This is a genomic window from Streptomyces sp. NPDC002463 (genome assembly GCF_042889835.1).
Classification (GTDB): domain Bacteria; phylum Actinomycetota; class Actinomycetes; order Streptomycetales; family Streptomycetaceae; genus Streptomyces; species Streptomyces nymphaeiformis.
The window spans coordinates 147032-203802 of the sequence record NZ_JBIARL010000014.1; the positions used below are offsets into that span (position 1 = coordinate 147032).

The window sequence follows — 56771 nt, forward strand, 5'->3', positions numbered from 1 at the left end:
CCGGCGGAACGTGCCCCTTCGGCGGGGTCCGCCTCCGGCGCGGGGCCTGCCGTCCGGGCGGGTTCCGCGCCTGGTGCGGGGGCTGTCGCCCCGGCCGGGCCCGGTCCTTCGGCGGGGGCCGCCCTCGGTGAGGGGCCTGGCGCCCCGGTCGGACGGGGTCCCTCGGCGGGTTCCGCCCCTGGTGCGGGGTCTGTTGGGGCTGGTTCCGGGGCGGGGGCTGTCGTCCCGGTTTCCGATACGGGTGCCGGGCGCCCCGGCAGTTCCGTTTCCGGTGGGGCGGCAGGCCCCGCACCGGAGGCGGCTGCCCCCGCCCCCGCCGACGCGCTCGACTTCGCGCGGATCCGCGGCGCGCGCGTCAGTGCCGTCGCCATGCCCGTCGCCGCCGTCGTTCGGGTCGCGCGGCGGAAGAACGTGATCGGGACCGAGACCACCGGGTCCATCCCGGTGCACCTGCTCTTCCGGGACCAGCCGGAGGCCGTCGTCCCCGTGGGCGACGACGGGGGGCCCGACACGATCGCCATGGCCGCGCCGACCCCGCCGGCGGCGGACCGCAGGCCCGCCATCCCGGCCCCGTCGAAGGTCCGGGCCGCCCCGGCCGAAGCCCGGCCCAAGGACAAGCCCCGGCCCCGGCCCCAGGGCAAGTCCACGTCGCAGGCCACGTCTCGGCCCGCCCCCACCGCCGACCCCGTGCTCGTCGAGCGGCCCGGACCCGTGTTGCCCGGCTGGGTCGGGGTGGTCGCCGGGGCGCTGGCGATCGCCTGGTGCGCCGGGGTCGTGTGGTGGGTCGGGGCGGTGCCCGCCGAGGCCGCGCGGATGCTGCGGCTGCCGGCGCGCCCGTACAACGGCATCGATCTCGGGCGGTGGGCCCTGCTCGCACTGGGTGTCGTGGCCGCGCTGTTCGCGCTGGGCGGTCTCGGTCGCGGCCGCGTCGGGTACGCCTGGGTGCTGAGCCTGTTCGGCGACTACCGCGGCACGGTCCGCCGTACCGGCCTGGTGTGGGTGAGTCCGCTGCTGCTCCGCCGCCGGGTGGACGTCCGGCTGCGGCACTGGCGCAGTGAGCCGCTGTCGGCGGTGGACGCGAAGGGCACCGCGCTCGACGTGACCGTCCTGGTCGTCTGGCGGGTGCGGGACACGGTCCGGGCCGCGCTCGGGGTCGACGGGCACGAGGACTACCTGCGGGAGCAGGTGGAGGCGGCGATGGCCCGCGTGCTTTCGCAGCTTCCGGCGGACGCGTTCCACGAGGACGCCCCGACGCTGCGTGACGCGGAGGCCGTCGGCGAGGCCCTGACGCGGATGCTCTCGGCGGAGTGCGCCCCCGTCGGCGTGGACGTGTTCTCCGCGCAGCCGACCCGCATCGAGTACGCCCCCGAGGTCGCCGCGGCGATGCAGCGCCGACGGATCGCGGCGATCGACGCGAAGCACCGGGACAGCGTCCTCACCTCGGTCGTGGACGCGGTCGACGACGTGGTCCACCGGCTGACCAGTCGTGGTCTGGTGGAGCTGGACGACTACGAGCGCAAGGCGCTGGTCAAGGACCTGACGGTGGCGTTCTACACGGGCAGGACGGGGCCGGTCGAGGGTGCCTGAGGGGATGGACAGCTTCAACTTCCGTCCCTACCTTGATACTTGGTCCAGACCAAAAGCAGTCCCCATGCACCACCCGTACGCGCGCGCACGGCCCCACGGAACTCCCCACGTTCTCCAGGAGCGACAGCATGCGCAACAAGGCACTCGGGGCGGCGGTGGTGGCGCTCGGCATCGCCGGCGCCACCGTCCTCGCCACCGGCACCGCCGGCAGCCACGGCTACACCGACGCGCCGATCAGCCGTCAGAAGCTCTGCGCCAACCGCACCGTGACCAACTGCGGCGACATCCAGTGGGAGCCGCAGTCGGTCGAGGGGCTCAAGGGCTTCCCGGCCGCGGGGCCCGCGGACGGGAAGATCTGCGCCGGCGGGAACTCCCGCTTCTCGCAGCTCGACGACCCCCGCGGCGGCGCCTGGCCCACGACGAAGCTCGTGGCCGGGCAGAGCTACAGCTTCAGGTGGCAGTTCACCGCCCGCCACGCCACCACGGACTTCCGCTACTACATCACCAAGAACGGCTGGACCGGGACCAAGGTCCTGACCCGGGCCGACCTCGACCCCCAGCCGTTCCTGACCATCCCCTACAACAACCAGCAGCCGCCGTCGACGCTCACGCACTCCGGGACGATCCCGGCGGGCAAGACGGGCCGCCACCTGATCCTGGCGGTGTGGACGGTCGCGGACACCACGAACGCCTTCTACGCCTGCTCGGACGTCTCGTTCTGACGATTCGTCCCCGGCCGTTCAGTTCTGACTGAGCGTCAGTTAAAGTCCGGCCCATGAGGAGCGCGGACACCGTCGCGGAGCTCGTACGGCGCCAATGGGGCGACCACCGGACCGGCCTGAGGGACGAGCACCACACCCTCACCCACCACCAGGTCGCCGCCGGCGCCGCCGCGCGGGCCGCTCTGCTCGTGGACCTGATGCCACCCGTGCCGGGGGGTGAGCCACACCTCGGCATCCTGCTCGACAACACGCCGGAGTACCCGCTCTGGCTCAGCGCGGCGGCCCTCGCGGGGGCCGCCGTCGCCGGGATCAACCCCACCCGGCGCGGCGCCGAACTCGCCCGGGACATCCGGCACACCGCCTGCCGGGTCCTCGTCACCCAGCGCGCCCACCTGCCGCTCCTCGACGGCCTCGCGCTGCCGGGCGTACGGATCCTGGTGACCGACACCTCGGCCTACCGGGAGCTCCTCGCCCCCTACGGGGACGCCCGGCCGGGAGACGCCACCCTCGGTCCCGTACGCCCCGACAGCCGCTTCCTGCTCTCCTTCACCTCCGGTTCGACGGGCGCGCCGAAGGCCGCCCTCTGCAGCCAGGGGCGGCTCGCGGCCGCCGGAGCCTCGCTCGTCTCGTACTTCGGGGTCGGCCGGGACGACGTCCACTACATCTGCATGCCGATGTTCCACGGCAACGCCGTGATCGCCGACTGGGCGCCCGCCCTCGCCGCCGGTGCCGGGGTCGCGCTGCGGGCCCGCTTCTCCGCCTCCCGCTTCCTCCCCGACGTACGCCGCTTCGGCGCCACCTACTTCACCTACGTGGGCCGGGCCGTCCAGTACCTGCTCGCCACCCCGCCAGGACCCGACGACCGCGCGCACGCGCTGCGGCTCGGCTTCGGCACGGAGGCGGGGGCCGTGGACGCGGCCCGCTTCCGGGAGCGCTTCGGGGTCCCGCTCGTGGAGGGGTACGGCTCCTCCGAGGGCGGCGCGGCGATCCAGCGGACCCCGGACACGCCGCCGGGCGCGATCGGCCGGGCGGCACCGGGCGACGACCTGGCGGTGATCGACTCCGAGACGGGCGAGGTCTGCGCACCGGCCCGCTTCTCACCCGCCGGACGGCTCCTCAACGCCTCCGAGGCCGTCGGCGAGCTCGTCAACCGCGGCCGCTCGCCCTTCGAGGGGTACTGGCGCAACCCGGAGGCGGAGGCGGCCCGGCTGCGCGGCGGCTGGTACTGGACGGGCGACCTCTTCTACCGGGACGCGGACGGCTTCCTCTACTTCGCGGGCCGTACGGACGACCGGCTGCGGGTCGACAGCGAGAACCTCGCCGCCGCGATGATCGAACACATCCTGGCCCGCTGGGACCGGGCCGCCGGCGTCGCCGTGTACGCGATACCCGATCCGGTGGCGGGCGACCAGGTCATGGCGGCGCTCGCCCTGCGCGAGGGGGCCGCCTTCGATCCGTCCGCCTTCGCCGGCTTCCTCGCCGCCCAGCCGGACCTGGGTACGAAGATGCCGCCGCGCTTCGTCCGGGTCCTGCCCGAACTCCCGCTGACCGCCACCAACAAGATCCACCGGGTCGCCCTGCGCCGGGCCTCGTTCCACGGCCCGGACCCCGTCTGGTGGCGACCCGCCCCCGACGCCCCCTACGAGCCCCTGACCGAGGAGGCGCGCGACACCCTCCGTGCCCACTACATCCGGCACGGGCGCCCCGAGGCGTACGACCAGGGGTCGCTCAGCCCGGACCCCTGACCCTGCTCGGAGGCGAGGCCCGCCCCACCGCTCCCGACCCGGCGCGGGTAGGGCCCGCCCCACCCTCCGTACGCCCTCCAGGGCCATGGTCCCGCCCCACGCCCCGGCCCTACCGTGGGGCGGTATGGAACCCCGTACCCCCTGGCAGGCACTCGTCCGGTCCCGGTATCCGCGCAGCTCCTGGCCCTGGCGGTCCGCCGGGTACCTGGCCGGGGGAGCCGTCGCCGGGGCCCTCGCCTGTGCCGTGCTCGTGGTGCTCGGGCTGTTCTCGCTCGTCCTCGTCGGGCTGCCGCTGCTCCTCCTCTCCGGGCTCGTCCTCGGCCGGGTCGAGCGCCTGCGGCTCCGCCTCGTCGACCTGGACCCCGCGCCCGACCCGCACCGCATGCCCACCGCGCCCGGCCTGGCCGCGTGGCTCCGGACGCGGGCGGGGGAGCAGGCCACCTGGCGGGAGCTCGCGTACGCCCTGCTGCTCGCCACCGTCCTGTGGCCGCTCGACCTCCTCGCCCTCGCCGTCGGCGTCGGTCTGCCCGCCGCCCTCCTCTCCGCGCCGTTCCGGCTGGCCGCGGACGGCTACGAGACCAAGGTCGTCAAGGCGTACCTGGTCACCTCCTATCCCGAGGCCTTCGGCGCCGCCCTCGTCGGCGCCGTCCTCCTCGTGGCCCTCGCCTACCCCCTCGCCGCCGTCGCCGGAGCCCGCGCCGCCCTCGCCCGCGCCCTGCTCACCCCGCGCGAGACCGAGCGGCAGGGTGCGATCGGCGAGGTCATCGCCTCCCGCGCCCGGCTCGTCGACGCCTTCGAGGCCGAGCGGCGCCGGATCGAGCGCGACCTCCACGACGGGGCCCAGCAGCGCCTGGTCGCCCTCACCATGACCCTGGGCCTAGCCCGCCTCGACGCCCCGCCGGGCGGGCCGCTCGCCGAGCAGCTGGCGAAGGCCCACGCGGAGGCCGGCCGAGTCCTGACCGAGCTGCGCGAGCTGATCCACGGAATCCACCCCCAGGTCCTCGCCGACTACGGGCTCGGCCCGGCGCTCGCCGACGCCGCCGACCGCTCCGCCGTCCCCGTCGACACCGACGTCGACGCGCTGCCCCGGCTGCCGGCGAGCGTCGAGAGCGCCGGGTACTTCGCCGGCTGCGAGGCCCTCGCCAACATCGGCAAGCACAGCGGTGCCCGCCGGGCCCGGATCACCGCCCGGCACACCGGCGGCGCCCTGCGGCTCGACGTCGAGGACGACGGGCACGGAGGCGCCGACCCGGCCCGGGGCTCCGGCCTCACCGGACTCGCCGACCGGATCGCCGTCCTCGATGGCACACTGACGATCATGAGCCCGCCGGGCGGGCCGACCCTCCTGCGAGTGGAGATCCCGTGTCCCGCACTGTCCGCAAGCTCCGCGTCGTCCTCGCCGAGGACAGCGTCCTCCTCCGCGAGGGACTGATCGGGCTCCTGGCCCGCTTCGGCCACGAGGTCGTCGCCGCCGTCGGCGACGCCGACGCGCTGCGCGAGGCGGTCGCCGCCCACGATCCGGACGTCGTCGTGACCGACGTCCGGATGCCGCCCGGCTTCCAGGACGAGGGTCTGCGCGCGGCGGTCGCGCTCCGCGCCGAGCGGCCCGCCCTGCCGGTCCTCGTCCTCAGCCAGTACGTGCAGCGCAGCTACGCGGCCGACCTCCTCGACGCGGGCGACGGCACCGGCGTCGGCTACCTCCTGAAGGACCGGGTCGGGCAGGTGGAGGAGTTCGCGGACGCCCTGGCCCGGGTCGCGGACGGCGGCACGGTCGTCGACCCGGAGGTCGTACGCCAGCTGCTCCGCCGGCACCGGGACCCGCTGGAGGCGCTGACCCCGCGCGAGCGCGAGGTCCTGGGCCTGGTCGCGGAGGGCCATTCCAACGGGGCGATCGCCCGCCGCCTGGTCGTGACCGAGGCCGCCGTTGGCAAGCACATCGGCAACATCCTGGCGAAGCTGGACCTGCCGCCGGCCGAGGACACCCACCGCCGGGTCCTGGCCGTCCTGACGTACCTGAGGGCGTGACCTCCGGGCATACGAGTAGGCCCCCTCACCGAGGTGAGGGGGCCTACCCTGTCTGTGCGCCGCCAGGGACTCGAACCCCGGACCCGCTGATTAAGAGTCAGCTGCTCTAACCAACTGAGCTAGCGGCGCCTGCTGACAGAGAAAATACTACCTGGTCCCGAGGGGTGCTCGTGACCACCCTCGGGACCAGGGCCGGGAGCGGCTCCGGTCGCCGCCTCAGATCGCCAGCGAGAGCACCACGGGCGCGGCCCTGCGGTTGAGCGTGTCGGCCGCCGCGCGCAGCCGGTGGGCGTGCTCGATCGGCAGGGACAGCGCCAGGCAGCCCACGGCGGAGCCCGCCGTCAGCGGGACGGCGGCGCAGACCGTGCCCACCGCGTACTCCTGGAGGTCGAGCACGGGGACGGTCGCCGGCTGGCTGTCGAGCTTCGAGAACAGGATCCGCTCGCTGGTGATCGTCCGGGAGGTCAGCCGGGCGATCTTGTGCCGGGAGAGGTGGTCCCGGCGGCCGTTCTGGTCGAGCTGCGTGAGCAGGCACTTGCCGACCGCGCTGGCGTGCGCCGCCGAGCGGAAGTCCACCCACTCGTTGACCTTGGGCGTGCGAGGACCGTCGGCGAACTGGGTGATCTTCACCTCGCCGTCGATGTACCGGCTGATGTAGACCGCGGCCCCGACGGAGTCGCGGAGCTCGGTCAGGGTCTCCTGGAGCTTGGCCTCCAGGGCTTCGCGGCGGGTCAGGCCGGAGCCGAGGAGGACGAGGGAGTCCCCGATCACGTACGCGCCGTCGGCGACCTGCTCGACGTACCCCTCGCGGCGGAGCATGAGGAGGAGCGAGGACAGGTGGGCGACGGGCAGGCCGGTCTCGCGCGCGATCTGGACGTCTGTCACTCCGCCACCGTGCCGCGAGACCGTCTCGAGGACGCGCAGGGCGTATTGCACCGAGTGGAACGGCGCGGTGGGCTCGGGCTTCAGCGCCACGGTTTCCCCCTACCAGGTTGTGACCGCAAGCTTTCGTACCACGATAACCGCCAAGGGCCGTTCACGGGGCGGCTGTTGGCGAGAATGATGCGCGGCATCGGGCCTCTGGGCTGCGACGCGCCACCCTGGCATATGCCCACGTCATGAGTGGTGCGCAGAGGCTCAGGTCAGGGCCGTGCGCGCCCGCGCCGACGTCGTTCTCCGGCCACCGGCGGAGGGGGGAAATTTTCCGCCGGAATAAGCGGAGGGATCCTCCTGTTGTCGCTCTGATGTATCTGCACGCGTGCCGAGGAGGGTCCCGACGGTGTCCGACGCTATTCGAGGAGAGGCGCGGGGCACCGCGCCCGTACCGCTGTCCGTACTGGACCTGGTGACGGTCGGCAGCGGGCGGACCGCGACCCAGGCGCTCGCCACCAGCGTCGAGCTCAGCCGGCTCGCCGAGCGCCGCGGCTTCCACCGCCACTGGGTGGCCGAACACCACTCCATGCCCGGGGTCGCCTCCTCCTCACCGGCCGTGATCCTCGCCCACCTCGCCGCGCACACCCGCCGCATCCGCCTCGGCTCGGGCGGCGTCATGCTGCCCAACCACGCCCCGCTCGTCGTGGCCGAGCAGTTCGGCACCCTGGAGGCCCTCGCCCCGGGCCGGATCGACCTCGGCCTCGGCCGCGCGCCCGGCACCGACGGCGCCACCGCCGCCGCCCTGCGCCGCACCGGCACCCTCAACGAGGGTGCCGACGACTTCCCCGAGCAGCTCGCCGAGCTGACCCGGTTCCTGGACGACGACTTCCCGGACGGGCACCCGTACGCCCGGATCCACGCCGTGCCGGGGCCGGTGCAGGGCCCCAAGGGGCGCCCGCCGGTCTGGCTGCTCGGATCCTCCGGCTTCAGCGCCCGCCTCGCGGGGCTGCTCGGGCTGCCCTTCGCCTTCGCCCATCACTTCTCGGCCAGGAACACCATCCCGGCGCTCGACCTCTACCGGGACTCCTTCCGGCCCTCGGAGGTCCTCGACGCGCCGTACGCGATGATCGGCGTCTCGGCGTTCGCCGCCGAGGAGGCGGCCGAGGCCCGCCGCCAGGTCCTCGCCGGCGCGCTGGCGATGCTGCGACTGCGCACCGGCCGGCCGGGCCTGGTGCCGACGCCGGAGGAGGCGGAGGCGTACGGATTCAGCCCGGCCGAGCGGGAGTTCGTGGACGGCTGGCTCGCGAACGTCGTCCACGGCACGCCGGACGAGGTGCGCGACGGCCTGGACGGCCTCCGGAAGCGGACGGGCGCGGACGAGCTGATGATCACGGCCAACGGGCACGGCGGCGCGGAGCGGGTGCGGAGCTACGAGCTGATCGCGGACGCGTACGAGCTGCCGGAGGACGTCGACGCGTAGGGCACCGGTGCGGGGGAAGCTGAAATTCCCTGGCTGTTGGTTCACCTTCGAACGAACCGCGGCGCAGCCCTAAGTGAACCTTAAACCGCTCGTCACCGATGGTGGCGGGCGGTTCTGTTTTGTGCTTCACGGCTCTGACAAGGGCTTTCATCATCGAATTGGTCTAGTCCTCAATCTGGTTCAGACCATTGACGCGCTGTTCACGAGGCGGATATCACTGCTCCAACTTCCGTACCGCCACCCCCACTCGGAGGCAGCACGTGCACCCCCGTAAGCCCTTGATCGCCGCGCTTCTCAGCTCGGCCCTCGCCGCCGGCGCCCTCGCCGCCACGGCCGGACTCGGCTCCGCCCAGGCTGCCGAGACCGGCACCACCGCCTCCACGGGCGGCGTGAAAATCGCGTACTACGACCAGTGGAGCGTCTACGGGAACGCCTTCTACCCGAAGCACCTCGACGAGCGGGGGATCGCGGCGAACCTGGACGTCATCAACTACTCGTTCGGCAACATCCACCCCACCGACCTCACCTGTTTCGAGGCCAACAAGGCCGCGGGCGACGACAACAACCCCAACGCGGGCGACGGCGCCGGCGACTCGTACGCCGACTACCAGAAGTCCTTCTCCGCGGCGGACAGCGTCGACGGCGTCGCCGACAAGTGGGACCAGCCGATCGTGGGCGTCTTCAACCAGTTCAAGGAACTGAAGGCGAAGCACCCCAAGCTGAAGATCAACATCTCGATCGGCGGCTGGAGCTACTCCAAGTACTTCTCGGACGCGGCCAAGACCGACGCGAGCCGCAAGAAGTTCGTCGCCTCCTGCGTCAAGCAGTACATCCAGGGCGACCTGCCCGTCGAGGGCGGCTTCGGCGGCGCCGGCTCCGCCGCCGGCATCTTCGACGGCATCGACATCGACTGGGAGTACCCCGGCTCGGCCGACGGCCACCTCGGCAACCACTACGCCCCCGAGGACAAGCAGAACTTCACGCTCCTCCTCGCCGAGTTCCGCAAGCAGCTCGACGAGTACGGCGCGGCCCACGGCGGCAAGAAGTACCTCCTGACCGCGGCGCTCCCGGCCGGCCAGGACAAGATCAAGAACATCGAGACGGACAAGATCGGCGCGTACCTCGACTACGCGAACATCATGACGTACGACATGCACGGCGCCTGGGACGGCGACGGGCCGACGTACCACCAGTCCCCGCTGTACTCCGGCACGAACGACCCGACCGACGTCATCAAGCCGGGCACCGAGAAGTACTCGATCGACAACGCGATCGACTCCTGGATCGACGGCAAGCCCGCCTACGGCATCACCGGCGGCTTCCCGGCGAACAAGCTGACCCTCGGCTACGAGTTCTACTACCGCGGCTGGAAGGGCGTCCCGGCCGGGACCACCAACGGCCTCGCGCAGACGGCGACCGGCGGCTCCGGCGCCCGTCCGCTGAGCCAGGCGGCCGGCATCGCGTACTACAAGGAGCTCGGCGGCATCGTCGACAACGCGGCCACCACCTTCTGGGACGACCAGGCCAAGTCCGCGTACTTCTACAAGGACGGCGAGTTCTTCACCGGTCTGGACAAGCGCACCATCCAGGCCCGCGCCGACTACGCCCACCAGCGCGGTCTCGCCGGCGCGATGATGTACTCGCTCCTCGGCCTCGACGCCAACGCGACGCTCTTCAAGGACATCGTGACGGCGGTCGGCTCGTCCCCGACGACCCCGACGACCCCGACCACCCCGCCCACGACCCCGCCGACGACGGAGCCCACGACCCCGCCGACCACCACGCCGCCCACCACCCCGCCGACGACGCCGCCCACCGGCTGCACCGCCCCGGCCTATGTGGCCGGCCAGGTCTACACCGGCGGCACGACCGTCTCCTACAACGGCCACAACTGGAAGGCCAAGTGGTGGACGCAGAACGAGACGCCCGGCAGCACCGGCGACTGGGGCGTCTGGCAGGACCTCGGCGCCTGCTGACCCTCCGCTGAAACCCTCATGACCACTGCCCCCGCCCGGAATGTCCCTCCGGCCGGGGGCAGTTCCATGCCTCCGACGCGGGAAGCGGGTCCGCTCCGACACGGGCAGCGGCTCCCCGTCTAGACGGGCAGCGGCTCCGTGCCGATCAGCTCCGCGATGCGGTCCGGGGTCACCGCCCGCGAGTACAGCCAGCCCTGCCCGGTGTCGCAGCCGATCCGCCGCAGCCGGCTGGCCTGCCCGGCCGTCTCGACGCACTCGGCGGTCACCGTCAGGCCGAGCCGGTGCGCGAGGTGCACGAGCGCCTCGACGATCAGCTCGTCCGCCGGGTTGGCGTGCTCCTCGTCCTGGAAGCCGCGGACGAAGGAGCCGTCCAGCTTGAGCACGGAGACCGGCAGTCGGCTCAGATAGGCGAGGTTCGAGTAGCCGGTGCCGAAGTCGTCGATCGCGATCCGCACCCCCATGTCGCTCAGCGCCTGGAGCGCCTGGAGCGGCCGGCCGTTCGAGCCCATCACCGCGGACTCGGTCAGCTCCAGCTGGAGCAGGTGCGGCGCGAGACCGGTCTCGGCGAGGATGCCGGCGACGTCCGCGACCAGGTCGGAGTCCCAGACCTGACGGACCGCCACGTTGACGCTGACGAAGATCGGGCGCTCGCGCGGATGGTCCTTCTGCCACTGCCGGGCCTGCCGGCACGCGGTGTTGAGGACCCAGCGGCCCAGCTCCACGATGGAGCCGTCCTCCTCGGCGATGCCGATGAACCGATTCGGCGCGAGCGAGCCGAACTGCGGGTGGTTCCAACGCACCAGCGCCTCCACCCCGCGCACCGCCCCGTCGGCCAGATCCACCAGCGGCTGGTACTCCAGGGCGAACTCCCCGCGCTCCACGGCCGGCCGCAGGGTGGAGGAGAGGGACTGCCGGGTCATCCGGTGGGCGTTGCGTTCGGGGTCGAAGAGCGTCCAGCGAGCCTTGCCGTCCGCCTTCGCCCAGTACAGCGTGGTGTCGGCGGCCTGCATCAGGGCGGTCGCCGTCGTCCCGAGCCCGACGCGCTCGACCACGCCGATCGAGGCGGAGACCGAGAGCCGCTGGCCGCCCAGGTCGAAGGGGAGCTGGAGCGCGTCGAGCACCGAGCGCGCCAGGTCCGCCAGTTGCTCGGTGCCGGTGGAGTCCTCGACCAGGATCGCGAACTCGTCGCCGCCGAGCCGGGCCACGAGGTGGCCGCCGTTGCGGGTGTAGCCGTCGCTGTCCGCGCACTCCGTGAGGCGCGTGGCGACGGCGGCCAGGAGCCGGTCGCCGACCCGGTGGCCGAGGGTGTCGTTGACCGCCTTGAAGCCGTCGAGGTCCAGGTAGCAGAGACCGATCCGCCCTGTTCTGCCATAGCCGTACGACTCGTATGACTGGTGCGATCCGTATGACTGAGGTGCGTCGGGGGCGGCGCCCTGGGCCGCGGCCTCCAGGGCCGCCGAGAGGCGCTCGAAGAACAGCGCGCGGTTGGGCAGCCGGGTCACCGGGTCGTGCATCTTGAGGTGGCGCAGCCGCGCGTGCAGCTCGCGCCGGTCGCTGATGTCCGCGATCGACAGCAGGACGCGCCGGCTGTCGGGCACGGGCGCGACGGTGACCTCGGCCCACAGCGAGCGCCCGTCGGCGTGCTTGAGGCGGCGGGTGCAGCGGAAGCGGGAGCGGCCGCCGCCGAGCACCTCGCGGTACGCGTGCCAGGTGCGGGCGTCGGAGGCAAGGTCGACGAGGTCGGCCGCCGCCTGCTCCTCGAGCGCGGCGGGATCGGTGCCGAGGAGGGTACCGAAGGAGTCGTTCGCGACGACGACGACACCGTCCTCGTCGACGACGGCCATCGCGAGCTGGGCGACCCGGAAGGCGGCACGGCAATCGCGGAGTTCGGCCGCCCGTCGCGCGAGGTGACGCTCCGTGAGTGCGGGCTCGGCCGCGTGTGTCTCCGCCGGCTCTGGGTGCACCGGTCCTTCGGGGGTTCCGCTCACCGCTCGCTCCCGTGCAGTCGGGCCGGTCACATGTGGTCGGGATGGTCGGCCAAGGAAGAGTGAGCCGATCATAGAGCCAGCCGGGGGAGCGTTCCAGCTCCGAGGGGTCCCCGAGGGGGCCCGGGCGCTGTGAGGCCGCCCACCGGACGCCCCTGCCCGATCGTTTCTGCGCGGGTCTGACACGGGTCGTCGAGGGCATGACCGAATGTGACTTTCCGTGAGCTGAAGCGCGCTCGTGTCGCGTCGACCCCGTGGCGCGCCCTCACCCGACCGGGGCAGCGGAAACATGCGAAACACCTCGAAACGTCACAAGGTGGGTGGGGTGTCCCGCATTCCCGATCCGGAGGTCCACGTGAGGGCTCAGCAGCCACCCGGGGGAGTGGAACGCCCGCGGCTGCGTGCCGGCGCGGCGGCCTTCACCTCGCTCGCCGCCCTGGCCGCCACCGGGCTCGTCGCGGGCCCCGCCGTCGGCGCGTCCTCGGCGAGTCCCTGCGCCCTGCCCCGTACCGCGGCCCACCACTCGCTCGGCCTCGACACCTGGAACGGCGCCTATACGCGGCCGAACCGGACCCTCGACGCGGTCATGATCTTCCTGTCCTTCCCGGACTCCGCGCCGCTCACCGAACCGGCCGAGCTCGCCGCCGACCACTTCCCCGCCACCAGCGAGTTCTTCGACCGCGCCTCCTACGGACGCTTCACCCTGCGCCCGCACGCCCGATCGGCCTGGACCCCGATGCCGCACGCGTCGGAGGCGTACGACATACGGCGGGACTGGGACGCCGGGAAGCGGGCCGCCTACCTCCGCGACGCGATCGCCGCCGCCGACAAGGACGTCGACTTCTCCCGGTACGACATCGTCTACCTGGTCGCCGACCCGGACGCGCCCGGCGTGGACTCCGACGCGACCAAGGTCGTCAACCTGGACCGCCCGCTGGAGGCCGACGGCACCGAGATCAAGCGCGTCGTCACCGTCTTCGAACGGCACCCGCCCGACCGCAACGTCCTGGCCCACGAGACCGGCCACGTCTTCGACCTGCCCGACCTCTACCGTCGGCCCGTGGACGGCAAGGGCGACTGGGACACCCATGTGGGGGACTGGGACGTCATGGGCAGCCAGTTCGGGCTCGCCCCGGACCTCTTCGGCTGGCACAAGTGGAAGCTCGGCTGGCTCTCCAGCGCCCAGGTCGCCTGCGTCCAGGGCACCGGCTCCCGCCTGGTCAGCCTGGAACCGACCGACACCCCGCCCGCGGCGGGCGGCACCCTCGGCACCCGGCTCGCCGTCGTCCGCACCGGACCCGACAGCGTTCTGGCGATCGAGGCCCGGAGCAGCGCCGGGAACGACGCCGACACCTGCGCCGAGGGCGTGCTCGTCTACCGGGTCCGCAACGACGCGGCCTCCGGCGAGGGCCCGGTCGAGGTCGTGGACGCGCACCCGGACACCCAGGCGTGCGTGGAGCGCTCCGTCTACCCGCCGCTCGCGGACGCCCCCCTGGAGGAGGGCGAGACGATGACCGTGCCCGGGAGCGGGGTGCGGATCGAGGTGACGGACCGCACCGAGGCGGGCGTCTGGACGGTGAAGATCACGCCTCCCGGGCCCGCGTGACCGTCGGGAACGCGAAGAAGGCCCCCTCACCGAAGTGAAGGGGCCTTCTCTGTCTGTGCGCCGCCAGGGACTCGAACCCCGGACCCGCTGATTAAGAGTCAGCTGCTCTAACCAACTGAGCTAGCGGCGCCTGCTGACGTCGTAGACATTAGCACCCGGATCGGCGGGAGGAAAAATCGATACCCGCACGTCGGCGGCGGAGGCCGCCCGGACGGCCCGCACACAGGCCCAGAGCACGACCTCGGGGCCCGGCAGCCACGGGTGCCGGGAGTCGGGAGCCACCAGCCAGCGGGGCCCGGCGGAATCGGACGGAACCAGCGGCGGCACGGTCACCGCGTCCCCGAGCCCGTGACAGAGCAGCCGGGGGACCGCCTCCCCCCACTCCTCCCAGTCGAGCAGCGCCGGCAGCCGCTGGGCCGTCCCGGGCGCGGCGAACAGCATCATCCGGCCCCGGTGCATCGCGACGGGCCCCGAGCCCGGCCCCTCCTCCCACAGCCGGTCCAGCATCCGGCGCCCGAAGACCGGGTCCACGTTGACGACGTCGAAGACCGTCCCGCAGGGCAGCGCCGCCGGGGAGGCCGGCCGGGACTCCCAGCGGGTCAGCGCGGCGCCGTCGCGGCCCCCGGCGGCCGAGGCGAGCCAGGCGGCCCCGTCGGCGGTCACGCGGGCCGTCTGGTGCCGTCCCTCGTCGCCCTCCCGGAGGAACCGGAAGATGTCGTGCGGGGTCTCTTCGCGCAGCCAGGTCGTCATGGACCCAGGTCTACCGGGCGTGATTCCCCGATTGCCGAGGGTTCCCGGAATCCCGGACAGGAGGGGTGGCGGAGGAGTATCGTGCCCCCTCGGCATATGCCAGGGGTGGTTTTTCGGTCAGACGTACGCCTCCGAGCCAACCGGACGCGCCTACGGGCGCATGCGTACGCCTCCGAACCAGCCGGGCGCGCCTACGCCCCCCGCACCGGGCTGACGCGCGCCCCGCTCTCAGTCCTCCGTCGGCTGTCCGTTCGTCCGGATCAGGCCCTGGCCGAACTCGATCATCTTCCGGGCGTAGTCCTCGGTCCACTGGGCCCGCTCGGCGACGTCCGCCGCCGTCAGCCGGTCGAACCGGCGCGGATCCGCGAGCTGCGCGGCCGCGATCGCCTGGAACTCCGTCGCCCGGTCCGTCGCCGCCCGGAACGCGAGCGTCAGCTCCGTCGCCCGGGACAGCAGCTCGCGGGGATCCTCTATCGACTCCAGGTCGAAGAAGTGCTCCGGATCGGCGGTCGCCTCGGCAGGCTCGAAGATCAGCGGTGCCGGCCGGAGCCGCCGCTGTGTGCTCCGTTCCGCGGGTTCCGCCATCGTTCTTCTCCTCCTCGCACAGACACGGCCCGGAATCCCGGGCCGTCTTCCATTGTCCCGCGCCCCGCAAGAGCGCGAGATGTCCCCCCGTACGCCCCCGCGTCCTTCCGGGCCCCGGTTTCGGCCCGGGTTCACGGCGTCCAGGTCACCCGGTGTTCCTCCAGGTGGGAGAGGACCGCGTGGTTCGCCTCCCAGCCGTCCGGGAACGAGACCGCGACGCCCAGCTGCACCGGGTCCGTCGACGGGTGCTCGTCGAGGAGCTCCGCCACGCCCGCGCGGCACACCACGATGCACGCGTGCCGGTGCCGGGAGGCCAGGACGCACAGGCGGCCCGTCTCCAGGTGGAAGGCCGTCGCGTCCGGGCGGCCGGAGAGCGGGTGGAGGACGACCGTCACGTCGTACTCGCGGCCCTGGAGCCGGTTCGCGGTGTCCACCGTCACGCCCGTCACCCCGAGGTCCGCGAGCGCCGCCCGGACCGCCGCCGCCTGGTCGCGGTGCGCGGTGCCGACGGCGATCCGGTCCGGGGTGAGCGGCACCGGGGTCTCCGAGCGCTCCGAGACCGCCGAACCGCCCCGGTCCAGGAGCCGGCGCACCACCAGGGCGATCGCACCGACCGCCTCGGGATCGGTGCGCGGAGTGTGCCGGGCCGGGAGTTCGAGCAGGCCCCAGCCGGACTCGGCGGCCTCGTCGAGGACCCGGTCCCGGGCCGAGCCGTCCGAGGCGACGCCGAAGGACAGCTTCCGGTCGCCGTGGCCCGTGCCGCTGCGGAACGGCGTGTACGGGTAGAAGGCGTCCGACACCAGCGGCGCCGCCGAGGCGGGCAGCCGCCAGGAGACCGGGAGGCGGTGCTGCGGCAGCTCCGGGTTGTGGGCCAGGAGGGTGGAGACGGCGGACGCCGACGGGTCGTACGACAGGCCCGCCCACTGCTCCGCGCCCACCACCGAGAACGGGTCCAGCTGCCCCGGGTCGCCGACGAACAGCGCCCGCTCGAAGAGGCCCGCCACCGCGAGCAGCGCGTCCGAGCGCATCTGGTACGCCTCGTCGACGATCGCGTGCGCCCACGGCTCGACGTTCTTCACGTGCCCCCACTTGGCGGCCGTGGACAGCACGACCGGCAGCCCGGTCAGCTCGCCCGCCTTCGCCGACTTCCGTACGTTGGCCAGGTCGTCGAGCGCCTTGTCGTACGGGTCGGAGTCGCTGGAGTGCAGCCGGCCGACCTCCAGGTCGGGCTCCTTCTCGGCGAGCCGCAGCACCAGGTCGTCCACCTGCGCGTTCGTCTGGGCGACCACCATCAGGGGCCGTCCGGCATCGGCCAGTTCGAGGGCGGCCCGCACCACGAGCGTCGACTTTCCGGCGCCCGGCGGGGAGTTCACGACGACGCCGCGCGCGGTGCCGTGCAGGGTGTCCGCCAGGATGTCGGAGGTCGCCCGAGCCGCCTCGGCGGACGGGTCGAAGACGGCGGGGTCGAACGCGGTCACTGCACGTCCTCAGGGGTCACGAAGTCGAACACGGTCAAAGGACGTCCTCCGGTGTCACGGCATCCGGCAGTTCCACGGCGTCCGCGCGCGGCGGGCCGCCGTGCGTCCACGGCGTCTCCTCCGGGTCCGGCAGCTTCGGGCCGACCCGCTGGTCGTGCTCGAACAGCGTCCAGGCGATCCGCTCGCCCTTCTCCGGCACCGAGCCCTCCGCCGGCTCCTTGGACCGTCCCATCCGGTCCAGGACGCGGAGGAGCAGCGAGCCGTCCTCCTCGTACCGGACGAACTCCGCCGTCTGCGGCTTGCCTTCGAGCGAGCGGTACACCTTCACCTTCTCGCCCAGGTGCGGCCGGTCGTCCGTGCGGACCGCGACGAGCGGGCGCGGCGCGGGCCGCTTCGACTCCGTCCACGCCATCGTCACCTCGACCACCTCGGCCGTGAACGCCTCGCCCGCGAGCCGCCGCCCCGCCAGGACCAGCGGGTCGTCGAGGGCCTCCTGCGCCTCCAGCTGGCCCTGCGCCTGCTCGCGGGCGGCGAGCTTCTGGGCGGCCGTGACGGCGTCGTCCCGGCGCGGCTGCGGCGGCTCGCCGGCCGCGACGCGGTCCCGGTGGGCGGTGAAGGACCAGCGGTCGCGGGTCCAGCGGTCCTCGACCCTGGCGCCCTCCGGCAGCTCCCGCAGCAGCCCGATCGCCCGCCAGACCGCGTCCCACGTGGGCTTCAGCTGGGAGACGACGAGGCGGCGCAGCTCCCGCTCGGCCGCGTGCAGTTCGGCGAGGCCCGTGTCGGCCGCCTCGCCGTCCTCGGCGGCGCCGAGCGCCTGCCGGGCCCGGTCGTACCGCTCGATCGCGGGCGCGAGGAGCTTGTTGTCGAAGGCCGGATCGGTCGCCGGGCCGGCCGGCGGGCACAGCAGCCGGCCCTGGGAGTCCCGGCCCAGCTCGGCCCGCAGCGCGCCCTCCGCGCCCGGCTCCCCGTCGTACGGGTCGATCCAGGCGAGCAGCGCGCCCAGGTGCTGGTCCTCCAGGGAGGACTGGCCGGTCGCCCAGTGCCGGTTGAGCAGGTCGGTCGCGGAGAGGAGCAGCGAGGAGCCGGGCACCCGGGCCCGCTCGCCGAAGTGCGTCAGCCAGCGTCCGAGCAGCGGTACGCGCGGCGGCGCGGGGAACGGCGTCTCCGGGTCCTGCTCGGCCGTCCGCCGGAACCGCGTGGACCGCCCGAGCAGCCGTACGTACTCGACGCCCGCCCGGCTCGGCACGATCAGCTGCGGCGCGTCGGCGCACAGCTCGACCTCGACCTTCACCTTCTTGCCGGTCTCCGGGTCGACCTCGCTCTTCTCGGCCGCCTCGACGACGCCCGTGTACGCGTCGACGTACGGCAGGATCTCCTCGGCCAGGTCGGCGAGGAACGCGAAGCGCAGGTCACGGTCCCGGGGCTGCGGCACCACCAGGAGCCTCGGCTCCTCGGGGTCGGTGCCGACGAGCGCGCCCAGCGGGGCGCCCGCCTCGCCGGCCGTCGTCAGGGGGACGAGGACCAGCGGGCGCGCGGACAGGCGCCGGTGCCGGACGGTCGCGAGCGGCTGCGCCCGGCCCGACTCGACGGCCTCCATCCGGGCCAGCGTGGAGATCAGCGACATGCCAGGGCCTCCCGGGGCGCGGCGCGGAAGCGAGGGTTCAGCAGGGGCATTCGACGACCTCCCGAGGGGCGCGGGCGGGCGCCGACGCCAGTGCCTCCTCGCGCAACGCCCGCGCCCTGCGCAGCGCCGCCACCGCCGGGTCCTCCGGGTCGCCCTCCTCGCCGCGCGCAGCCGCCAGGACCGCGCCGACCGTCGTCAGGCCGCCCAGCTCACCCCGTACCGAACGGCCCAGGGTCTCCACCGCGCCCGCCTCCCGGGAGCGCGACCGGCAGTGGAAGGCCAGCTCGCAGGCGGCCAGGCACTCGGGCGCGTACTGGTGGGGGACGCACTCCACGGCCGCCGTCAGCTCCTCCGCCGTCCGCTCGACCACGTCGAAACTGACGCCCTCCGGCAGGGCCCGCGCGATCTCGTCGATCCGGGTCAGCCGGGCCAGCTGACGCCGGGTCACCGACCGCTGCTTGCGCACGTCGACCACCGAAGCCGCCGGCACGTTCGAGAAGTCCTTCGGGCAGACCAGGAGCACCGACTGCGCGACCCGCGCGCCCTCCGTACGGGCCGCGATCCCCTCCAGGGCCAGCACGTACACGGCGGCCTGACGGGCGGCGGCGCCCACCTTCGCCGCGTCGGCCGAACCGTCGATCATCGGGAACGACTTGATCTCCACGACCGTCCACCCGCCGTCGGGGTGCACGACCACCGCGTCCGGCTCCAGGTGGACGGGCGAGCCGGCGACCTCCAGGGCGAGCAGCGGATGGTCGAGCAGCGCCCAGGCCCCGGCCTCGGTCGCCTCCCGGAGTGCGAGCGCCGTGCGTGCCACGCGGCCCTCGGGACCGGCCGCCGCCAGATCGGGCACGGACACCTCGCCCGGCTCCTCGACGCCGATCAGGCGCAGCAGTTCACGGCCGCCGTCGGCCTTGACCTTCGCCTCGAAGGAGTTGCCCCGGACTATCGCGAACTGAGACTGGCCGAACGGCGCCGGCGAGCCGAGCTTCGCGGCGAGGGCCGACTTGTCGACCCCGGCGCCGTCGAGGATGGCCCGCCGCTTGCAGCCGGGATTGGCCGCGAGCGCCGCGAGGGCACGGGCGTCCAGCGGACGCGGCACGACACCCGGTCCACGCAGCTCAGCGAGCAGCTTTCGACGTGTCGTCTGCGGTGGTACGGACAGACCGCTGTCCGGGGATGCGCTCACCCGTGGAAGTCTCGCATCCGCCACTGACAACCGGGGGAGCTTCCGCCCTTCCGCGGATCCGGTCGGCGAGCCGCAGCACGTGCGGGGCGAGGAGCAGACCGGCGCCCATCACCGCGACCCCGGCGACCGCGTCAAGGAAGTAGTGGTTCGCGGTGCCCATCACCACAAGGGCGGTGACCAGCGGATACGCCACCCCGAGGGTCTTCGTGAGCGGCGTCCGCCCGTACCGCCACAGCATCACCCCGCACCACAGCGCCCAGCCGACGTGCAGGCTGGGCATCGCCGCGTACTGGTTCGTCAGACCGCCGAGCCCGCGCGGCGCGCTGGCCTCGCCGCCCCACCAGCCGTACGAGGCGAAGTGCGCCATCGTGTCCGTGAAGCCGTGGGCCGCGTCGAGCAGTCGGGGCGGGCAGGTCGGCAGGAGCGTGAACCCGACGAGGCCGAGCAGGGTGGAGACCATCAGCCAGGTGCGGGCGGCGCGGTAGTGCGCGGGGCGGCGGCGGAAGAGCCAGACCAGGACCGCCGGGGTCACGAGGTAGTGCAGCGAGGCGTACGCGAAGTCCGCCGGGACCCCGAGCGCGGGGACGTCCGTGAACAGCCGGTTCAGCGGGTGCTCGGCGTCGATCCCGAGGCCCTCCTCGAACCGCAGGATCGCGAGCCCGTGCGCCACGGCCGAGGCCTCGTCGCCCTTCACCAGGAGCCGCCCGCACGAGTAGGCCGCGTACACGACGGCGATCAGGGACAGCTCCGCCCACCAGCGTGGCCTGCGCATGAATGAGTCCCCCCGTCGGTGATCCCCGGGGGAGGGACGCCGGACGGCCCCCGCGGGTTGCCCGGCGGCCACCGCGAATTCACGCCCGGGACGATCGGCGATGATGGGAGAGGCACGTCCGCACACCGTGAACCCCTGGAGCGTCCTTCCCATGGCACCGCGCATCCTGCTCGCCCGGCACGGCCAGACCGAGTGGTCACTTCTCGGCCGGCACACCGGCAGGACCGACATACCCCTGCTCGAAGAGGGGCGGCGCGGTGCGAAACTGCTCGGCGAGCGGCTGCACCGGGGCCCCTGGCAGGGGCTGCCCGACGTCGAGGTGCGCACCAGCCCCCTCGTCCGGGCGCGCGAGACCTGCGAGCTCGCCGGCTTCGGGGACAGGGCCGAGCCCTGGGACGCGCTGATGGAGTGGGACTACGGGGCGTACGAGGGCCTCACCCCGCCCGAGATCCAGAAGATCCAGCCGGGCTGGTTCATCTGGCGCGACGGCGTCCCCGAGGGCGAGACGCTCGCGCAGCTGTCGGACCGTGCCGACGAGATCGTGGAGTGGGCCCGCTCCGCCGACCGCGACGTCCTGGTCTTCGCCCACGGCCACATCCTGCGCTCGATCGGCGCGCGCTGGCTCGGCGAGGACGTCTCCTTCGCCTCCCGCATCCGCCTCGACCCGACGAGCCTGTCGGTCCTCGGCTGGGCGTACGGTGCCCCGGCGCTGGAGCGCTGGAACGACACGGGGCACCTGGAGCAGTAGGCCCGCCCCGAGGTCCCGGCACGTGCCGGTGCTCCGTACGTGCCGGTGCTCAGTACGTGCCGGCGAGGACCCGGCTGGTCTCCGCGAGGAGGTCGCGGATACGGGCCGAGGCGATGCCGTCGAGGGAGTCCGCGACGCGCCTCGCCTCCGCCGCCGCCTCGTCCGGGCGGCCCGCGTGTGCCAGGTCCTTGGCGAGGTGCGCCCGGTAGAGCGCGAGGTTCCGGGCGAAGTGCGGGTTCTGCAGGACCACCGCCCGGTGGGCGTGGCGTGCCGCCCGGCCCCACTCGCCGAGCGCCGACCAGCACCCGGCCTCCAGGGCCTCCCGTTCCGGCTCGCCGAAGAACGACATCCACTCGGGGTCGCCCTCGGACGGGCCCCGGTCGAACCAGGCGTGCGCGCGGCCGAGGGCCTGCTCGCAGGCGGAGCGGTCGCCGAGCCCGGCCCACGCGCCGGCCTCCCGCAGCGAGAGCAGCGAGAGCAGCCGGGCCGAGTCCAGCGGCTGCGCGGCCCGCAGGCCCGCCTGCGCCGCCCGTACCGCCTCGCGGAAGCGGCCGGCGTCCCGGGCCAGGAACGAGGTGTTGCAGAAGGCGTGCGCCTCCAGGGCCGCGTTCCCCGCCACGCGCGCGGTGGCCAGCGCCTCCGCGTAGTGCGAGCGTGCGTCCTCGTGCCGGCCCGAGTCGTGGGCCAGCCAGCCGACGGAGAGGGAGAGCTCGCCCGCGCCCGCGTGCAGCCGGTCCTCGGTGGAGCGGCGGCTCATCGTGCCGGCGTCGAGGAGCGCGTACGCGGTACGGAGCGGCTGGGCGGCCACCTTGTACAACCCGTCGGCGCCGTGCCGGTCGTCGAGCAGCCGGATCCGCCGCACGGCGTCCTCGACGGCCCGCACCTCGGTCTCGCCGATCCGGTGGCTGCCGCGGGGGGAGGGGATCGCGACGGCGGGGCCGCCCAGTCCCAGCGAGGCGGCGGCCAGGGTGGCGGAGCCGCTCGTCATGAATGCGCGACGCAGCACGTCGCTCTCCTCATCGTTCCGGGTGGTGATGGCGGCGGGAGGCGCTGCCCCGGCCGGGACGGCCTGCCGCCGGCCGCGCACCGTCTCCCGCGCGGAGAACCCCAGGTCGGAGAGGCCCAGACCGGGGAACATGTGCAGGAAGACCCGCTCGTACGCGTAGTTGGGGCAGCGGATCTCGCCCGCCTCCACGCGCCCGATGTAGCGGGCGTCGCACGCGACCCGTTCGCCGATCTCCCGGGCCGCCCGGCGGACCGCCGCGGCGAACTCCGCCGGCGAGTGCTGTCCGCGGAGCCGGCGGAAGGCGAGATTGGGAACTGCCCGTGACATCGCCATGGCCGAGCCCTCTCCTGGTGCTGCCGGGTGTCCGGCGGCAAGAACGTACCTGCTGTGACCGGATGCGTACGCTGAGTTTGGCTACAAATCGGATATCTCGCCTGCGATCTGCCATGAACTGCCATCCTTTGCGGCGGCATCCCGCCGTAGCCGTTGACGCGCACGGGCGTTGAACCGTAAGGGAGAGACGGAACGTGTCTCCTCTGGAGCGAGGAGGGGTCCTCATGTCGGAGATCGGTTCGCAGTCGGCCACGCGGCACGCACCTGCCCCTGAGGCCGCGCGGCACATGCCCGCCCCCGAGGCCGCGCACCAGGCGCCCGTCGTCCCGGACGCCGCCGGGCCCTGGGACCTGGTGACCGTCCCGGCCCGTCAGGGTCTGGAGGCCGTGGACATCCTGCGCCGTGCCGCCGCCCCCGCCGTCGGGCCCGTCGTCCACGACGGCACCTGCGACACCCTCGGCTTCCTGGTGCCGCCCGGCACCGCCGCCGCCTGGGACATGCCGGGCAGCGCCTGTACGCGGACCTCGGGGCGCGGCCTCCGCCTCCCCGAGCTGCCGGAGCTCCCCGAACCGGCGGGCGACGCGCCCCGCCCGGCCGGCTGGCTGCTGCCCCCGGGCGACACCGACCCCGTCACCGACCCCGTCGTCCTGCGCGAGGCGCTCGGCGAAGCGGCCCGGCTCATCGAGGCGGCCGACGGCTGCCACTGAGCTCCTGTCCCGGCTTGCCCGGATAATGGGTCCGTGGCCAGGAACAAACAGCGTGACCGGGCGGCGGCCGCCGCCCCCGTCGTCGAGACCGTCGACGGCGGTCTCGCCGAGCTCATACCCGACCGGGAACGCCCGCGCGGCTGGACGCTGCTCATCGACGGCGCCCCGCAGTCGCACGTCGACCTCGACGACCCGGCCGCCCTCACCTTCGAGTACCAGAGGCGCCTCGGCCACATCGCCGACCTCGCCGCCCCGCCGAACCGGCCGCTCCAGGTCGTCCACCTCGGCGGCGGCGCCTTCACCCTCGCCCGGTACGTCGCCGCGACCCGGCCCCGCTCCACGCAGCAGATCGTGGAGCTCGACGGGCGGCTGGTCCAGCTCGTCCGCCGGGAACTGCCCCTCGACGCCGGGGCCCGCATCCGGGTCCGTTCCACCGACGCCCGTGCCGGGCTCGCCAAGGTCCAGGACGGCTGGGCCGACCTCGTCATCGCCGACGTGTTCAGCGGCGCCCGCACCCCGGCCCACCTGACCAGCACCGAATTCCTCACCGAGGTACGGCGGGTGCTGCGGCCCGACGGCTTCTACGCGGCGAACCTCGCCGACGGCCCGCCGCTGACCCATCTGCGCGGCCAGATCGCCACCGCCGCCGCCGTCTTCCCCGAACTGGCGCTCACCGCCGACCCGACGGTCCTGCGCGGCCGCCGCTTCGGGAACGCGGTGCTGCTCGCCTCGGACCGCGAGCTGCCGGTCGCCGAGCTGACCCGCCGGGTGGCCACCGATCCGCATCCGGGGCGCGTGGAGCACGGCCGGGCCCTCGCCGACTTCGCCGGGGGAGCGGTGCCGGTCACCGACGCGAACGCCAAGCCGTCCCCCGTACCGCCGCCGTCCGTCTTCCGGTGACCGGCCGCTACGTCCGACGGTCGTCGATCTCCACGCGGGGCGCGGTGTCGTGCCAGACGCAGAAGACCGACAGCTCGCGGCCGTCCTCGGTGAAGGTGACCCGGATCCACGTCGGCTGCTTCCACACCTGCATCTGCCAGCCGGCCGCGGGCGTCGCCGACACGAGTTCGGCCGAGGTCTCCCCGAGGTCGAAGGTGACCCGGCCGCCGTCCACGGGGTAGGTCTTCACGGACGAGACGGACGAGGACGAGTCCCCGGGTGACGTGGAGGGAGTCCGCGTCGTGGGGGACGGGCGGCGCGAAGGGGTCGCGGACGGCGAGGCGGGGAGCGTACGGGCCTCGCTCGGCGTGGACTTCGGGGTGGCGGGCGCGGAGGGCCCGGTGCTCTCGGGCGGCCGGGTGGCGGAGGTCTGCGGGTCGCCTCCGGCGACGGCCGTCCCGATGGCGGTGCCGGCCGGGAGGGGCAGGGCCAGCGGCGGGTCGTACACCGTGCCGGACAGCACCGTGTGCACTCCCCACCAGGACAGGGTGACCGCCGCGCCGGTGGCGAGCGACCAGGCCAGGGCGTGAACGAGTCCTCTTCGCACCGGGACATAGTGCACCACCCGGGGAAGGTCCGTACCGGAGGGTGGACCTTGCTCCCGGCCTCACCCGAATGGCGTACGGTGCGGCCCATGGCAAGTGTGCTCGTGGTCGAGGACGACCAGTTCGTGCGCTCCGCCCTCATTCGGCAGCTGACCGAGGCCTCCCACACCGTACGGAGCGTCGGCACGGCTCTGGAGGCGCTGCGCGAGGTCGCCCATTTCCGCTTCGACGTCGTGATCCTGGACCTCGGTCTGCCCGATCTCGACGGGTCCGAGGCGCTCAAGATGCTGCGCGGGATCACCGACGTCCCGGTGATCATCGCGACCGCCCGGGACGACGAGGCCGAGATCGTACGGCTCCTCCACGCCGGGGCCGACGACTACCTCGTGAAGCCCTTCTCCGTCGACCACCTCACGGCCAGGATGGCCGCCGTCCTGCGCCGCTCCCGGCCCGCCGGCGGCGAGCAGCCGCCGTCCAGGGCCCTGAGGGTCGGCGGGCTCACCGTCGACCCGCTGCGCCGTCAGGCGGAGCTCGACGGGACGCCGTTGGACCTGACCCGGCGCGAGTTCGACCTGCTCGCCTTCCTCGCCGGGCGGCCCGGCGTCGTCGTCCCGCGCAAGGAGCTGCTCGCCGAGGTCTGGCAGCAGTCGTACGGGGACGACCAGACCATCGACGTACATCTGTCATGGCTGCGACGGAAGCTGGGCGAGACGGCCGCCCGGCCCCGCTATCTGCACACCCTGCGCGGGGTGGGCGTGAAGCTGGAGCCGCCCCGGGAGCCGCAGCCGTGAGATGGGCGCTCGTCAAGGTGTCCCTGGCCGTCACCGCCATGGTCGTCGTCGCCTTCGCCGTCCCCCTCGGGCTCGTCGTCAAGGAGATGGCCCGCGACCGGGCCTTCTCCAACGCCGAACGGCGGGCCGCGGGACTCGCCCCCGTCCTCGCCATCACCACCGACCGCGACGAACTCGACAAGGCCGTCGCCACCACCGAGGACGGGGCCGCGGGACGCCTCGCGATCCACGTGCCCGCCGCCGAACCCGGCGGCACCGCCCTGGAGATCGGCACCCGCCGCGCCGACCCCCAGGAGCTCGCCACCACCCGCAGCCTCGGCCGCGCCTCCATCGCCGAGGTCCCCGGCGGCTTCGCGCTGCTCCAGCCCACCGCGCTCAGCAGCGGACAGGTCGCCGTCGTCGAACTGTTCGTCCCCGAGGGCGAGGTCAGCAACGGCGTCGCCACCGCCTGGCTCGTCCTCGCCGGCGTCGGCATCGCCCTGATCGTCGGCTCCGTCGCCGTCGCCGACCGCCTCGGCATCCGCATGGTCCAGCCCGCGCAGCGGCTCGCGGGCGCCGCCCACGACCTCGGCGAGGGAAAGCTCGGCGCGCGCGTCCCCGAGGAGGGGCCGCCCGAGCTCAAGTCGGCCGCCGTCGCCTTCAACTCGATGGCCGACCAGGTCGTGCAGCTCCTCGCCAACGAACGCGAACTGGCCGCCGACCTCTCCCACCGGCTCCGCACCCCGCTCACCGTGCTCCGGCTCAACGCGGCCTCGCTCGGCTCCTCGCCCGCCGCCGAGCAGACCCGCGCGGCCGTCGAACAGCTGGAGCGGGAGGTCGACATCATCATCCGCACGGCCCGCGACGCGAAGCCGCAGACCCAGGCGACCGGGCCCGGCGCCGGCTGCGACGCGGCCGAAGTGGTCCGCGAGCGGATGGAGTTCTGGTCGGCGCTCGCCGAGGACGAGGGCCGCCGGGTGCGGGTCGCCGGCGTCGAGCGCCCGGTCCGCATCCCCGTCGCCCGCCCCGAACTCGTCGCCGCCCTCGACGCCCTCCTCGGCAACGTCTTCCGCCACACCCCCGAGGCCACCGCCTTCTCCATCGACGTCCACAACGGAGACGACGCCGTCATCGTCCTCGTCTCCGACGCGGGCCCCGGCATCGCCGACCCCGCCGCCGCGCTCGCGCGGGGCGCGGGCAGCGGACGCGACGGCTCCACCGGCCTCGGCCTCGACATCGTGCGCCGCATGGCCGAGTCGACGGGCGGCGACGTCCGCATCGGCCACTCGGTCCTCGGCGGCACGGAGGTACGGATCTGGATCAGCCTCGACGGCCGCGGAGCCGGTACGGGCGGGGGCGGAGGCCGCCGCGGCCGCCGTCGCAAGGCGTGACGCGCCGGGTCCGGCATGCCCAACCTTTCCTGGTTCCGATGCCTCCCTTAAGCGGAGCCTAAGAATCCCAACCCCGGCCCGACTGGGCCCGTTTGTCCGTTTCCCGGTCGCTAGCGTGCTGCCGCACCCCACCCCCGGCACGTAGAGGCAGGCACGCCATGGGCACCAGTTCGCACCGGCGCAGGACGAGCACCCGGACCAAGGTCGTCGGGGCGATCGTCGCGGCGGCAGTCGTCGGCGGCGCGGCCTTCGCGCTCACCGGCACCGCCCAGGCCGCCGCCGTCGGCGCCGCCTACACCCGGACCAGCTCCTGGACCGGCGGCTACACCGGCCAGTACGTCGTCACCAACGAGACGACCGCGACCCAGTCCGACTGGACCCTGGAGTTCGACCTCCCGGCCGGCACCACCATCGGCTCCCTCTGGAACGGCGAGCACACCGTCTCCGGCAGCCACGTCACCGTGAAGCCCGCGAGCTGGAACAGGCAGCTGGCACCCGGCCAGTCCGTCACCGTCGGCTTCGTCACCTCCGCCGCGGGCCAGGCCGGCGACCCCGTCGACTGCCTCATCAACAAGGCCGCCTGCTCCGCCGGAGGCGCCACCCCCACGCCGAGCGGCCGCCCCACCGAGCAGCCCACCGCGACGGCCTCCCCCAAGCCGACGGCCACCGCGACGGTGAAGCCCACGCCGACCGCCACGGCCACCACGAGCCCGAAGCCGACCACCCCGGCACCCACCCCGACGGCGACCGCCACCGGGGCCCCGGCCACGGGCGCCGGGTTCGCCCCGTACGTCGACACCTCGCTCTACCCCGCGTACGACCTGCTCGCGACCGCCGACGCCACCGGCGTGAAGGAGTTCAACCTCGCCTTCATCACCTCCGGCGGCGCCTGCGCCCCGCTGTGGGGCGGCGTCACCGACCTCGCGAACGACAAGGTCGCGGCCCAGATCGGCGCCCTGCGCGCCAAGGGCGGTGACGTCCGCGTCTCCTTCGGCGGCGCCGCCGGCCACGAGCTGGCCCTGAACTGCTCGACCTCCTCGGCGCTCGCCGCCGCGTACGGCAAGGTCGTCGACCAGTACAAGCTGACCAAGGTCGACTTCGACATCGAGGGCGCGGCCCTGCCGGACACCGCCGCCAACACCCGCCGCTCCCAGGCGATCGCCCAGCTCCAGAAGTCCCACCCGGGCCTGGACGTCTCCTTCACCCTGCCGGTGATGCCCGAGGGCCTCACCCAGCCGGGCGTGGACCTGCTCGCCGACGCCAAGCGGAACGGGGTCCGCGTCGACGCCGTCAACATCATGGCGATGGACTACGGGCCGGCGTACAGCGCCGACATGGGCACGTACGCCGTCCAGGCCGCGACCGCGACCCAGGCCCAGATCAAGGGCGTCCTCGGCCTCTCCGACGCGGCCGCCTGGAAGGCCGTGGCGGTCACCCCGATGATCGGCGTGAACGACGTCGCCTCCGAGGTCTTCAAGGTCGAGGACGCGACCCAGCTCGTCGACTTCGCGAAGTCCAAGGGCCTCGGACGGCTCTCGATGTGGTCCGCGACCCGTGACAAGCAGTGCGCGTCCGGCGCCGTGACCTACGCCGACCCGACCTGCTCCTCGATCCTCCAGCAGCCGCTGGCCTTCACGAGGGCCTTCGGCGCTTACAAGTGACCAGGTAAGCCACCGCGCCCCCCACACCGCGCGCCCCGGCCGGCACCACCCCACCTCCGGCCGGGGCGCGCACCCATGTGTGGGCCGCATCACACATGTGGCCCCGGCCCGGACTTCGCCGGGCCCGGGAACGACGGAAGCCCCGGTTCTTTCGAACCGGGGCTTCCGACATCAGGGTGAGTAACGGGACTCGAACCCGCGACATCCTGGACCACAACCAGGTGCTCTACCAGCTGAGCTATACCCACCACGACCGGCGGTTTTCCCGAAGGTTTCCCCGACCGGCCGAGAAGAAGTCTACAGGGTTTCGAGGGGTGCTCGCGCACGCATTCTTCTGCGGGCGCGAGCGGGCCTCGTCGAGCGGCTGATCGAGCCGTTATTCGGCGGGGACGACGTGACGCGCCGCGATCTTCTTCGCGGTGTCGGAGTCGGGGCCGGGCTGCGGGACGAAGATCGCCTCGCGGTAGTAGCGCAGCTCGGCGATCGACTCGCGGATGTCGGCGAGCGCCCGGTGGTTGCCGTTCTTCTCCGGACTGTTGAAGTACGCCCTCGGGTACCAGCGGCGGGCCAGCTCCTTGACCGAGGAGACATCGACGATCCGGTAGTGCAGGTGGTTCTCCAGGGCGGGCATGTCGCGCGCGAGGAAGCCGCGGTCCGTGGAGACCGAGTTCCCGCACAGCGGCGCCTTGCCCGGCTCCTTGATGTGCTCGCGGATGTACGCGAGGACCTGGGCCTCCGCGTCGGCGAGCGTGGTGCCCTCGGCGAGCGCGTCGAGGAGCCCGGACTTCGTGTGCATCTCGCGCACGATGGCCGGCATGGTCTCCAGGGCCGCGTCCGGCGGGCGGATCACGATGTCCACGCCTTCGCCGAGCACGTTCAGTTCCGAGTCGGTGACCAGCGCGGCCACCTCGATGAGTGCGTCGTCCGTCAGCGAGAGCCCGGTCATCTCGCAGTCGATCCACACCATGCGATCGTTCATGCGTCCTACCTTAGGGCCTGCCTTCCGGATCGGGCCGGGCTCGCGGGGCCCGAAAGGCAGGTCCTGGCCCTTCCCGCCGACGGGACCGGCCCCGCGGGCCCTCGTGCCTGTCCCGGACAGGCCGACGGGCCCCCGGGGGAGGTGTCCCCGAGGGCCCGTCGGTCCTGCGTCGCACCGCTTGTGGCGGCGGCGGTCTCGTTACGGCGCGCTGCGCTGCCCCGGCAGGGCCGGGCGCCCGGAGGCGTACACGTCCGACTGCGGCTTGCCCGGCTCCAGCGGCCTGCGGAGCCCCGCCGAGCCCTGCGCCGGCACCGCCGGCTCGAGCACGGCCGTACCGGCCTCGCCCTGCGGCCGCCGGGCGCGGTACGCCGCCCGGTAGGCGGCCGGCGAGGAGCCGAGCTGGCGCCGGAAGTGGCCGCGCAGCGCCACCGGGGAGCGGAAGCCGCACCGGCCCGCGACCTCGTCGACCGAGTAGTCGGAGGTCTCGAGCAGCCGCTGCGCCTGCAGCACCCGCTGGGTGATCAGCCACTGGAGCGGGGCCGAACCGGTCAGCGAGCGGAACCGGCGGTCGAAGGTCCGCCGTGACATGTACGCGCGCGCGGCGAGCGTCTCCACGTCGAACTGCTCGTGGAGGTGCTCCAGCGCCCAGGCGACGACCTCGGCCAGCGGGTCGGCGCCGATCTCCTCAGGTAAAGACCTGTCGAGGTAGCGCTCCTGACCGCCGCTGCGCCGCGGCGGGACGACCAGCCGGCGCGCGAGCGCGCCCGCGGCCTCGGTGCCGTGGTCGGTCCGCACGATGTGCAGACACAGATCGATTCCGGCCGCGGTGCCGGCGGAGGTCAGCACGTCCCCGTCGTCGACGAAGAGCTCCCGCGGGTCCACGTGGACCGACGGGTAGCGTTTGGCGAGCGTCGGCGCGTACATCCAGTGCGTGGTCGCCGGGCGGCCGTCGAGGAGTCCGGCGGCGGCCAGGACGAACGCCCCGGTGCACAGCCCGACGATCCTGGCCCCCTCCTCGTGCGCGCGGCGCAGCGCTTCGAGCGCCTCCGGCGGCGGCGGCGAGGTGATCGACCGCCAGGCGGGCACCACGACGGTGCCGGCGCGGCTGATCGCCTCCAGGCCGTACGGCGCGGTGAGTTCGAGCCCGCCCGTGGTCCGCAGCGGGCCCTCCTCACCGGCGCAGACGAGCAGCCGGTAACGGGGCACTCCGGCGTCCTGCCGGTCGATGCCGAACACGGAGAGCGGGATGGAGCTCTCGAAGATGGGGCCGCCGCTGAACAGCAGCACCGCGACGACTTCGCGACGGCGGCGCCCGGACAGCTTCCGTGCGACCTCCGGTGCGGTGGAGTCCTGGCTCATGACGCTAAGCCCCCCTCGGTGTTCGCGTCTCCCTGGTCGTGTCGCTCCTGCACGTTTCCCCTCGGTTTTGCACGAGACCCCAGTCTTCGGTACCCATGATCGAATCTACTGTGTCCCGTGGCGCCGGCGTGACAAGTTCTCCATCCGGTGGATTGTCGACAAGGCAACTTGGCGTGAAGCGATCGATCGCCGCGTTGCGCCTCCGACCGCCCCGCGAGGGCCGGGCGGTACCCCGAACGTCCCCGTACGCGGGGGGTGTGGGCCCCCGGGACAAGGCTTTCCCGGCCTCGGGAGCCGGGGTTGGTCAACCGTTTCGCCAAGGACTCGCCGATGGCTGGAAGTTGGCTGAAAACATATGGGGTCGGGTGTGCGAACCTGTCAACTCGAAGGGGGGCGGGGTCGGATTCGAGCCCCCCCGGGGGCTAGTTCCGGCGCCTCGGGCGGACCGTCTCGGCCCGCAGTCCGCGCTCCGAGCGGCGCAGCAGCAGCCGGCAGGCCGCCGTCACCGCGACCAGGCCGAGCGCGGTCCCGGCGGCCCCGCCGAGCGAGGTGCCGTAGAGGACGAGCACCACGGGGACCAGTGCGCAGCAGAAGACCGCCCAGCGGACGACGTCCCCCGTCGGCTCCGCCCCGCCGCCCGTACCCACGGCGATGTCCACCACCGTCTCCGTCCGCCCGTCCGCCCCCGGCTCCGCGGCCGCGGACGGGCCGGGCGCCCGACGTCGCCCGCGGGGCGCGCAGGGTCCGGCGGAGGGACCGGGGGAGGGGGAGGAGGTGGCGGAGGTCTGGCCGGCGGTGGTCGATGGTGCGGGCACGGGCGGTCTCCCTGCGGCGGTGGGGCGGGGGTGCGGTGGCGCCGGGGCGCCGGTTCGGGGCGGCGTGGGGCTGGACCTGTGGCAACGAGGAGCGGAACGTTCCGGTCACTCTCGGCGACGTCCGTTTGGCCCCCGTACGGTCGCCTGTAGGGCACATCCGGCATTGCCAGATCCCGAACCCCTCGGGCATGCTCCCTGGAACGCCGCGCGCGAGCGGCGGGCACGCCAGGTGTGGCACGGCGGGCTCTGGGCAGGAGAGGAGTGTCGCCGTACCCTTGGGGGTATGGGCTTGGGAAGATGATTCCCGGACACAGCTCCGCCGTCACCCGTCGTTCGTCGCCCCTTTTCCCCGTCCCTTCCCACGAGGACCTTCTTCGCCGAGACACCGATGGCCGGTCACGAATTCCCCGAACCCGCGGACCGCAAGCGCGTCGCCGACTCCACGGTCGACCCCCTCGCGGTAGAACAGCCACGTCATGCCTGCGACCCGGCCTTCCGGCACGGGGTCGTCGTCGGCTTCGACGGTTCCACGTCCAGTGAGCGCGCCCTCGCGTACGCCATCGGCATGGCCCGCCGCTCCGGATCGGGCCTGATCATCGTGCACGTGGCCAACCGGCTGCCCACCACGGTGTGGGCCGGCTGCGAGCCCCCGGTCTTCGTCGACGTGCCGGACCACCGCACCGAGGTCCTCGGCCTGGAGCTGGCCTGCGCCGAGCACCTCTCCGAGGTGCCGTGGATCCTGGTCGAGCGCGGCGGGGACATCTGCCACGAGCTGGAGGAGGTCGGCCGGGAGTACTCGGCCGACGCGATCGTGGTCGGCTCGACGCACGGGATCGTCGGCCGGATCTTCGGCTCGGTGGCAGGCCGCCTCGCGCGCCGCGCCCAGCGGCCGGTCATCGTCATCCCGTAACGCGCCCGCGGACCGCTTCCGCGGACCCGTGACGCACCCGCGGACCCCTCCCGTCGTCCCGGGAACGCGCGCCCGCGGACCCGTCCCGTCCCGTACGGCCCGTCAGGTCACTCCCTCAACTGCCGTTATCCGGCCATAAATTCGGCCTTCCTCAGGTGAATTGTGCGCTTGTGAAGGGTACATAAAGGTCACCGGAACACAGCAGCTCACGCAGGACAACTGCACACCTGAAGGGAGCCCGCCGTGAACAACGAAGTCGCCGCGGGAAACACCACCTCCACGCTCGGCCACCTGGCACTCGGACTGACCCTGCTGGCCTTCGGCCTGGGCGGAACCGGTGTCATCGACAACGTCGCGGCAGCGGATGCCGCGGGTCTCGCCACCTGGGTCGGCGGCGTGACGCTCTTCCTCGTCGGACTGCTCGCGCTGCGCGCGGGCGACAAGGGCGAAGGCACGGCGTACGCGGCGCTCGGTGCCTTCTGGTTCACCTGGGGCAGCGGAGCCGGCGGGCACGCCTCGGCCGACGCCATGGGCCTCTTCCTGCTCCTGTGGGCGCTCCTCGCGCTCACGCTGACCATGGCGGCCTCGGGCAGCGGACTCTTCGGACAGGGCGTGTACGGGCTGCTGTTCGTCGCGCTGTTGCTGCTCGGCATCGGCGCCCTCGCCGACAACGCCGGGCTCGGCAAGGCGGGCGGCTGGGTCGCCGCCGTCGCGGGTCTGGTCGCCTGGTACGGCGCCACGGCCGCGGTCGCCGGCTGGCCGACGGCCCTGCGCCGCGCGTCGGGCGCCCCGGCCGCGGGCTGAGCCGGAACCACCGCAAGTACAGCGGTCCCCGTGCACGGGAGGTGTGTGCACGGGGACCGCTGTGGTGTCCGGCCGAGGCTCCGGGGGACAGGCCCGGAGGGGCGCGGCGTCCGGGGGACAGGCCCGGCGCCGCGCCTCGGCCGCGACGGCTGGGGGTGCCTACTCGACGGTGACGGACTTCGCCAGGTTGCGCGGCTTGTCGATGTCACGGCCCATGGCGAGCGCCGTGTGGTAGGCGAGGAGCTGGAGCGGGATGCCCATGAGGATCGGGTCCAGCTCGTCCTCGTTCTTCGGGACGACGATGGTGTGGTCGGCCTTCGCCTGCGGCTGGTGCGCGACCGCGAGGATGCGGCCGCTGCGGGCCTTGATCTCCTCCAGGGCGGCGCGGTTCTTCTCCAGCAGGTCGTCGTCGGGGACGATCGCGACGGTCGGCAGGGCCGGCTCGATGAGGGCGAGCGGGCCGTGCTTCAGCTCGGAGGCCGGGTACGCCTCGGCGTGGATGTAGGAGATCTCCTTCAGCTTGAGGGAGGCCTCCAGGGCGACCGGGTAGCCGCGCACACGGCCGATGAACATCATCGACTGGGCGCCGGCGTACTGCTCGGCGATCTCCTTGATCTGCTCCTCGGTCTTGAGGATCTCCTCGATCTGCGCGGGCAGCTTGCGCAGGCCCTCGATGATCCGCTTGCCGTCGGTGACGGACAGGTCGCGGATGCGGCCCAGGTGCAGGGCGAGCAGCGCGAAGGCGGTGACCGTGTTGGTGAAGCACTTGGTGGAGACGACGCAGACCTCGGGGCCGGCGTGGACGTACACGCCGCCGTCGGCCTCGCGGGCGATGGCGGAGCCGACGACGTTGACGACGCCGAGGACGCGGGCGCCCTTCCGCTTGAGCTCCTGGACGGCGGCGAGCACGTCGTAGGTCTCACCGGACTGGGAGACGGCGATGTAGAGGGTGTCGGGGTCCACGACCGGGTTGCGGTAGCGGAACTCCGAGGCCGGCTCGGCGTCGGCGGGGATGCGGGCCATGGACTCGATGAGCCCGGCGCCGATGAGGCCGGCGTGGTACGAGGTGCCGCAGCCGAGGATCTTGATGCGGCGGATGGTGCGGGCCTCGCGCGGGTCCAGGTTCAGGCCGCCCAGGTGCACGGTGGAGAAGCGGTCGTCGATGCGGCCGCGCAGCACGCGGTCGACCGCGTCGGGCTGCTCGCAGATCTCCTTGTGCATGAACGTGTCGTGGCCGCCCATGTCGTAGGAGGCGGCCTCCCACTCGACCGTCTCGGGGGTGGCCGTGGTGGAGGCGCCCGAGGTGGTGTAGGTGCGGAAGTCGTCGGCCTTGAGGGTGGCCATCTCGCCGTCGTCGAGGGTGACGACCTGGCGGGTGTGGGCGATCAGGGCGGCGACGTCGGAGGCGACGAGCATCTCCTTCTCGCCGATGCCGAGGATGACCGGGGAGCCGTTGCGGGCCACCACGATGCGGTCGTTGAAGTCGGCGTGCATCACGGCGATGCCGTAGGTGCCCTCGATGACCTTGAGCGCGTCGCGGACCTTCTCCTCGAGGGTCTCGGCCTCGGAGCGCGCGATGAGGTGGGTGATGACCTCGGTGTCCGTCTCGGAGGCGAAGACGACGCCGTCGGCCTCCAGCTTGGCGCGGAGCTCCTGGGCGTTGTCGACGATGCCGTTGTGGACGACCGCGACCTTGTTCTCGGGGTCCAGGTGCGGGTGCGAGTTGATGTCGCTCGGCGCGCCGTGGGTGGCCCAGCGGGTGTGGGCGATGCCGGTGGTGCCGGTGAAGCGCTTGGGGACCTTGGCCTCCAGGTCGCGGACGCGGCCCTTGGCCTTCACCATCTTCAGGCCGCCGGCCTTCGGGCTGGTGACGACCATGCCGGCCGAGTCGTAACCCCGGTACTCGAGGCGCGCGAGGCCCTCGAGCAGCAGCGGGGCGACGTCGCGCTTACCGATGTAACCGACGATTCCGCACATAAAGGTGAAACCCCTCCAGGTTGGTGGATGTACTCGAACGCACGCGGACGTTCCCGGGCGTGCGCCGCTCAGCCGTAGACGATGCGGCGCAGCTGCCGGAGCGAGAGCTCCGGTGGCGCCACCGCCCGGTGCGGCAGCTCCGCCGCGATCCGTTCGAAGATCTCGGCGTTCACCGCGCCGCCGGACTGCAGCTCGCGGTGGCGGCGGCGGACGAACTCCTCGGTCGTCTCGTCGAAGTACGCCAGCACGTCGAGCACCACCCGGGCGGCCTCACCGCGCTGGAGCGCGGTGCTGCGGACCAGGTGGTCGATGAGGTCGTCGTGCGACGGGCGGCGTTCGAGCACCCGTGAATACTGAGGGGTCCCCCCGGCCTTCCGCAAGAATCCTGCCCGAATTCGGGCAAGCGGGCCATGGTTCGCCCGCCCTCCCGGCCCCTTGGTCCAGACCTTGACCCCGGGTGAGCGGAGCGGTACGCATGGCGACCGAGGGGATATACAGAACGACGGACGTGTCGATCACCCGAATCGATCACCTGAAGGGGAGCCAGCCTGTGAGCCAGCGTCGAACGATTCCGCGCCTGATCGGATCCCTGCTCCTGTTCGCCACCGCCGGAGTCGGCTGCGGAGAGGCCGCCGCCACCGCCGGCGCCGACGGCAAGGCGCCCGGCAGAGCCGCCGCCGAACCCGAGGTCCGCCCGCTCGGCCGCATCGTGCCCGTGCCCGCCTCCGTCACCCCCGAGGGCGAGCCCTACACCCTCACCCCCGCCACCCGCATCGGCATCGACGAGACCTCCCGCGAGTCCCGGGACCTCGGCCGCTACCTCGCCGGCCTCCTCCGCCCCGCCACCGGCTTCCCGCTGCCCGTCGTCGACGACCGCGCCGCCGGCCGCGGCATCCGCCTCCGCCTCGACCCCGAGGAGACCGCCCTCGGCGACGAGGGCTATCGGCTCGTCTCCACCCCCGACGGCCTCACCCTCACCGCCCGCGAACCCGCCGGCCTCTTCCGCGGCGTCCAGACCCTCCGCCAGCAGCTCCCCTCCGCCGTCGAGCGCAAGAGCGTCCAGCCGGGCCCCTGGAAGATCGCCGGCGGCACCGTCACCGACACCCCGCGCTACGCCTACCGGGGCGCCATGCTCGACGTCGCCCGCCACTTCTTCACCGTCGACGAGGTGAAGCGGTACATCGACCAGCTCGCCCTCTACAAGGTCAACACCCTCCACCTCCACCTCTCCGACGACCAGGGCTGGCGCATCGCCGTCGACTCCTGGCCCCGGCTCACCACCCACGGCGGCTCCACCGAGGTCGGCGGCGGCTCCGGCGGCTTCTACACCAAGGCCCAGTACCGGGAGATCGTCGAGTACGCCGCCTCCCGCTACCAGGAGGTGATCCCCGAGATCGACATGCCGGGCCACACCAACGCGGCCCTCGCCTCCTACGCCGACCTGACCTGCGACGGCGTCGCCCCGCCCCTCTACACCGGCACCAAGGTCGGCTTCAGCTCCCTGTGCGTGCCCAAGCCCGTCACGTACGACTTCGTGGACGACGTGATCCGCGAGATCGCCGCGCTCACCCCGGGCCGCTACCTCCACATCGGCGGCGACGAGGCCCACTCCACGAGCCACGCCGACTACGTGGCCTTCATGGACAAGGTGCAGCCGATCGTCGCCAAGTACGGCAAGACCGTCGTCGGCTGGCACCAGCTGACCGGCGCGACCCCCGCGAAGGGCGCACTCGTCCAGTACTGGGGCCTCGACCGCACGCCGGCGGAGGAGAAGGAGCGCGTCGCGGCAGCCGCCCGCAACGGCACCGGCCTGATCCTGTCGCCCGCCGACCGCACGTACCTCGACATGAAGTACACGAAGGAGACCCCGCTGGGCCTGGCCTGGGCGGGCTACGTCGAGGTCCAGCGCTCGTACGACTGGAACCCGGCCACCTACCTCCCCGGCGCCCCGGAGAGCGCCGTCCGCGGCGTCGAGGCCCCCCTCTGGACCGAGACCCTCGCCTCGACCGGCGACCTCGACGTCATGGCCTTCCCCCGCCTCCCCGGCATCGCCGAACTCGGCTGGTCACCGGCGGCGAGCCACGACTGGGACACCTACAAGGTCCGCCTCGCGGAACAGGCCCCCCGCCTGGACGCCCTCGGCATCACGTACCACCGCTCACCGCAGGTGCCCTGGCCGGCGGAGTGACCGACGCGAGGAAGCGGGCACCGGCCCGTGCCCGCCGCTCTCGACGAGGCGGTACGTCACGCCGTTCCCGGTGATCTCGCCATCGTCGCAGCCCGGATCGGCGCGGAAGACGGGGGACTCGCCGCCCTGGCGGGGGTGGTCCTTCGCGCGGGCTGATCACGGACAGATGCGAGCCCCGGCGGAGGACCGTACTCCGCCGGGGCTCGCACGTATTCGGGGTCAGGCGAACCGTGCGATCGGGTTCACCAGGTCGCCGACCAGCTGGAGGGCCGCCGACGGGTCCGCCAGGTCCACCATCTGCTTGTTGTTGCGGAGCTGGAGGCGGTTGAGGGCGGAGAGGGCGAAGGTCTCCGCGAACAGGTCGTACCGCGCGAACTTCTCCGCCAGTTCCGGCTTCGACCGCTGGTAGTCACGTACGCACTCGGCGACCGTGCGCCAGAAGTCGTCCTCGGGCAACGTGCCCTCCGCCGCCAGCGTCGCGCTCAGGAAGCGGAAGAAGCAGTCGAAGACGTCCGTGAAGACGGAGAGGACCTTCATGTCCTCCGGGACCTCCGCGCGGATGCGTTCCACCGCCGGCGGGAGGACCGCCGTCGGGTCCATCACGCAGATCTCCTCCGCGATGTCCTTGAAGACCGCCCGGTCCACCGCGCCCCGCTCGTCCAGCACCAGGATCACGTTCTCGCCGTGCGGCATGTACACCAGGTCGTACGCGTAGAAGCTGTGCAGGACCGGGAGGAGGTACGCGTCCAGGTAGCGGCGCAGCCACGCCGCCGGCTCCTCGCCCGACTCCTTGATCAGCGCGCCCGCGAACGACGCGCCCGTGTGGTCCAGGTGCAGCAGGGACGCCATCGTCGCCAGGCGCTCGCCCTCCGCCAGGCGCGGCACCGGGGACTCGCGCCACAGGGCCGCCAGCATCTTCCGGTACGGCGAGTAGCGGTCCGTCGCGGCCTCGTACTCCAGGTGCCGGTAGCCGATCGCCGCCCGCTCGCGGATGATCGAGAAGCGCGCCGCCCCGAAGACCTCGTCGGAGTCGATGAGCTGCGCCAGCCAGTCGTTGATCGCCGGCGTGGCCTCCATGTACGCCGCCGAAAGCCCCCGCATGAAGCCCATGTTGAGGACCGAGAGGGCCGTCTTCACGTAGTGCTTGGCCGGGTCCGTCGTGTTGAAGAAGGTGCGGATCGACTGCTGCGCCAGGTACGTGTCGTCGCCCTCGCCCAGGTACACCAGGCGTTCCTGCGCCACCTCGGCGGCGAAGGTGACGGACAGCTTGTTCCACCACTGCCAGGGGTGGGCCGGGATGAGGAGGTAGTCCGACAGGTCCAGGCCCCGGGCCGCGAGGGTCGCCGCGAAGGCGTCCACCGTCGCCTCGCCCAGTTCCGCGCGGATGAAACCGTCGTACTCGACGTCCGCCCCGGCCGTGAACGTCGCGCGGTCGCGGTGGGCCGCGAGCCAGATCAGGTGGATCCCGCTCGCGGCCTCGGGGGCGTAGGCCCGGTACTCGTCGACGCCGAAGCCCAGCCGGCCGTTGTTGGCGACGAAGCAGGGGTGGCCCTCGGTCATCCCGGTCTCGATCGCCTGGAAGCCGGCGCGGGCCAGCTCGGCGGAGGTCACGGGCGGCTTGGTCGCCTTGTAGGCCGTTCCGGCCAGGGTGGAGGAGATCTCCTCCAGGTAGACCGGGAGGATCTCGTCGCTCAGACCGAGGGACGAGCGCAGTTCGATGATGAACTGGAGGGCGTCCAGAGGGAGTTGTTCGTCCCCCCGGTGGCGGCTGATCGAGTCCGGGTACACCTGCCAGTGGTCGAGCGCGAAGCGGTCGGCGGTGAAGCGGTACTCGGTCGTGCCGTCGTCGCTGAGGACCTGGTAGCGGCTCTCGCCCAGCTCCTTCGGGTCGAGCAGCCGCTCGTGGGCGAATTCGGCGAGGCCCTTGCGGATCAGGGCCCGGTTGGCGGCGGCCCAGCGCTCGGGGGTGAGGTGTGCGACGGGATTCATATGGACGCTCCCACGGCGGTCTCGAACTGGGCGCGGGTGCAGAAGCTCAGCAGGGCCTTCTTCTCCGGCTTCCGGATCTCCCGCTCGGGCACGAAGCCGACGGCCTCGTTGAGCGCGTGCACCGCCTTGTTGCGGACGTCCGGCTCGACGACCACGCGGGCGGTCGCCGGGTCGGCGAACAGTTCCGCCATGACGGCGGTGATGACCGTACGCGTGAAGCCGTGGACCGGGGTGTCGGTCGGTGCGACCAGGAAGTGCATGCCCACGTCGCCGGGCTGCGGCTCGTACAGCCCGACCAGCTCGACCTGCGCGGGGTCGTACCGCTCCATCAGGAAGGCCGGCTCGCCGTCGACGAGGCCGATGAAGGCGTCGTGGTGCGGGTGCGCGGCGATCGCCATGTACTCGCGCTCGACGTCCTGGAGCTTCGCGTCCTGCATCATCCAGAACGCGGCCTTGGGGTGGGTGACCCAGGGGTGGATCAGCTCGGCGTCCGCGAGGGGGTCGAGCGGGCGGATGTCGATGCTCATACGGCGAACTCCTGGAACGCGATGGTCTTCTCTACCGGGTAGTACTCCGACCCCAGCATCTCCCCGATGATGTACGCGTTGCGGTACGGGCCCATCCCCAGGTCCGGCGAGGTGATCGAGTGCGTGTGCACGCCGGCGTTCTGGAGGAAGATCCCGCGGCCGGTGGTGTCGATCGCGTAGTTGCGGGCCACGTCGAAGCGGCCCCGGCCGTCGAAGCGGATGCGGTCCTCGACCGGCTCCAGGAAGGCCGGGACGGTGTACTTGTAGCCGGTCGCGAGGATCAGGCCCTCGGTCTCGACCGTGAAGTCCTTCTCCTGCTCCTCCTGGCGGAAGCCGAGCGTGTACGTGCCCGTCGTGGAGTCGTACGCGGCCGAGTCCAGCGACGAGTTGGTGAGCAGGCGCGTGGGGACCGGTCCGTCGAGGTTCTTCTGGTAGAGCAGGTCGAAGATCGCGTCGATGAGCTCGCCGTCGATGCCCTTGAAGAGGCCCTTCTGCTCCGTCTCCAGGCGGTAGCGGGTCTGCTCGGGCAGGCCGTGGAAGTAGTCCACGTACTCCGGGGAGGTCATCTCCAGGGTGAGCTTGGTGTATTCGAGGGGGAAGAAGCGGGGGGAGCGGGTCACCCAGTTCAGACGGTAGCCGTGGACGTCGATCTCGCTCAGGAGGTCGTAGTAGATCTCGGCGGCGCTCTGGCCGCTGCCGACCAGGGTGATCGACTTCTTCTTCTGGAGCTCCTCCTTGTGCGGGAGGTAGCGCGAGTTGTGGATGAGGTCGCCGCCGAGGCCCTCGCAGGTCTCCGGAACGTACGGCGGGGTGCCGGTGCCGAGGACGATCCGCTGCGAACGGAACGTTTCTCCGGAGGTCGTGGTCACCACGTAGAGCTCTTCCGCCGCGTCGTACGCGACCGAGGCGACCGTCGTCGAGAAGCGGATCGACGTCAGTTTCGCGGCCGCCCAGCGGCAGTAGTCGTCGTACTCGGTCCGCAGCGGGTAGAAGTTCTCGCGGATGTAGAACGAGTACAGCCGGCCCTTCTCCTTCAGGTAGTTGAGGAAGGAGTACGGCGAGGTCGGGTCCGCGAGGGTGACCAGGTCCGACATGAACGGGGTCTGCAGGTGGGCGCCTTCGAGGAACATCCCCGAGTGCCACTCGAAGTCCGGCTTCGACTCCAGGAAGACGCCGTTCAGTTCGGCGATCGGCTCGGTCAGGCAGGCGAGTCCGAGGTTGAACGGACCGAGCCCGATGCCGATGAAATCAAGAGGCTGCGTGGACAAGGGTCTCTCCCAGGTACTGCTCGGCGTGGCCGGCGATGAGGTCGAGGACTGCGGCGATGTCGGCCGGCGTCGTCTCGGGGTTGAGCAGGGTGAACTTGAGGTACTGGCGGCCGCCGACCTTGGTGGCGGCGACGACGGCCTCGCCGGAGGCGAAGAGCGCCTTGCGGGCGTGGAGGTTGGCCCGGTCGATCTCGGCGGGGGAGGTGACGGCCTCCGGGACGTAGCGGTAGACGAGGGTGGAGAGCTGCGGCTCGACCACGACGTCGTAGCGGGGGTCGGCGGCGAGCAGCTCGAAGCCCTCCCGCGCCAGGTCGCAGACCTCGTCGAAGAGCTCTCCGATGCCGTCGGCGCCCATCACGCGCAGGGTCATCCACAGCTTGAGCGCGTCGAAGCGGCGGGTGGTCTGGAGGGACTTGTCGACCTGGTTGGGGATCTGCTCGGCCAGTGTCCGGCGCGGGTTGAGGTAGTCCGCGTGGTACGTCGCGTGGCGCAGGGTGGCTCCGTCGCGGACCAGGACGGCGGAGGAACTCACCGGCTGGAAGAAGGACTTGTGGTAGTCGACGGTGACCGAGTCGGCGCGCTCGATGCCGTCCAGGAGGTGGCGGCGGGTCCGGGAGACGAGCAGTCCGCAGCCGTACGCGGCGTCGACGTGCATCCAGGCGCCGTACTCGGCGGCCAGGGCGGCGATCTCGGGCAGCGGGTCGATGGAGCCGAAGTCGGTGGTGCCGGCGGTGGCGACGATCGCCATCGGGATCAGGCCCTCGGCGCGGCAGGCCTCCAGCTCGGCGGCGAGGACGACGGACTGCATCCGCTTGTTCCGGTCGACGGGGACGGAGACGACGGCGTCGCGGCCGAGGCCGAGCAGCCGGGCCGACTTCTGGACGCTGAAGTGGCTGCACTCGGAGGAGAAGATCCGCAGCTTCGACAGGTCGGTGGTGCCGGCCTCCTCGCGGGCGAGGAGCAGCGCCTGGAGGTTGGACTGCGTGCCGCCGCTGGTGAAGACGCCGTCGGCGAGCGGGCCGAGGCCGATCCGGCCGGCGGTCCAGTCGATCAGTTTCCGCTCGATGAGGGTGCCGCCGGCGCTCTGGTCCCAGGTGTCGAGCGAGGAGTTGACGGCCGAGAGGACGGCCTCGCCGAGGACGGCGGGGATGACCACGGGGCAGTTGAGGTGCCCGAGGTACCGGGGGTGGTGGAAGTAGACGGCGTCGCGGAGGTAGACGCTCTCCAGCTCGTCGAGGGCGGCGGAGGGGTCGCCGAGCGGCCGGTCGAGGTCGACGGCGTCGACGGCGGGTGCCAGGTCGGCGGGCGTGACGCCGGTGAACGGGCCCCGCGTCGTGGCGAGTTTCCTCGCCACCCGCTCCACTCCTTCGGTGACGGAGCGCCGGTAGCTCTCCGCCGTCGTGTCGTTGAGCAGATGGGAACGCATGTGGGGGCCCTTCCGGGAGCGGACTCGGTTCGGCTTAAGTAAGGTTAGCCTAACCTAATTTTGACCACGGAAAAGCCCCCCGACTCCGATGGGTCGAGGGGCGGTCGGCGAATGGCCGGAAACCTCAGACGTCTGCCTGCGTCTCGTCCGTGTCCTCCGGCACCTCGCGCAGGGCGTCCTCCGACAGGCCCTTGCGCCAGTAGCCGACGAACGTGACCCGGCGGCGGTCGAGCCCCCGCTCCCGTACGAAGTGGCGGCGCAGCGCCTTCACCGAGGCGGACTCGCCCGCGATCCACACGTACGGGTTCTCGCCGGGCAGTTCGGCGCCCGCGACGGCCTCGACGCCGGACGGCGCCCCCTCCTCCCGTACGAGCCAGGTGACCGTCGCGTCCGCCTCGGTCGCGAGCTCCGTCCGGTCGCCGGAGTACGGCACTTCGAGGAACACCCGGGCGCGGGTCTCGGCCGGCAGCCACTCCAGGATCGCGGAGGCGGCGGGCAGGGCGGTCTCGTCGGCCCAGATCAGCACGGAGTCGGCGTCCTCGGGCAGCTGGAAGCGGACGCCCGTGTTGGCGGCGACCGCCGGGCCCAGGACCACGACCCGGTCACCGGGCTCGGCGCGGCCGGCCCAGCGGCAGGCGGGGCCGACGCCCGCCGGGCCGGCGGCTGATGTCTCCGCGTGGAGCGCGAAGTCGATGTCGACCTCGTTCACGGGCTCGGTGCGCTGCTCGCGGACGGTGTACGAGCGCATCACGGCCCGCTCGTCGGCGGGCATCGCGCGCCAGGCGCCCAGGATCGCGTACATGTCGGGGTCGTCGAGCGGCGGCAGGACGGGCGCCTCCTGGCCGGGGTGCGGCAGGAAGAGGGAGAGCGACTGGTCGCGGCCCCCGGTGGCGAAGTCCTTCAAGTCCTCCCCGGTGAAGGTGACCCGGACCAGGGACGGGCCGAGGCGCCGCGTCCGGTCGACCCGGAGGGAGAAGAACTGGAAGGGGGCGGTCTCGGCGTGAGTCATGGAAAGGAAGGTTAGCCTAACCTCATATTGATCACTAGTGGATCATCCGGCTAAGGTTCGGCTGTTTCGGGAGAGGTGGGGGCTCCTCGTTTAGGCGACGGCGTGAAGCCTCTCCGCGTGCGTTGCCTTAGAACGAAGGAGATTCATGGCTGACGCGATGGTCGAGAGGGCCCAGCGCTTCATCAACTCGACCTACAACAACGGGGCGATGCTGGGCATATCCAAGCTGGAGGAGGACGGCAAGACCGGCTGGACGGTCATGTACGCCCTCACCCGGGCCCTCCAGTACGAGATGGGCCTCACCAGCCTGTCGAATTCCTTCGGCCCCACCACGCTGTCCACGCTGCAGTCGAAGTACCCGAGCCTCAACGCCTCGACGATGCCCTCGGCGAACTTCTGCCGCATCATCCAGTCCGCCCTGTACTGCAAGGGCTACGACGGCGGCGAGATCGACGGCACCTACAACAGCCGGGTGCAGAGCGCCGTGGCGCAGCTCAAGCTCCACATGGGCGTGGACGGCGCCTACCCGGGCACGTCCCTGGAGCCGAAGGTCGTCAAGGCCCTGCTCACCATGGACGCGTACGTCAGCACCGCCGGCGCCAACGAGCAGATCCGCACCGTCCAGCGGTGGCTGAACGCCCGGTACGTGAACCGCCGGGACTTCTACATCATCCCCTGCGACGGCCACCACTCCCGCGACGTCGCGAAGTCCATGCTGTTCGCCATCCAGTACGAGCTGGGCATGGCCGACGGCGTCGCCAACGGCAACTTCGGCCCCGGCACCCAGTCCGGCCTGAAGTCCCACACCGTCGGCCAGGGCAACAGCAGCACCTGGGCGTACCTGTTCACGGCCGCCATGGTCCTCAACAAGCGCAACGTCCTCTTCGGCGAGTTCACCGGCGGGGTCCAGAGCGAGGTCGAGACCTTCCAGGCCTTCTCCATGCTGCCGGTCACCGGAGTCGGCGACTACTCGACCTGGTCCTCGCTGCTCGTCTCGTACGGCGACCAGACCCGCAAGGGCAGCGCCTGCGACTGCGTCACCAAGATCACGCCGGAGCGCGCCCAGACCCTCGTCAACGCGGGTTACACGTACGTCGGCCGGTACCTCTACAACCCCTCGAAGACCAGCCTGCCGGAGAAGCAGATCCAGCCGGGCGAGCTGGAGACGATCAAGAACTACGGGCTGCGCTGCTTCCCGATCTACCAGACGTTCTCCGACTCGGCGAGCTACTTCAAGTACGGCCAGGGCTGCGTCGACGCGTCCAACGCCGTCGAATGGGCCCGGGCGCACGGCTTCAAGCCGGGCTCGATCATCTACTTCGCCGTCGACTACGACGCCATGGACGGCGAGGTCACCGACTTCATCCTCCCGCACTTCCGCGGCATCTCCCGTACCGTCAGCGAGAACTCGGGCTACCGGGTCGGCGTCTACGGCCCCCGCAACATCTGCCAGCGCGTCACCGACGCCGGGTACGCCGAGACCGCCTTCGTCTCCGACATGTCGGCCGGCTTCTCCGGAAACCTCGGCTACCCGCTGCCGACGAAGTGGGCCTTCGACCAGATCTCCACGATCACGGTCGGCTCCGGCACCGGTGCGATCAACATCGACAACGACATGGCCTCCGGCCGGGACCAGGGCCAGAACGACTTCTACCCGCCGGCGGGCATCGTCTCCGGCCTGGACAAGGACTTCGACAAGACCAAGTACCGGGCGTCCATGCTCGCGGACGTCCAGTCCTACCTCACCTCCATCGGCGTCCCGGAGACGGGCGGCGAGGGCTGGACCGCGGACGGCGACTGGGTCACCTACGGGATCAACACCACCACCGAGGCCTTCGACGCGGTCCTCAGCTACGACTGGCTGTTCACCAACCTCGCCAGGACGCTCAAGGTCCGCAAGGCGCTCATCCAGGCCCCAGTCCTGTGGGAGCTGCGCAAGCTGAACCCGCTCGACGCCGTCTCCGACACGGCCGTGGCGGCCGGCCTGAGGGAGGACTGCAGCACGGGCTGGGGCCAGATCTTCGCCTGGGTGACCATCGAGGCCCGGAACTACTGCATCCAGCAGGGCCTCCTCAACGCGAGCCCGCTGACCAGCGCCGACAAGAAGGCGGTCTGGGACCAGCTCCAGGACCCCGAGTACAACATCCGCTCCGTCGCGTACCTCACGATGTACAACTCCTACCAGCTGAGCATCCCCTCGCCGTCGCTGACCACCAGCCTCGCCGACACGCAGGCGCTGCTGGCCCGGTACAACGGCACCGGCAGCGACGCGCAGAAGTACGGACAGGAGCTCGTCGGCCTCTACCAGGTCCTGGAGAACTACAACGCGCTCTGCCGCGTCTAGCGGCCCCCACCGATCGCGAAGAATGTGCACATGAGGAAGCTGCTCGTGCCGGCCGGGGTGAACCTGCTGCTCGGCGTGCCGGGAATCGTTCCGTACTTCCTGGTCTGGTACGTCCTGGCCAACGGGCCGCTCGCCGCCCTCGGGTGGACTGAGCGGGACCCGAACGAGAACGACGGCATGTGGCTGTGGCTGGTCATCGTGGTACCGGTCGTCGGGATCTACGGCCTCGTCTGGGGCCTGGTGAACGTGCGCCTGCGGCGCCGGAGACCCGTCCCGAGGTCCGTGTACTGGTCGGTGTGCGCGGTGGCTTCCCTGGCGCCCTTCCTGGCGATCGGGCTGTTCTGAGAAGACTTGAGAGGAGAACGAAGCACATGCAGCAGAAGATGACGCGGCGTACGGTCGTGCGGACCGCCGCCGTCGTGGGCGCGGCCGCCGCCCTCGGCCCGGTCCTGTCCGCCACCGCCACGGCCGCGCCGGGCACGGGAGCCGGCACGGGGGCCGCCACGGCCGCCGTCGCGGGCACCCGGAAGCCCAAGCGCCCGGCGACGTCCGCCAACGGCTGGACGATCCAGGCCAACGTCGACCGCGACTCCCAGGTGTGGACGCGCTCGGTGTCCGGCACCGGCCTTGACGTGCCGGTGTGGATCGGCGACGTCGAGACCGTCCTGCTCCACGTGGTGCGCCGCTTCCACTACGAGGTGGAGGAGCTCCACGCCGGGGACCTCGTCGGCTGGCGCCCCGCCAAGGAGGTGCGCCGCCGCCACCCGGAGTCGAACCTCGCGTCCGGAACGGCGGTGCGGATCCGCCCGGGCATCGGGGCGACGCAGGGCTCCCTGTTCCCGCTCCAGCTCGACACCGTCCGCGCCATCCTCGCGGAGTGCGACGGTGTGGTCCGGTGGGGCGGTGACGACAAGCCGGTGGACGAGTCCCTGTTCTACATCGCCGTGGGCCCGCTGGACACGCGGCTCGTGGACCTCGCGGCCCGGATCCGGGAGTGGAACGCCACGCCCGGCCAGGGCGCCGGAGTGACGGCCGGCTAGCAGGCACAACCAGCAGGCACAAGGAAGGGGCGCGCGGCTCGGGCCGCGCGCCCCTTCTCTCTCCTGCGCGTCCCGTCAGGCGGGCAGGCCGAGCTCGCGGGCGATCAGCATCCGCTGGACCTCGCTGGTGCCCTCGCCGATCTCCAGGATCTTCGAGTCGCGCCACATGCGGGCCACCGGGTACTCGTTCATGAAGCCGTAGCCGCCGTGGATCTGGGTCGCCTCGCGGGCGTTGTCCACGGCCACCGTGGAGGAGTACAGCTTCGCGATCGCCGCCTCCTTCTTGAACGACTCGCCGAGCACGAGCCGCGAGGCCGCGTCCCGCCAGCCGATCCGGGCCATGTGGGCCTTCATCTCCATGTCGGCGATCTTGAACTGGACGGCCTGGTAGGTGCTGATCGGCGAGCCGAAGGCGTGACGTTCCTTCGCGTACTTCACCGACTCGTCCACACAGCCCTGCGCGAGACCCGTCGCGAGCGCCGCGATCGCGACCCGGCCCTCGTCCAGGATCCGCAGGAACTGCGCGTACCCGCGGCCCTCCTCGCCGAGCAGGTTCTCCACCGGGACACGGACGTCGTCGAAGGAGAGCTCACGGGTGTCCGAGGCGTTCCAGCCGACCTTCGAGTACGGGGCGGCGACCGTGAAGCCCGGGGTGCCGGACGGGACGATGATCGAGGAGATCAGCGGACGGCCGTCGGGCTTGCGGCCGGTGACCGCCGTGACCGTCACCAGACCCGTGATGTCCGTACCGGAGTTGGTGATGAAGCACTTCGAGCCGTTGATGACCCAGTGGTCACCGTCGCGGACGGCGGTGGTGCGGGTGCCGCCCGCGTCGCTGCCCGCCCCCGGCTCGGTCAGGCCGAACGCGCCGAGCATCTCGCCGGCGCACAGCTTCGGCAGCCACTCGCGCTTCTGCTCCTCCGTACCGAAGCGGTAGACCGGCATGGCGCCGAGCGAGACGCCGGCCTCCAGGGTGATGGCCACGGAGGAGTCGACGCGGGCCAGCTCCTCCAGGGCGATCCCGAGGGCCAGGTAGTCGCCGCCCATGCCGCCGTACTCCTCGGGGAACGGCAGCCCGAACAGGCCCATGCGGCCCATCTCGCGGACGATCTCGTACGGGAACTCGTGCCGCTCGTAGTAGTCGCCGATCTTCGGCGCCACGACGTCGTGGGCGAACTCCTCGACGGTACGGCGGAGTTCCTCGTGCTCTTCGGTGAGCCGGTGGTCGAGGGACATGTCTTTCGTCACTCCTTGTGGGAGAGGGCGCGGACGGTACGGGAGGGGCTGGGCCGGCCCAGCTGTTCGGCCATCCACACGCTCGTGGCGGTGAGGGCGGCCAGATCGACCCCGGTCTCGATGCCGAGGCCGTCGAGCATCCACACGAGGTCCTCGGTGGCGAGATTGCCGGTCGCGCTCTTCGCGTACGGGCATCCGCCGAGGCCGCCCGCGGAGGCGTCGACGGTGGTCACCCCGTGCCGCAGGGCGGCCAGGGTGTTGGACAGGGCCTGCCCGTACGTGTCGTGGAAGTGCACGGCGATACGGGAGGTGGGGACGCCGGCCTCGTTCAGGGCGGTCAGCAGCGCCTGGACATGGCCCGGCGTCGCGACGCCGATGGTGTCCCCGAGGCTCAGCTCGTCGCAGCCCATGTCGGCGAGGGCCTTGGTGACCCGCACGACCTGCTCGACGGGGACGGCGCCCTCCCAGGGATCGCCGAAGCACATCGACAGATAGCCGCGCACCTTGAGCCCGGACTCTATGGCCCGGGTGACGGTCGGCTCGAACATCGCGAGCGCCTCGTCGACGGTCCGGTTCAGATTGGCCTTCGCGAAGGACTCGGTCGCCGAGGCGAACACGGCGACCTCGCGGGCGCCGAGCGCGAGGGCCCGGTCGAGCCCGCGCTCGTTCGGCACGAGCACGGGGAGCCGGACGGGGAGGTCCCGAACCCGCGGGAACAGTTCCTCCGCGTCGGCGAGCTGCGGCACCCACTTCGGGTGCACGAAGCTCGTCGCCTCGACGGTCGTCAGACCGGCGGCGGCGAGCCGCCGCACGAACTCGGCCTTCACGTCGGTCGGGACGGCCGTCTTCTCGTTCTGCAGCCCGTCCCGGGCACCGACCTCGTGGATCCGCACCCGGGCGGGCAGGGCGGGGTCCGACACGGTCATCGGCAGTCCGCTCATGCCGCTTCCTCCTCCTCACGGGGCGTGACCACGGCCAGGATCTGGTCCATGGCGACGGTGGTGCCGGGCGTGACGTCCAGCTCGGTGACGGTGCCGGCGTGCGGGGCGGAGATGACGTGCTCCATCTTCATCGCCTCGACGACGAGCAGGCTCTGCCCGGCCTCCACCTCGTCCCCGACGGCCACCTTCACGACGGTGACGGTCCCGGGCATGGGCGCGGCGAGCGTGTCGGCCCCTCCGTGCCGGGCCCCGGAGAGGGCGGCCTCGACGGGGTCGTGATCCAGGACGTGCCAGGAGTCGCCGTCACGGCCCAACCAGGCCGCGGCGCGGTGGAAGGTGTGGGTCATGCCGTCCGCGGTGACCGTCACCGCGGTGTCCGTGACCCGGGCCCGGTCCGGCGCCTCGACCGTGACGGGTTCGAGTCCCGGTACCCGGAACGGGAAGGCGAGCGGCTTCGGGGCGCCGCCGAGGCGCCACCCGTTCGGCACGTCGAACGGGTCCGTCCAGCCGCCCCGGGGCGCCGGGGCCAGCTCGGCGCGCCGTACGGCCGCGGCCGCCGCGTACACCTCGTCCGGGACGCCCTGCGGCACCAGGCTCTCCGCGTCCCGCTCCACCAACCCCGTGTCCAGCTCTCCCGACACCACGTCCGGGTGGGCCAGGAGGCGGCGGAGGAAGCCCGCGTTCGTCGGGACGCCCAGGGTGACCAGGTCGGCGAGGGCCGCGCGGAGCTTGCGGAGGGCCGTCGGGCGGTCGGCCGCGTGGACGATGACCTTCGACAGCATCGGGTCGTAGAGGGACGAGACCTCCGTGCCCTCCGAGAGGCCCGAGTCCGTGCGGACGCCGTTGCCCTGCGGCTCGTTCAGGGCGAGGACCGTGCCACCCGAGGGCAGGAAGCCCCGGGACGGGTCCTCCGCGCAGATGCGGGCCTCGATCGCCCAGCCGTCCAGGCGGATGTCGTCCTGCGCGAACGGCAGCGCCTCGCCCGCCGCGACCCGCAGCTGCCACTCCACCAGGTCCAGGCCCGTGATGAGCTCCGTGACCGGGTGCTCGACCTGGAGACGGGTGTTCATCTCCATGAAGTAGTACGCGGAGGGGTCCACGCCCGGGACGATGAACTCGACCGTGCCCGCGCCGACGTAGCCGCAGGACCGGGCCGCCTCGACCGCCGCCGCGCCCATCGCCGCGCGGGTCGCCTCGTCGAGGAGGACGCTCGGCGCCTCCTCGATGATCTTCTGGTGGCGCCGCTGGAGCGAGCACTCGCGCTCGCCGAGGTGCACCACGTTCCCGTGGGTGTCCGCCAGGACCTGGATCTCGATGTGCCGGGGCCGGTCGATCCACCGCTCCACGAGCAGCGTGTCGTCGCCGAAGGACGCCCGCGCCTCCCGGCGGGCCGCCGCGATCTCCTCGTCCAGGACCGCCAGGTCCCGCACGAGGCGCATGCCCTTGCCGCCGCCGCCCGCGCTGGGCTTCAGCAGGACGGGCGCGCCCAGTTCACGGGCCGCGGCGGCGATCTCCGGGTCGGCCGCGCCGGGCACGACGGGGACGCCCGCCGCCTTCACGGTCTCCTTCGCCCGGATCTTGTCGCCCATGAGGGCGATCGCCTCGGCGGAGGGCCCGATGAAGACGAGGCCCGCGTCCGCGCAGGCCTGCGCGAAGCCCGCGTTCTCCGCGAGGAAGCCGTACCCGGGGTGGACGGCCTGCGCCCCGGTCCGCTTCGCCGCGTCGAGCAGCGCCGGGACGGACAGGTACGACTCGGCGGCCGGCGGCGGACCGATCCGTACCGCCGTGTCCGCCTCCCGTACGTGCCGGGCGTCGGCGTCCGCGTCGCTGTAGACGGCCACCGAGCGCACGCCCATCTCCCGCAGGGTGCGGATGACGCGGACGGCGATCTCGCCCCGGTTGGCCACAAGGACGGTGTCGAACATTCTCCGAGTACCCCTCACATCCGGAAGACGCCGAACTGGGGGTCACCCAGGGGCGCGTTGGCACAGGCGGTCAGGGCGAGGCCGAGGACCTGCCGGGTCTCCATCGGGTCGATGACCCCGTCGTCCCACAGCCGGGCACTCGCGTAGTAGGCGCTGCCCTGCGTCTCGTACTGCTCGCGGATCGGGGCCTTGAAGGCCTCTTCCTCCTCGGCGCTCCATCCGTCGCCGAGCTGGTCGCGCTTGACGGTCGCGAGGACGGACGCGGCCTGCTCGCCGCCCATGACCGAGATCTTGGCGTTGGGCCACATCCACAGGAAGCGGGGGGAGTACGCCCGGCCGCACATCGAGTAGTTGCCCGCGCCGTACGAACCGCCGACGACGACCGTCAGCTTCGGCACCCGGGTGGTGGCCACGGCCGTGACCATCTTGGCGCCGTGCTTGGCGATGCCGCCGTGCTCGTACGCCTTGCCGACCATGAAGCCGGTGATGTTCTGCAGGAAGACGAGCGGGATCCCGCGCTGGTCGCACAGCTCGATGAAGTGCGCGCCCTTCTGGGCGGACTCGGCGAACAGGATGCCGTTGTTGGCGACGATGCCCACCGGGTGGCCGTGGATCCGGGCGAAGCCGGTGACCAGCGTCTGCCCGTACTCGGACTTGAACTCCTGGAAGCGGGAGCCGTCCACGACCCGGGCGATCACCTCGCGCACGTCGTACGGGGTGCGGGAGTCCACCGGCACCGCGCCGTACAGACCGTACGGGTCGACCTTCGGCTCCTCGGCCGGCTCGACCTTCCAGGGCAGCGGGCCGCGCTCGGGGAGCGTGGCGACGATGTTCCGGACGATGCGCAGCGCGTGCGCGTCGTCCTCGGCGAGGTGGTCGGTGACGCCGGAGATCCGCGAGTGGACCTCGCCGCCGCCGAGCTCCTCGGCCGTCACGACCTCGCCGGTCGCCGCCTTCACCAGCGGCGGACCGCCCAGGAAGATCGTGCCCTGGTTCCGCACGATCACGGCCTCGTCGCTCATCGCCGGGACGTACGCGCCGCCGGCCGTGCACGAGCCCATGACGGCCGCGATCTGCGGGATGCCGGCGCCGGACATGCGGGCCTGGTTGTAGAAGATCCGGCCGAAGTGCTCCCGGTCGGGGAAGACCTCGTCCTGCATCGGCAGGAAGGCGCCGCCCGAGTCGACCAGGTAGAGGCAGGGGAGACGATTCTCCAGCGCCACCTCCTGCGCCCGCAGGTGCTTCTTCACCGTCATCGGGTAGTACGTGCCGCCCTTGACGGTCGCGTCGTTCGCGACGATCACGCACTCGCGCCCGGAGACCCGGCCGATGCCCGCGATGACGCCGGCCGCCGGGGCCTGGTCGCCGTACATCCCGTTCGCCGCCAGCGGGGCCAGCTCCAGGAACGGCGAGCCCGGGTCGAGCAGCGTGTCCACCCGGTCCCGGGGCAGCAGCTTGCCGCGCGCGGTGTGCCGGGCCCTGGACTTCTCGCCGCCGCCCAGGGCGGCGGCCGCGAGCTTGGCGCGCAGGGTCGCGGCCAGCTCGTGATGGGCCGCCTCGTTGGCCTGCCAGGCCGGCGAGGCGGGATCCGCCGCACTCGACAGCACAGGTGCCTGCTGCATCGACCGATCTCCCTTGTCCGGTTAATGAGCGTTAACGTACGACGTCAAGGTTAACGACCGCTAACCGGGTTGTCTAGAATCGAATCCATGACCACGAGCCCCACCCGGACGGACGCCCCGACGCGACGCGAGCAGATCCTCAAGGAAGCCGCCCGCCTCTTCGCCGAGCGCGGCTTCCACGGCGTCGGCGTGGACGAGATAGGGGCCGCCGTCGGCATCAGCGGCCCCGGCCTCTACCGCCACTTCCCCGGGAAGGACGCGATGCTCGCCGAGCTGCTCGTCGGCATCAGCGAGCGGCTGCTCGACGGGGGACGGCTGCGGGCCGAGGAGTCCGACGGGGACGCGCGCGCCCTGCTCGGCTCCCTCATCGACGGACACATCGACTTCGCCCTCGACGACCGGCCGCTGATCACCCTCCACGACCGCGAGCTCGACCGGCTCAAGGACGAGGACCGCAAGCGGGTGCGGCAGCTCCAGCGGCAGTACGTCGAACTGTGGGTCGCGGTCGTCCGCGAGCTGTACCCCGACGCGGGGGAGTCGGAGTCCCGCACGGCCGTCCACGCGGTCTTCGGCCTCCTGAACTCCACCCCGCACCTGGCGGCGCTCGGCCGCGGCCCCATGGAGGACCTGCTGCGGCGCCTGGCGCACGGGGCGTTCGGCGCGCTGGGCGCGTAGTCCAGAGCTCGGAATAGTTGTCCTCGGCGTCCGGGGCTCCGCCAGAATGATCCCCATGCCGATACTCAGCCGCCCCGCCCTCGTCGAGCACCTCGTCCGCACCCGGATCGCGGGAGACGTCGCCACCCCGCGCGACAACAACCTCTCCCACTACCGCAAGCTCGCCAACGGCGACCGGCACTACTGGCTGGGCCTCGAACTCGGCGACCGCTGGACCGACGAGCAGGACGTGCTCGCCGTCATGGCCGAGCGGTGCGGGGTCGTCGACGACCCCGCCCACCGGATCGGCCAGGACACCATCGACCCGGAACTCACCGTCGACGGCCTCGACCGGATGGCCGCCCGCCTCCGCAAGGCCGCCGCGGGCCGCGAGCGGGTCCTCTTCGCGACCGGGCACCCCGGCTCGCTCATCGACGTCCACAGCCGGGTCGCCGCCGCGCTGCGGGCCCAGGGCTGCGACATCGTGCGGATCCCCGGCGGGCTCGTCGCCGACGAGGGGTACGTCGTGCAGTTCGCCGACGTCGCCGTCTTCGAACGCGGCGCGAGCCTGTGGCACACGCACTCCCCGGAGCCGATGAACGCGATCCTCGACGCGCTCGGGGAGCCCGGCCGCCCGGACCTGGTGATCGCGGACCACGGCTGGGCGGGCCGCGCGGGCCAGCGGGGCATCGACTCCGTCGGCTACGCCGACTGCAACGACCCCGCCCTCTTCCTCGGCGAGGCCGAGGGCACGATGCAGGTCACGATCCCCCTGGACGACCACGTCCTGGACCCGCGCTTCTACGAACCGCTGACGGAGTACACGCTGAACGCGGCGGGGCTCGCCTGAGCCCCGTCAGGGGGCGGTCCGGCGCTGTTCCACGCCCGGTGTCGGGTCCAGGTACACGCGGCGGATCGACGGGAAGCGCTCCCTGAGCTGCGACTCCGCGTCCTCGCACGCCCATTCCACCTGCTCCGCCGACGCCACGTCGCGGAAGTCGATCTTCGCTGCGATCAGGACCTCCCCGGGGCCCTGGATCAGGGTGATCAGGTCGAGGACGCCGATGACGTGGGGGACGGAGAGGAGCTCCTCGCGGATCTCGGAGCGCATCGCGCGCGGTACCGGGCGGCCGACGAGGAGTTCGGCGTTGGAGCGGCCGAGTACCCAGGCCACGTACACGAGCAGGACGCCGATGAGGATCGACGCGACGCCGTCCCAGACGCCGGAGCCGGTGATCTGGCCGCCCAGGAGGCCGCCCGCCGCCAGCAGGAGGCCGACCAGGGCCGCCGAGTCCTCCATGACCACCGCCTTGACGGTGGTGTCGGCGGTCAGGCGCAGGTACCGGGCGAAGGGGGTCTTCATGCGGTCCGCCTCCGCCCTGACCTGCCGCACACCCGTCCGGAGCGAGAAGGCCTCCAGGACGAAGGCGATGCCGAGGACGACGTACGAGACCGTCGGGTCGCCGAGCTCCTCGCCGTGGGTGAGCGTGTGGACGCCGTCGTAGATCGAGAAGACCGCGCCGCCCACGAAGGTGGCGACCGCCGCCAGCATCGCCCAGACGTAGCGCTCGCCCGCGTATCCGACGGGATGGTCCTCGTCGGCCGGCTTCTCGCTCCGTTTGAGGGCGGTGAGCAGCATCGCCTCGGTGACGGTGTCGGCGACCGAGTGGGCGGCCTCCGAGAGCATGGCGCTGGAGCCGCTGACGATGCCCGCGACGGCCTTGGCGACGGCGATCCCGAGGTTCGCCGCCGCCGCCACGATCACCGTGAAGGTGCTCTCTCCCTGTTCCGCCATGCCCGGACGGTATGTCCGGTCATCGGCGCGGGATGCGAACGACACCCTCCTGGATGACGGAGATCGCCAGGCGCCCGTCCTGCGTGTAGATCCGGGCCTGGCCGAGGCCGCGCCCGCCGGACGCGGTCGGCGACTCCTGGTCGTACAGGAGCCATTCGTCGGCCCGGAAGGGGCGGTGGAACCACATGGCGTGGTCCAGCGAGGCCCCCACGACATCGCCGACGGCCCAGCCGCCCCGCCCGTGGGCGAGGAGGACCGAGTCGAGCAGCGTCATGTCGGAGACGTACGTGGCCAGGACGACGTGCAGGAGCGGGTCGTCGGCCAGCTTGCCGTTCGTACGGAACCACACCTGGGAGCGCGGTTCGCGCGGCTCTCCGACCGTCCCCCACGGGGGCGTCTCCGCATAGCGCAGATCCACCGCCGCGCGGGACTCGATCAGCCGGTCCGCGACCTCGCGGGGGAGGTGGCGGGGGAGCATCTCGGCCGGCGTCTCCAGTGACTCCGGGTCCGGGGCGGGCGGCATCTCCACCTGGTGGTCGAGCCCCTCCTCGTACGTCTGGAAGGACGCCGCGAGGTGGAAGATCGGCCGGCCGTGCTGGACCGCGACCACCCGGCGGGTGGTGAAGGAGCGGCCGTCGCGGATCCGGTCGACGTTGTAGACGATCGGCGCGCCCGGGTCGCCGGCGCGCAGGAAGTACGCGTGCAGCGAGTGGGCGAGCCGGTCCTCGGGGACGGTCCGGCCCGCCGCCACCAGCGCCTGGGCGGCCACCTGGCCGCCGAAGACGCGGGGGACGATCGAGGGCCGGGACTCGCCCCGGAAGATGTCCTGCTCGATCCGCTCCAGGTCGAGGAGATCGAGCAGGTCATCCAGAGCCGTGTGAGCGTCGGGCACTTACAGGCCCATCGACTTGGCGATGATCGACTTCATGATCTCGCTGGTGCCGCCGTAGATGCGGTTGACGCGGTTGTCGGCGTACAGACGGGCGATCGGGTACTCGTTCATGTAGCCGTAGCCGCCGTGCAGCTGGAGGCAGCGGTCGATGACGCGGTGCGCGACCTCGGTGCAGAAGAGCTTGGCGGAGGCGGCCTCGGCCGGGGTCAGCTCGCCCGCGTCGAGGGCCTCCAGGGCGCGGTCGGCGACGGCCTCGGCGGCGTCGACCTCGGCCTGGCAGGCGGCCAGCTCGAACTTGGTGTTCTGGAAGGAGGCGACCGGCTTGCCGAAGACCGTGCGGTCCGTGACGTACTGCTGGGCGAAGCGGATGGCGGCCTTGGCCTGGGCGTAGGCGCCGAAGGCGATGCCCCAGCGCTCGGAGGCCAGGTTGTGGCCGAGGTAGGAGAAGCCCTTGCCCTCCTCGCCCATCAGGTCCTCGACGGGGACCTTGACGTCGACGAACGCGAGCTCGGCGGTGTCGGAGGTGCGCAGGCCCAGCTTGTCCAGCTTGCGGCCGATGGAGTAGCCCTCGGAC

At 72.4% G+C, this 56771-nt stretch carries 49 protein-coding genes and 3 tRNA genes (1 of these 52 cut by a window edge); 22 read left to right on the top strand and 30 right to left on the bottom strand.

From position 1 onward, the window contains the following. The first annotated feature begins 369 nt into the window (after positions 1 to 369). The 5 genes from ACFYX3_RS27260 (at position 370) to ACFYX3_RS27280 (ending at position 6079) form a co-directional block, all read left to right on the top strand. Positions 370 to 1587, top strand: coding sequence for an SPFH domain-containing protein (locus tag ACFYX3_RS27260; RefSeq protein ID WP_389018415.1), 1218 nt, complete (start codon positions 370 to 372; stop codon positions 1585 to 1587). 128 nt (positions 1588 to 1715) lie between these two features. After that, positions 1716 to 2309: a lytic polysaccharide monooxygenase gene (locus ACFYX3_RS27265; protein WP_389018418.1), complete on the top strand. Its 594-nt coding sequence runs from the start codon at positions 1716 to 1718 to the stop codon at positions 2307 to 2309. A 53-nt stretch (positions 2310 to 2362) separates the two neighbouring features. Further along, complete coding sequence (locus ACFYX3_RS27270) at positions 2363 to 4054, top strand: AMP-binding protein (RefSeq protein ID WP_389018421.1); 1692 nt, start codon at positions 2363 to 2365, stop codon at positions 4052 to 4054. Between the two features lie 124 nt (positions 4055 to 4178). Beyond that, positions 4179 to 5486: a sensor histidine kinase gene (locus ACFYX3_RS27275; protein WP_389018424.1), complete on the top strand. Its 1308-nt coding sequence runs from the start codon at positions 4179 to 4181 to the stop codon at positions 5484 to 5486. Continuing rightward, on the top strand, positions 5417 to 6079 hold the full coding sequence (locus ACFYX3_RS27280; RefSeq protein WP_376584448.1) for a response regulator: 663 nt from the start codon (positions 5417 to 5419) through the stop codon (positions 6077 to 6079). Before ACFYX3_RS27275 ends, ACFYX3_RS27280 begins: the two co-directional genes overlap by 70 nt. Before the next feature lie 55 nt (positions 6080 to 6134). Here ACFYX3_RS27280 and ACFYX3_RS27285 read toward each other — a convergent pair. Further along, positions 6135 to 6208, bottom strand: a tRNA-Lys gene (locus tag ACFYX3_RS27285). Positions 6209 to 6295: 87 nt separating this feature from the next. Continuing rightward, the gene (locus ACFYX3_RS27290) at positions 6296 to 7054 is read right to left on the bottom strand and encodes an IclR family transcriptional regulator (RefSeq protein ID WP_017237127.1); all 759 of its coding nucleotides are present in this window, start codon (positions 7052 to 7054) and stop codon (positions 6296 to 6298) included. Between the two features lie 304 nt (positions 7055 to 7358). Here ACFYX3_RS27290 and ACFYX3_RS27295 point away from each other — a divergent pair, with 304 nt between their 5' ends. Together ACFYX3_RS27295 and ACFYX3_RS27300 are read left to right on the top strand one after the other, a co-directional pair. Further along, positions 7359 to 8432 carry an LLM class flavin-dependent oxidoreductase gene (locus tag ACFYX3_RS27295; protein ID WP_389018428.1) on the top strand — a complete coding sequence of 358 codons (1074 nt, stop codon included), beginning with the start codon at positions 7359 to 7361 and terminating at the stop codon, positions 8430 to 8432. 260 nt (positions 8433 to 8692) lie between these two features. Next, positions 8693 to 10408, top strand: coding sequence for a glycosyl hydrolase family 18 protein (locus ACFYX3_RS27300; RefSeq protein ID WP_389018431.1), 1716 nt, complete (start codon positions 8693 to 8695; stop codon positions 10406 to 10408). A gap of 119 nt (positions 10409 to 10527) precedes the next feature. Here ACFYX3_RS27300 and ACFYX3_RS27305 read toward each other — a convergent pair whose 3' ends face one another. Beyond that, the gene (locus tag ACFYX3_RS27305; RefSeq protein ID WP_382658761.1) at positions 10528 to 12396 is read right to left on the bottom strand and encodes a putative bifunctional diguanylate cyclase/phosphodiesterase; all 1869 of its coding nucleotides are present in this window, start codon (positions 12394 to 12396) and stop codon (positions 10528 to 10530) included. A gap of 352 nt (positions 12397 to 12748) precedes the next feature. Between ACFYX3_RS27305 and ACFYX3_RS27310 the strand changes: the two genes are divergently transcribed. Further along, positions 12749 to 13999: a M6 family metalloprotease domain-containing protein gene (locus ACFYX3_RS27310; protein WP_389018680.1), complete on the top strand. Its 1251-nt coding sequence runs from the start codon at positions 12749 to 12751 to the stop codon at positions 13997 to 13999. 56 nt (positions 14000 to 14055) lie between these two features. Here ACFYX3_RS27310 and ACFYX3_RS27315 read toward each other — a convergent pair. The 7 genes from ACFYX3_RS27315 to ACFYX3_RS27345 form a co-directional block, all read right to left on the bottom strand. After that, a tRNA-Lys gene (locus ACFYX3_RS27315) sits at positions 14056 to 14129 on the bottom strand. Then, complete coding sequence (locus ACFYX3_RS27320; RefSeq protein ID WP_389018435.1) at positions 14120 to 14749, bottom strand: hypothetical protein; 630 nt, start codon at positions 14747 to 14749, stop codon at positions 14120 to 14122. The genes ACFYX3_RS27315 and ACFYX3_RS27320 overlap by 10 nt, the downstream gene beginning before the upstream one ends. Positions 14750 to 14977: 228 nt before the next feature. Next, a complete protein-coding gene (locus tag ACFYX3_RS27325) occupies positions 14978 to 15334 on the bottom strand; it encodes a hypothetical protein (RefSeq protein ID WP_382658756.1) in 357 nt (118 codons plus the stop codon). Between the two features lie 131 nt (positions 15335 to 15465). Continuing rightward, complete coding sequence (locus ACFYX3_RS27330) at positions 15466 to 16812, bottom strand: AAA domain-containing protein (protein ID WP_376584439.1); 1347 nt, start codon at positions 16810 to 16812, stop codon at positions 15466 to 15468. 34 nt (positions 16813 to 16846) lie between these two features. After that, on the bottom strand, positions 16847 to 18436 hold the full coding sequence (locus tag ACFYX3_RS27335; RefSeq protein WP_389018440.1) for a hypothetical protein: 1590 nt from the start codon (positions 18434 to 18436) through the stop codon (positions 16847 to 16849). 37 nt (positions 18437 to 18473) lie between these two features. Next, positions 18474 to 19625, bottom strand: a complete 1152-nt coding sequence (locus ACFYX3_RS27340) for a hypothetical protein (protein WP_389018443.1) — start codon at positions 19623 to 19625, stop codon at positions 18474 to 18476. Further along, entirely contained in the window at positions 19558 to 20397 is an 840-nt protein-coding gene (locus ACFYX3_RS27345; protein ID WP_389018446.1) for a phosphatase PAP2 family protein, read from the bottom strand. Before ACFYX3_RS27345 ends, ACFYX3_RS27340 begins: the two co-directional genes overlap by 68 nt. Positions 20398 to 20548: 151 nt before the next feature. Between ACFYX3_RS27345 and ACFYX3_RS27350 the strand changes: the two genes are divergently transcribed. Continuing rightward, positions 20549 to 21145, top strand: coding sequence for a histidine phosphatase family protein (locus tag ACFYX3_RS27350; protein ID WP_376584432.1), 597 nt, complete (start codon positions 20549 to 20551; stop codon positions 21143 to 21145). A gap of 49 nt (positions 21146 to 21194) precedes the next feature. Here the strand turns inward: ACFYX3_RS27350 and ACFYX3_RS27355 are convergent, their stop codons facing one another. Then, positions 21195 to 22484, bottom strand: coding sequence for a tetratricopeptide repeat protein (locus tag ACFYX3_RS27355; protein WP_389018450.1), 1290 nt, complete (start codon positions 22482 to 22484; stop codon positions 21195 to 21197). A gap of 224 nt (positions 22485 to 22708) precedes the next feature. Here ACFYX3_RS27355 and ACFYX3_RS27360 point away from each other — a divergent pair, with 224 nt between their 5' ends. Together ACFYX3_RS27360 and ACFYX3_RS27365 are read left to right on the top strand one after the other, a co-directional pair. Then, positions 22709 to 23191 (top strand): hypothetical protein, encoded by a 483-nt coding sequence (locus ACFYX3_RS27360; RefSeq protein ID WP_389018453.1) that lies wholly within the window; start codon positions 22709 to 22711, stop codon positions 23189 to 23191. Between the two features lie 33 nt (positions 23192 to 23224). After that, entirely contained in the window at positions 23225 to 24091 is an 867-nt protein-coding gene (locus ACFYX3_RS27365; protein ID WP_382658738.1) for a spermidine synthase, read from the top strand. 7 nt (positions 24092 to 24098) lie between these two features. Here the strand turns inward: ACFYX3_RS27365 and ACFYX3_RS27370 are convergent, their stop codons facing one another. Then, positions 24099 to 24677 (bottom strand): hypothetical protein, encoded by a 579-nt coding sequence (locus ACFYX3_RS27370; RefSeq protein ID WP_389018457.1) that lies wholly within the window; start codon positions 24675 to 24677, stop codon positions 24099 to 24101. Positions 24678 to 24764: 87 nt separating this feature from the next. Here ACFYX3_RS27370 and ACFYX3_RS27375 point away from each other — a divergent pair, with 87 nt between their 5' ends. From ACFYX3_RS27375 to ACFYX3_RS27385, 3 genes are all read left to right on the top strand, one after another. After that, a complete protein-coding gene (locus ACFYX3_RS27375; RefSeq protein ID WP_376584423.1) occupies positions 24765 to 25466 on the top strand; it encodes a response regulator transcription factor in 702 nt (233 codons plus the stop codon). Next, a complete protein-coding gene (locus ACFYX3_RS27380; protein WP_389018461.1) occupies positions 25463 to 26836 on the top strand; it encodes an ATP-binding protein in 1374 nt (457 codons plus the stop codon). Before ACFYX3_RS27375 ends, ACFYX3_RS27380 begins: the two co-directional genes overlap by 4 nt. A gap of 158 nt (positions 26837 to 26994) precedes the next feature. Beyond that, positions 26995 to 28497 carry a cellulose binding domain-containing protein gene (locus tag ACFYX3_RS27385; RefSeq protein ID WP_389018464.1) on the top strand — a complete coding sequence of 501 codons (1503 nt, stop codon included), beginning with the start codon at positions 26995 to 26997 and terminating at the stop codon, positions 28495 to 28497. A gap of 175 nt (positions 28498 to 28672) precedes the next feature. Here the strand turns inward: ACFYX3_RS27385 and ACFYX3_RS27390 are convergent. The 4 genes from ACFYX3_RS27390 to ACFYX3_RS27405 all read right to left on the bottom strand — a co-directional run bounded on the left by ACFYX3_RS27390 (position 28673) and on the right by ACFYX3_RS27405 (position 31650). Then, positions 28673 to 28745 (bottom strand) — tRNA-His (locus ACFYX3_RS27390). Between the two features lie 128 nt (positions 28746 to 28873). Then, positions 28874 to 29476 (bottom strand): oligoribonuclease, encoded by a 603-nt coding sequence (gene orn, locus ACFYX3_RS27395; protein WP_116160840.1) that lies wholly within the window; start codon positions 29474 to 29476, stop codon positions 28874 to 28876. Between the two features lie 198 nt (positions 29477 to 29674). After that, positions 29675 to 30835, bottom strand: a complete 1161-nt coding sequence (locus tag ACFYX3_RS27400; RefSeq protein ID WP_116160841.1) for a helix-turn-helix domain-containing protein — start codon at positions 30833 to 30835, stop codon at positions 29675 to 29677. A 422-nt stretch (positions 30836 to 31257) separates the two neighbouring features. Then, entirely contained in the window at positions 31258 to 31650 is a 393-nt protein-coding gene (locus tag ACFYX3_RS27405; protein ID WP_389018469.1) for a hypothetical protein, read from the bottom strand. A 388-nt stretch (positions 31651 to 32038) separates the two neighbouring features. On the opposite strand from ACFYX3_RS27405, the gene ACFYX3_RS27410 reads away from it, so the two are divergent. Together ACFYX3_RS27410 and ACFYX3_RS27415 are read left to right on the top strand one after the other, a co-directional pair. Beyond that, the gene (locus ACFYX3_RS27410) at positions 32039 to 32560 is read left to right on the top strand and encodes a universal stress protein (RefSeq protein WP_015033782.1); all 522 of its coding nucleotides are present in this window, start codon (positions 32039 to 32041) and stop codon (positions 32558 to 32560) included. 243 nt (positions 32561 to 32803) lie between these two features. Beyond that, on the top strand, positions 32804 to 33364 hold the full coding sequence (locus ACFYX3_RS27415; protein ID WP_116160842.1) for a GPR1/FUN34/YaaH family transporter: 561 nt from the start codon (positions 32804 to 32806) through the stop codon (positions 33362 to 33364). A 159-nt stretch (positions 33365 to 33523) separates the two neighbouring features. Here ACFYX3_RS27415 and glmS read toward each other — a convergent pair whose 3' ends face one another. Then, positions 33524 to 35341, bottom strand: coding sequence for a glutamine--fructose-6-phosphate transaminase (isomerizing) (gene glmS / locus ACFYX3_RS27420; protein WP_389018474.1), 1818 nt, complete (start codon positions 35339 to 35341; stop codon positions 33524 to 33526). Between the two features lie 68 nt (positions 35342 to 35409). Continuing rightward, positions 35410 to 35685, bottom strand: a complete 276-nt coding sequence (locus ACFYX3_RS27425; RefSeq protein WP_030210307.1) for a hypothetical protein — start codon at positions 35683 to 35685, stop codon at positions 35410 to 35412. A 206-nt stretch (positions 35686 to 35891) separates the two neighbouring features. On the opposite strand from ACFYX3_RS27425, the gene ACFYX3_RS27430 reads away from it, so the two are divergent. Continuing rightward, positions 35892 to 37529 (top strand): beta-N-acetylhexosaminidase, encoded by a 1638-nt coding sequence (locus tag ACFYX3_RS27430; RefSeq protein WP_389018478.1) that lies wholly within the window; start codon positions 35892 to 35894, stop codon positions 37527 to 37529. Positions 37530 to 37748: 219 nt separating this feature from the next. On the opposite strand, the gene ACFYX3_RS27435 is transcribed toward ACFYX3_RS27430, so the two are convergent. From ACFYX3_RS27435 to ACFYX3_RS27455, 5 genes are all read right to left on the bottom strand, one after another. Beyond that, a complete protein-coding gene (locus ACFYX3_RS27435) occupies positions 37749 to 39518 on the bottom strand; it encodes an IucA/IucC family protein (RefSeq protein ID WP_389018481.1) in 1770 nt (589 codons plus the stop codon). Continuing rightward, positions 39515 to 40045, bottom strand: coding sequence for a GNAT family N-acetyltransferase (locus ACFYX3_RS27440; protein WP_389018484.1), 531 nt, complete (start codon positions 40043 to 40045; stop codon positions 39515 to 39517). Before ACFYX3_RS27440 ends, ACFYX3_RS27435 begins: the two co-directional genes overlap by 4 nt. Then, on the bottom strand, positions 40042 to 41313 hold the full coding sequence (locus tag ACFYX3_RS27445; protein WP_389018487.1) for a lysine N(6)-hydroxylase/L-ornithine N(5)-oxygenase family protein: 1272 nt from the start codon (positions 41311 to 41313) through the stop codon (positions 40042 to 40044). Before ACFYX3_RS27445 ends, ACFYX3_RS27440 begins: the two co-directional genes overlap by 4 nt. Beyond that, positions 41294 to 42739: a pyridoxal phosphate-dependent decarboxylase family protein gene (locus ACFYX3_RS27450; protein ID WP_389018491.1), complete on the bottom strand. Its 1446-nt coding sequence runs from the start codon at positions 42737 to 42739 to the stop codon at positions 41294 to 41296. The genes ACFYX3_RS27445 and ACFYX3_RS27450 overlap by 20 nt, the downstream gene beginning before the upstream one ends. 124 nt (positions 42740 to 42863) lie before the next feature. Next, positions 42864 to 43748 (bottom strand): siderophore-interacting protein, encoded by an 885-nt coding sequence (locus ACFYX3_RS27455; protein WP_389018494.1) that lies wholly within the window; start codon positions 43746 to 43748, stop codon positions 42864 to 42866. Between the two features lie 145 nt (positions 43749 to 43893). Here ACFYX3_RS27455 and ACFYX3_RS27460 point away from each other — a divergent pair, with 145 nt between their 5' ends. Genes ACFYX3_RS27460 through ACFYX3_RS27470 form a run of 3 tightly spaced genes read left to right on the top strand, consistent with a single transcriptional unit; the run spans position 43894 to position 47132 of the window. Then, positions 43894 to 46092 (top strand): glycoside hydrolase domain-containing protein, encoded by a 2199-nt coding sequence (locus ACFYX3_RS27460; protein WP_389018497.1) that lies wholly within the window; start codon positions 43894 to 43896, stop codon positions 46090 to 46092. A gap of 30 nt (positions 46093 to 46122) precedes the next feature. Next, the gene (locus ACFYX3_RS27465) at positions 46123 to 46437 is read left to right on the top strand and encodes a hypothetical protein (RefSeq protein WP_382658703.1); all 315 of its coding nucleotides are present in this window, start codon (positions 46123 to 46125) and stop codon (positions 46435 to 46437) included. A gap of 26 nt (positions 46438 to 46463) precedes the next feature. After that, on the top strand, positions 46464 to 47132 hold the full coding sequence (locus tag ACFYX3_RS27470) for a hypothetical protein (RefSeq protein WP_389018500.1): 669 nt from the start codon (positions 46464 to 46466) through the stop codon (positions 47130 to 47132). A 75-nt stretch (positions 47133 to 47207) separates the two neighbouring features. Here the strand turns inward: ACFYX3_RS27470 and ACFYX3_RS27475 are convergent, their stop codons facing one another. From ACFYX3_RS27475 to ACFYX3_RS27490, 4 genes are read right to left on the bottom strand one after another with little or no spacing between them, the layout of a single operon-like run. Further along, positions 47208 to 48368, bottom strand: a complete 1161-nt coding sequence (locus tag ACFYX3_RS27475; RefSeq protein ID WP_359510845.1) for an acyl-CoA dehydrogenase family protein — start codon at positions 48366 to 48368, stop codon at positions 47208 to 47210. Positions 48369 to 48376: 8 nt separating this feature from the next. Further along, positions 48377 to 49309: a hydroxymethylglutaryl-CoA lyase gene (locus ACFYX3_RS27480; RefSeq protein ID WP_376584395.1), complete on the bottom strand. Its 933-nt coding sequence runs from the start codon at positions 49307 to 49309 to the stop codon at positions 48377 to 48379. After that, complete coding sequence (locus ACFYX3_RS27485; RefSeq protein ID WP_389018505.1) at positions 49306 to 51234, bottom strand: biotin carboxylase N-terminal domain-containing protein; 1929 nt, start codon at positions 51232 to 51234, stop codon at positions 49306 to 49308. Before ACFYX3_RS27485 ends, ACFYX3_RS27480 begins: the two co-directional genes overlap by 4 nt. Positions 51235 to 51248: 14 nt before the next feature. Next, entirely contained in the window at positions 51249 to 52856 is a 1608-nt protein-coding gene (locus ACFYX3_RS27490; protein WP_184929822.1) for a carboxyl transferase domain-containing protein, read from the bottom strand. An 87-nt stretch (positions 52857 to 52943) separates the two neighbouring features. On the opposite strand from ACFYX3_RS27490, the gene ACFYX3_RS27495 reads away from it, so the two are divergent. After that, entirely contained in the window at positions 52944 to 53531 is a 588-nt protein-coding gene (locus tag ACFYX3_RS27495; protein ID WP_382658690.1) for a TetR/AcrR family transcriptional regulator, read from the top strand. A 55-nt stretch (positions 53532 to 53586) separates the two neighbouring features. Then, complete coding sequence (locus tag ACFYX3_RS27500; RefSeq protein ID WP_382658688.1) at positions 53587 to 54360, top strand: phosphatase; 774 nt, start codon at positions 53587 to 53589, stop codon at positions 54358 to 54360. Between the two features lie 6 nt (positions 54361 to 54366). Here the strand turns inward: ACFYX3_RS27500 and ACFYX3_RS27505 are convergent, their stop codons facing one another. The 3 genes in view from ACFYX3_RS27505 to ACFYX3_RS27515 are tightly spaced (at most 19 nt apart) and all read right to left on the bottom strand, a layout consistent with a single transcriptional unit that may run on beyond the window. Continuing rightward, positions 54367 to 55305 carry a cation diffusion facilitator family transporter gene (locus ACFYX3_RS27505; RefSeq protein WP_389018508.1) on the bottom strand — a complete coding sequence of 313 codons (939 nt, stop codon included), beginning with the start codon at positions 55303 to 55305 and terminating at the stop codon, positions 54367 to 54369. A gap of 19 nt (positions 55306 to 55324) precedes the next feature. After that, positions 55325 to 56197, bottom strand: coding sequence for an acyl-CoA thioesterase (locus ACFYX3_RS27510; protein WP_389018511.1), 873 nt, complete (start codon positions 56195 to 56197; stop codon positions 55325 to 55327). Then, a protein-coding gene (locus ACFYX3_RS27515; protein ID WP_382658685.1) for an acyl-CoA dehydrogenase family protein crosses the window boundary here: on the bottom strand, positions 56198 to 56771 show its 3' portion. Its footprint extends 584 nt past the window's final position; 574 of the gene's 1158 nt are visible here — the last part of the coding sequence; the start codon falls outside the window, past its right edge; it ends in the stop codon at positions 56198 to 56200.

Coding starts and splice junctions, on each gene's coding strand:
- ACFYX3_RS27260 (WP_389018415.1), top strand. CDS start 370: ATGCCCGTCGCCGCCGTCGTTCGGGTCGCGCGGCGGAAGAACGTGATC.
- ACFYX3_RS27265 (WP_389018418.1), top strand. CDS start 1,716: ATGCGCAACAAGGCACTCGGGGCGGCGGTGGTGGCGCTCGGCATCGCC.
- ACFYX3_RS27270 (WP_389018421.1), top strand. CDS start 2,363: ATGAGGAGCGCGGACACCGTCGCGGAGCTCGTACGGCGCCAATGGGGC.
- ACFYX3_RS27275 (WP_389018424.1), top strand. CDS start 4,179: ATGGAACCCCGTACCCCCTGGCAGGCACTCGTCCGGTCCCGGTATCCG.
- ACFYX3_RS27320 (WP_389018435.1), bottom strand. CDS start 14,749: ATGACGACCTGGCTGCGCGAAGAGACCCCGCACGACATCTTCCGGTTC.
- ACFYX3_RS27325 (WP_382658756.1), bottom strand. CDS start 15,334: ATGGCGGAACCCGCGGAACGGAGCACACAGCGGCGGCTCCGGCCGGCA.
- ACFYX3_RS27335 (WP_389018440.1), bottom strand. CDS start 18,436: ATGTCGCTGATCTCCACGCTGGCCCGGATGGAGGCCGTCGAGTCGGGC.
- ACFYX3_RS27345 (WP_389018446.1), bottom strand. CDS start 20,397: ATGCGCAGGCCACGCTGGTGGGCGGAGCTGTCCCTGATCGCCGTCGTG.
- ACFYX3_RS27350 (WP_376584432.1), top strand. CDS start 20,549: ATGGCACCGCGCATCCTGCTCGCCCGGCACGGCCAGACCGAGTGGTCA.
- ACFYX3_RS27355 (WP_389018450.1), bottom strand. CDS start 22,484: ATGGCGATGTCACGGGCAGTTCCCAATCTCGCCTTCCGCCGGCTCCGC.
- ACFYX3_RS27360 (WP_389018453.1), top strand. CDS start 22,709: ATGTCGGAGATCGGTTCGCAGTCGGCCACGCGGCACGCACCTGCCCCT.
- ACFYX3_RS27375 (WP_376584423.1), top strand. CDS start 24,765: ATGGCAAGTGTGCTCGTGGTCGAGGACGACCAGTTCGTGCGCTCCGCC.
- ACFYX3_RS27385 (WP_389018464.1), top strand. CDS start 26,995: ATGGGCACCAGTTCGCACCGGCGCAGGACGAGCACCCGGACCAAGGTC.
- orn (WP_116160840.1), bottom strand. CDS start 29,476: ATGAACGATCGCATGGTGTGGATCGACTGCGAGATGACCGGGCTCTCG.
- ACFYX3_RS27400 (WP_116160841.1), bottom strand. CDS start 30,835: ATGAGCCAGGACTCCACCGCACCGGAGGTCGCACGGAAGCTGTCCGGG.
- ACFYX3_RS27410 (WP_015033782.1), top strand. CDS start 32,039: ATGGCCGGTCACGAATTCCCCGAACCCGCGGACCGCAAGCGCGTCGCC.
- glmS (WP_389018474.1), bottom strand. CDS start 35,341: ATGTGCGGAATCGTCGGTTACATCGGTAAGCGCGACGTCGCCCCGCTG.
- ACFYX3_RS27435 (WP_389018481.1), bottom strand. CDS start 39,518: ATGAATCCCGTCGCACACCTCACCCCCGAGCGCTGGGCCGCCGCCAAC.
- ACFYX3_RS27440 (WP_389018484.1), bottom strand. CDS start 40,045: ATGAGCATCGACATCCGCCCGCTCGACCCCCTCGCGGACGCCGAGCTG.
- ACFYX3_RS27450 (WP_389018491.1), bottom strand. CDS start 42,739: ATGCGTTCCCATCTGCTCAACGACACGACGGCGGAGAGCTACCGGCGC.
- ACFYX3_RS27455 (WP_389018494.1), bottom strand. CDS start 43,748: ATGACTCACGCCGAGACCGCCCCCTTCCAGTTCTTCTCCCTCCGGGTC.
- ACFYX3_RS27460 (WP_389018497.1), top strand. CDS start 43,894: ATGGCTGACGCGATGGTCGAGAGGGCCCAGCGCTTCATCAACTCGACC.
- ACFYX3_RS27465 (WP_382658703.1), top strand. CDS start 46,123: ATGAGGAAGCTGCTCGTGCCGGCCGGGGTGAACCTGCTGCTCGGCGTG.
- ACFYX3_RS27470 (WP_389018500.1), top strand. CDS start 46,464: ATGCAGCAGAAGATGACGCGGCGTACGGTCGTGCGGACCGCCGCCGTC.
- ACFYX3_RS27475 (WP_359510845.1), bottom strand. CDS start 48,368: ATGTCCCTCGACCACCGGCTCACCGAAGAGCACGAGGAACTCCGCCGT.
- ACFYX3_RS27480 (WP_376584395.1), bottom strand. CDS start 49,309: ATGAGCGGACTGCCGATGACCGTGTCGGACCCCGCCCTGCCCGCCCGG.
- ACFYX3_RS27485 (WP_389018505.1), bottom strand. CDS start 51,234: ATGTTCGACACCGTCCTTGTGGCCAACCGGGGCGAGATCGCCGTCCGC.
- ACFYX3_RS27490 (WP_184929822.1), bottom strand. CDS start 52,856: ATGCAGCAGGCACCTGTGCTGTCGAGTGCGGCGGATCCCGCCTCGCCG.
- ACFYX3_RS27495 (WP_382658690.1), top strand. CDS start 52,944: ATGACCACGAGCCCCACCCGGACGGACGCCCCGACGCGACGCGAGCAG.
- ACFYX3_RS27500 (WP_382658688.1), top strand. CDS start 53,587: ATGCCGATACTCAGCCGCCCCGCCCTCGTCGAGCACCTCGTCCGCACC.
- ACFYX3_RS27505 (WP_389018508.1), bottom strand. CDS start 55,305: ATGGCGGAACAGGGAGAGAGCACCTTCACGGTGATCGTGGCGGCGGCG.